The sequence below is a fragment of the Pantoea sp. Fr+CA_20 genome (genome assembly GCF_024520835.1).
GTDB lineage: Bacteria > Pseudomonadota > Gammaproteobacteria > Enterobacterales > Enterobacteriaceae > Pantoea > Pantoea allii.
In genome coordinates this window covers 1-43,877 of sequence record NZ_JALNPN010000027.1, presented here as the reverse complement: position 1 = coordinate 43,877, position 43,877 = coordinate 1, and the positions used below count along the sequence as shown (strand labels likewise).

42 protein-coding genes, 1 pseudogene and 1 other annotated feature are annotated in these 43,877 nt (G+C 51.3%); of the genes and pseudogenes, 23 read left to right on the top strand and 20 right to left on the bottom strand.

Annotated features, from left to right (window positions below; genetic code table 11):
* Positions 1-93 precede the first annotated feature (93 nt).
* On the bottom strand, positions 94-1,140 hold the full coding sequence (gene sohB, locus NR177_RS21835; RefSeq protein WP_256853619.1) for a protease SohB: 1,047 nt from the start codon (positions 1,138-1,140) through the stop codon (positions 94-96).
* A gap of 173 nt (positions 1,141-1,313) precedes the next feature.
* Between sohB and NR177_RS21830 the strand changes: the two genes are divergently transcribed.
* The 3 genes from NR177_RS21830 (at position 1,314) to NR177_RS21820 (ending at position 4,524) form a co-directional block, all read left to right on the top strand.
* Positions 1,314-2,075, top strand: coding sequence for a YciK family oxidoreductase (locus tag NR177_RS21830; protein ID WP_256853618.1), 762 nt, complete (start codon positions 1,314-1,316; stop codon positions 2,073-2,075).
* Positions 2,075-2,665, top strand: a complete 591-nt coding sequence (gene cobO / locus NR177_RS21825; RefSeq protein WP_063879773.1) for a cob(I)yrinic acid a,c-diamide adenosyltransferase — start codon at positions 2,075-2,077, stop codon at positions 2,663-2,665. Before NR177_RS21830 ends, cobO begins: the two co-directional genes overlap by 1 nt.
* Before the next feature lie 545 nt (positions 2,666-3,210).
* Positions 3,211-4,524 carry a CitMHS family transporter gene (locus tag NR177_RS21820; RefSeq protein WP_109716418.1) on the top strand — a complete coding sequence of 438 codons (1,314 nt, stop codon included), beginning with the start codon at positions 3,211-3,213 and terminating at the stop codon, positions 4,522-4,524.
* 93 nt (positions 4,525-4,617) lie between these two features.
* Here NR177_RS21820 and rluB read toward each other — a convergent pair whose 3' ends face one another.
* On the bottom strand, positions 4,618-5,502 hold the full coding sequence (gene rluB / locus NR177_RS21815) for a 23S rRNA pseudouridine(2605) synthase RluB (RefSeq protein WP_063879775.1): 885 nt from the start codon (positions 5,500-5,502) through the stop codon (positions 4,618-4,620).
* Between the two features lie 1,181 nt (positions 5,503-6,683).
* Here rluB and NR177_RS21810 point away from each other — a divergent pair.
* Positions 6,684-7,325 carry a hypothetical protein gene (locus tag NR177_RS21810; RefSeq protein ID WP_063879776.1) on the top strand — a complete coding sequence of 214 codons (642 nt, stop codon included), beginning with the start codon at positions 6,684-6,686 and terminating at the stop codon, positions 7,323-7,325.
* Positions 7,326-7,330: 5 nt separating this feature from the next.
* Here NR177_RS21810 and NR177_RS21805 read toward each other — a convergent pair whose 3' ends face one another.
* Both NR177_RS21805 and NR177_RS21800 read right to left on the bottom strand, forming a co-directional pair.
* The gene (locus NR177_RS21805; protein ID WP_109716419.1) at positions 7,331-7,951 is read right to left on the bottom strand and encodes an L-threonylcarbamoyladenylate synthase; all 621 of its coding nucleotides are present in this window, start codon (positions 7,949-7,951) and stop codon (positions 7,331-7,333) included.
* A 9-nt stretch (positions 7,952-7,960) separates the two neighbouring features.
* On the bottom strand, positions 7,961-8,848 hold the full coding sequence (locus NR177_RS21800; RefSeq protein ID WP_096010523.1) for a PHP domain-containing protein: 888 nt from the start codon (positions 8,846-8,848) through the stop codon (positions 7,961-7,963).
* A gap of 154 nt (positions 8,849-9,002) precedes the next feature.
* Positions 9,003-9,107 (top strand) — a sequence feature (Trp leader region).
* A gap of 23 nt (positions 9,108-9,130) precedes the next feature.
* Here NR177_RS21800 and NR177_RS21795 point away from each other — a divergent pair.
* The 6 genes and pseudogenes from NR177_RS21795 (at position 9,131) to NR177_RS21770 (ending at position 16,149) form a co-directional block, all read left to right on the top strand.
* The gene (locus NR177_RS21795) at positions 9,131-10,693 is read left to right on the top strand and encodes an anthranilate synthase component 1 (RefSeq protein ID WP_256853617.1); all 1,563 of its coding nucleotides are present in this window, start codon (positions 9,131-9,133) and stop codon (positions 10,691-10,693) included.
* Positions 10,693-12,286, top strand: a pseudogene (gene trpD, locus NR177_RS21790) (bifunctional anthranilate synthase glutamate amidotransferase component TrpG/anthranilate phosphoribosyltransferase TrpD). Before NR177_RS21795 ends, trpD begins: the two are co-directional and overlap by 1 nt.
* A gap of 2 nt (positions 12,287-12,288) precedes the next feature.
* Complete coding sequence (gene trpCF / locus NR177_RS21785) at positions 12,289-13,650, top strand: bifunctional indole-3-glycerol-phosphate synthase TrpC/phosphoribosylanthranilate isomerase TrpF (RefSeq protein WP_256853616.1); 1,362 nt, start codon at positions 12,289-12,291, stop codon at positions 13,648-13,650.
* Between the two features lie 47 nt (positions 13,651-13,697).
* A complete protein-coding gene (trpB, locus tag NR177_RS21780; RefSeq protein WP_063879783.1) occupies positions 13,698-14,888 on the top strand; it encodes a tryptophan synthase subunit beta in 1,191 nt (396 codons plus the stop codon).
* Positions 14,888-15,691, top strand: coding sequence for a tryptophan synthase subunit alpha (gene trpA / locus NR177_RS21775; protein ID WP_063879784.1), 804 nt, complete (start codon positions 14,888-14,890; stop codon positions 15,689-15,691). Before trpB ends, trpA begins: the two co-directional genes overlap by 1 nt.
* 143 nt (positions 15,692-15,834) lie before the next feature.
* Positions 15,835-16,149: a BON domain-containing protein gene (locus NR177_RS21770; RefSeq protein ID WP_109716425.1), complete on the top strand. Its 315-nt coding sequence runs from the start codon at positions 15,835-15,837 to the stop codon at positions 16,147-16,149.
* 48 nt (positions 16,150-16,197) lie between these two features.
* Here the strand turns inward: NR177_RS21770 and ompW are convergent, their stop codons facing one another.
* Complete coding sequence (gene ompW, locus NR177_RS21765; RefSeq protein ID WP_096010519.1) at positions 16,198-16,830, bottom strand: outer membrane protein OmpW; 633 nt, start codon at positions 16,828-16,830, stop codon at positions 16,198-16,200.
* Between the two features lie 248 nt (positions 16,831-17,078).
* Between ompW and NR177_RS21760 the strand changes: the two genes are divergently transcribed.
* The 4 genes from NR177_RS21760 to yciA are packed head-to-tail and all read left to right on the top strand — an operon-like array spanning position 17,079 to position 19,335.
* Positions 17,079-17,495 (top strand): YkgJ family cysteine cluster protein, encoded by a 417-nt coding sequence (locus NR177_RS21760; RefSeq protein WP_256853615.1) that lies wholly within the window; start codon positions 17,079-17,081, stop codon positions 17,493-17,495.
* A gap of 27 nt (positions 17,496-17,522) precedes the next feature.
* Positions 17,523-18,257 carry a YciC family protein gene (locus tag NR177_RS21755; protein ID WP_063879787.1) on the top strand — a complete coding sequence of 245 codons (735 nt, stop codon included), beginning with the start codon at positions 17,523-17,525 and terminating at the stop codon, positions 18,255-18,257.
* A 56-nt stretch (positions 18,258-18,313) separates the two neighbouring features.
* Positions 18,314-18,853 (top strand): septation protein A, encoded by a 540-nt coding sequence (locus NR177_RS21750; protein ID WP_063879788.1) that lies wholly within the window; start codon positions 18,314-18,316, stop codon positions 18,851-18,853.
* Between the two features lie 59 nt (positions 18,854-18,912).
* Positions 18,913-19,335 carry an acyl-CoA thioester hydrolase YciA gene (yciA, locus tag NR177_RS21745; protein WP_063879789.1) on the top strand — a complete coding sequence of 141 codons (423 nt, stop codon included), beginning with the start codon at positions 18,913-18,915 and terminating at the stop codon, positions 19,333-19,335.
* A 96-nt stretch (positions 19,336-19,431) separates the two neighbouring features.
* Here the strand turns inward: yciA and tonB are convergent, their stop codons facing one another.
* Entirely contained in the window at positions 19,432-20,184 is a 753-nt protein-coding gene (gene tonB, locus NR177_RS21740) for a TonB system transport protein TonB (protein WP_063879790.1), read from the bottom strand.
* Positions 20,185-20,381: 197 nt separating this feature from the next.
* Between tonB and NR177_RS21735 the strand changes: the two genes are divergently transcribed.
* A complete protein-coding gene (locus NR177_RS21735; RefSeq protein ID WP_256853614.1) occupies positions 20,382-20,678 on the top strand; it encodes a YciI family protein in 297 nt (98 codons plus the stop codon).
* A gap of 66 nt (positions 20,679-20,744) precedes the next feature.
* Positions 20,745-20,918, top strand: coding sequence for a hypothetical protein (locus tag NR177_RS21730; protein WP_164484316.1), 174 nt, complete (start codon positions 20,745-20,747; stop codon positions 20,916-20,918).
* 30 nt (positions 20,919-20,948) lie between these two features.
* Here NR177_RS21730 and NR177_RS21725 read toward each other — a convergent pair whose 3' ends face one another.
* Positions 20,949-21,122 (bottom strand): YciY family protein, encoded by a 174-nt coding sequence (locus NR177_RS21725; RefSeq protein ID WP_096010518.1) that lies wholly within the window; start codon positions 21,120-21,122, stop codon positions 20,949-20,951.
* A gap of 162 nt (positions 21,123-21,284) precedes the next feature.
* Here NR177_RS21725 and cls point away from each other — a divergent pair, with 162 nt between their 5' ends.
* Complete coding sequence (cls, locus tag NR177_RS21720; RefSeq protein ID WP_063879791.1) at positions 21,285-22,745, top strand: cardiolipin synthase; 1,461 nt, start codon at positions 21,285-21,287, stop codon at positions 22,743-22,745.
* A gap of 38 nt (positions 22,746-22,783) precedes the next feature.
* The gene (locus tag NR177_RS21715; protein ID WP_208624999.1) at positions 22,784-23,113 is read left to right on the top strand and encodes an HI1450 family dsDNA-mimic protein; all 330 of its coding nucleotides are present in this window, start codon (positions 22,784-22,786) and stop codon (positions 23,111-23,113) included.
* Between the two features lie 46 nt (positions 23,114-23,159).
* On the opposite strand, the gene oppF is transcribed toward NR177_RS21715, so the two are convergent.
* From oppF to NR177_RS21680, 7 genes are all read right to left on the bottom strand, one after another.
* Positions 23,160-24,161, bottom strand: a complete 1,002-nt coding sequence (oppF, locus tag NR177_RS21710; protein ID WP_063879792.1) for a murein tripeptide/oligopeptide ABC transporter ATP binding protein OppF — start codon at positions 24,159-24,161, stop codon at positions 23,160-23,162.
* Positions 24,158-25,171, bottom strand: coding sequence for an ABC transporter ATP-binding protein (locus NR177_RS21705; protein ID WP_063879793.1), 1,014 nt, complete (start codon positions 25,169-25,171; stop codon positions 24,158-24,160). The genes oppF and NR177_RS21705 overlap by 4 nt, the downstream gene beginning before the upstream one ends.
* 11 nt (positions 25,172-25,182) lie before the next feature.
* A complete protein-coding gene (oppC, locus tag NR177_RS21700) occupies positions 25,183-26,091 on the bottom strand; it encodes an oligopeptide ABC transporter permease OppC (RefSeq protein ID WP_063879794.1) in 909 nt (302 codons plus the stop codon).
* Between the two features lie 14 nt (positions 26,092-26,105).
* The gene (gene oppB / locus NR177_RS21695) at positions 26,106-27,026 is read right to left on the bottom strand and encodes an oligopeptide ABC transporter permease OppB (RefSeq protein WP_013025963.1); all 921 of its coding nucleotides are present in this window, start codon (positions 27,024-27,026) and stop codon (positions 26,106-26,108) included.
* 91 nt (positions 27,027-27,117) lie between these two features.
* Positions 27,118-28,758, bottom strand: coding sequence for an oligopeptide ABC transporter substrate-binding protein OppA (gene oppA, locus NR177_RS21690; RefSeq protein ID WP_172897078.1), 1,641 nt, complete (start codon positions 28,756-28,758; stop codon positions 27,118-27,120).
* 157 nt (positions 28,759-28,915) lie between these two features.
* Positions 28,916-30,532, bottom strand: a complete 1,617-nt coding sequence (locus NR177_RS21685; RefSeq protein ID WP_256853613.1) for an ABC transporter substrate-binding protein — start codon at positions 30,530-30,532, stop codon at positions 28,916-28,918.
* A gap of 583 nt (positions 30,533-31,115) precedes the next feature.
* Positions 31,116-31,763: a YchE family NAAT transporter gene (locus tag NR177_RS21680; protein WP_063879797.1), complete on the bottom strand. Its 648-nt coding sequence runs from the start codon at positions 31,761-31,763 to the stop codon at positions 31,116-31,118.
* Positions 31,764-32,198: 435 nt separating this feature from the next.
* Here NR177_RS21680 and adhE point away from each other — a divergent pair, with 435 nt between their 5' ends.
* Both adhE and NR177_RS21670 read left to right on the top strand, forming a co-directional pair.
* A complete protein-coding gene (gene adhE, locus NR177_RS21675) occupies positions 32,199-34,886 on the top strand; it encodes a bifunctional acetaldehyde-CoA/alcohol dehydrogenase (protein ID WP_256853612.1) in 2,688 nt (895 codons plus the stop codon).
* Positions 34,887-35,006: 120 nt separating this feature from the next.
* On the top strand, positions 35,007-35,144 hold the full coding sequence (locus tag NR177_RS21670; protein ID WP_256853611.1) for a hypothetical protein: 138 nt from the start codon (positions 35,007-35,009) through the stop codon (positions 35,142-35,144).
* A 5-nt stretch (positions 35,145-35,149) separates the two neighbouring features.
* On the opposite strand, the gene tdk is transcribed toward NR177_RS21670, so the two are convergent.
* The gene (gene tdk, locus NR177_RS21665; RefSeq protein WP_063879799.1) at positions 35,150-35,770 is read right to left on the bottom strand and encodes a thymidine kinase; all 621 of its coding nucleotides are present in this window, start codon (positions 35,768-35,770) and stop codon (positions 35,150-35,152) included.
* Positions 35,771-36,183: 413 nt separating this feature from the next.
* On the opposite strand from tdk, the gene hns reads away from it, so the two are divergent.
* The gene (gene hns / locus NR177_RS21660; protein WP_063879800.1) at positions 36,184-36,591 is read left to right on the top strand and encodes a histone-like nucleoid-structuring protein H-NS; all 408 of its coding nucleotides are present in this window, start codon (positions 36,184-36,186) and stop codon (positions 36,589-36,591) included.
* A gap of 92 nt (positions 36,592-36,683) precedes the next feature.
* On the opposite strand, the gene NR177_RS21655 is transcribed toward hns, so the two are convergent.
* The 5 genes from NR177_RS21655 to rssA form a co-directional block, all read right to left on the bottom strand.
* Positions 36,684-37,691 (bottom strand): NAD-dependent epimerase, encoded by a 1,008-nt coding sequence (locus NR177_RS21655; protein WP_063879801.1) that lies wholly within the window; start codon positions 37,689-37,691, stop codon positions 36,684-36,686.
* Positions 37,692-37,705: 14 nt separating this feature from the next.
* The gene (locus NR177_RS21650; RefSeq protein WP_096010514.1) at positions 37,706-39,046 is read right to left on the bottom strand and encodes a UDP-glucose/GDP-mannose dehydrogenase family protein; all 1,341 of its coding nucleotides are present in this window, start codon (positions 39,044-39,046) and stop codon (positions 37,706-37,708) included.
* Between the two features lie 21 nt (positions 39,047-39,067).
* Positions 39,068-39,976: a UTP--glucose-1-phosphate uridylyltransferase GalU gene (gene galU, locus NR177_RS21645; protein WP_063879803.1), complete on the bottom strand. Its 909-nt coding sequence runs from the start codon at positions 39,974-39,976 to the stop codon at positions 39,068-39,070.
* 195 nt (positions 39,977-40,171) lie between these two features.
* Complete coding sequence (gene rssB / locus NR177_RS21640) at positions 40,172-41,188, bottom strand: two-component system response regulator RssB (protein WP_063879804.1); 1,017 nt, start codon at positions 41,186-41,188, stop codon at positions 40,172-40,174.
* A gap of 99 nt (positions 41,189-41,287) precedes the next feature.
* Entirely contained in the window at positions 41,288-42,199 is a 912-nt protein-coding gene (gene rssA, locus NR177_RS21635) for a patatin-like phospholipase RssA (RefSeq protein WP_256853610.1), read from the bottom strand.
* Positions 42,200-42,296: 97 nt separating this feature from the next.
* Between rssA and NR177_RS21630 the strand changes: the two genes are divergently transcribed.
* Together NR177_RS21630 and purU are read left to right on the top strand one after the other, a co-directional pair.
* Positions 42,297-42,752, top strand: coding sequence for a YchJ family protein (locus NR177_RS21630; RefSeq protein WP_096010513.1), 456 nt, complete (start codon positions 42,297-42,299; stop codon positions 42,750-42,752).
* 56 nt (positions 42,753-42,808) lie between these two features.
* Positions 42,809-43,657: a formyltetrahydrofolate deformylase gene (gene purU / locus NR177_RS21625; protein ID WP_063879807.1), complete on the top strand. Its 849-nt coding sequence runs from the start codon at positions 42,809-42,811 to the stop codon at positions 43,655-43,657.
* Positions 43,658-43,877 lie beyond the last annotated feature (220 nt).

Genomic DNA, 43,877 nt, shown 5'->3' with positions numbered 1-43,877 from the left:
GGTCCATGATGAACATGAACCCTTTTTACACCTGCCACTGGATCGGTCAACCGATCCTTAAATGATCGGCATTAGGCCTTGGCCGGGTTTCCCTTATAACAGCGGTTTGTCACCGCGTTGCCACCACTTCAGCATTAAGCGTTCCAGGACATGCCCCGCGCTATGAGTCAGGCGATCAATCCTTGAACGGCGGCGCACATAGTTAACCCCGAGCACGGTATATTTATCCATATGCTGAATAATAAGGTCGTCACTGGTAGAGATACGATCGACCAGGCCCAGCGTCAGGGCCTGCCGTCCGTACCAGTGCTCACCGGTTGCCACCTTGTCAATATCCAGTGACGGGCGCATTTCATGCACGAACTGCTTAAACAGCAGATGCGTTTCATTCAGATCCTGCTGGAACTTTTCCCGCCCTTCTTCCGTGTTTTCACCAAACAGCGTCAGAGTGCGTTTATACTGACCCGCCGTATGTAGCTCAACATCAATGTCGTTACGCTTAAGCAGGCGGTTAAAGTTGGGGATTTGCGCCACGACGCCAATCGAGCCGATGACCGCAAAAGGGGCGGAAACGATCTGGCTGGCAACACAAGCCATCATGTATCCTCCGCTGGCGGCCACTTTGTCAACGGCAGCGGTGAGGTTTAAGCCGGCATCCCGCAGACGTTGCAGTTGCGACGCCGCCAGACCATAACCGTGTACCATGCCACCCGGGCTTTCCAGCCGCAGTAGCACTTCATCACCCGGCTGGGCAACGGCGAGTACCGCAGACACTTCTTCACGTAATGATTTAACTTCGCTGGCATCGATACTGCCATTAAAGTCCAGAACGTAAAGCGTGGGTTTAGTGGTTTCCTGGTTGCCCTGCTTCGCTGCGCGTTTCTCTGCTTTGGCCTTTTGTTTTTCGGCCTTTTTATTGTTTTTTAACCACAGCTTTTGAGCCTGAGGTTTCATTTTCTCAAGCTGCAGCTCTTCTTTCATTTTGGTGTAGTCATCACCCAGTCGCGTCAGGCGGAGTTGCCCACTCTGATGACGTTTGCGCTGTGCGGCGTTAACAACAATCATTACGATAGCTGCAATGGCAATCACCACCGTCACCGCTTTTGCTAAAAACAGTCCATAACTCAAAAGAAGATCCATCGTGTCGCCTTATTAAACAGAGGATTACTGACAAACGGTTAGTTTAACTGGTTTATCCAGACCCGTCGCCTGAAATGCCAGCACCTGGCACAGAATGTACTTATTGCCAATTGCGTCATGGCATGAATTGAGGCATAAAGCGTGAAACCCTCACGTTGCGGGAGGCTCCCAACATGCACTATCAACCTAAAAATGATCTACTCGCGAATCGCCTGATTCTTGTCACCGGTGCTTCTGACGGCATTGGCCGGGAAGCGGCCCTGACCTACGCTCGCTATGGGGCGGAAGTCATCTTACTGGGCCGTAGCGCGGAAAAGCTGCAGCACACCAAAGAGGCGATTGGCCAGTTGAATCAGCGCCCGGCGCACGCGGTGGTATTTGATTTGTCTGATGCAACGCCAGAGCAGTGCCATCAACTGGTCGGGCAACTGGCGCAACAGTTTTCGCATCTGGATGGCGTATTACATAACGCCAGCATTTTAGGGGAAATCATGCCGCTGGCGGACCTTGATCCGCAGGTTTGGCAACAGGTCATGAAGATTAACGTCGATGCGACCTTTTTCCTCACCCAGGCCCTGCTACCGCTGCTGTTGAAATCAGAAAGTGGATCGCTGGTCTTCACCACCTCCAGCGTGGGCCGTACCGGTCGTGCGGGATGGGGCGCTTATGCGGTATCAAAATTTGCGACCGAAGGCATGATGCAGGTGCTGGCAGATGAATATAAAAACCACGCGTTACGCGTCAACTGCATCAATCCCGGCGGCACGCGCACAAAAATGCGCGCCAGTGCGTTTCCGCAGGAAGATGCCAGTAAACTTAAAACGCCCGCCGATATTATGCCGCTCTACCTCTATTTAATGGGTGACGACAGTCGCCGTAAAACCGGTATGAGCTTTGATGCTCAGCCAGGCAGAAAACCCGGAGCAGCTGAATAATGACGGACGAACGCCACCAGCAACGTCAGCAACGTTTAAAGGAACAGGTGGATGCCCGCATTGCCGCAGCCAGTGAAGTCAGAGGTATCCTGATGGTATTTACCGGCAATGGCAAAGGCAAAACCACCGCCGCTTTTGGCACCGCGTTACGCGCCTGTGGACATGGCAAGCGCGCCGCGGCCATCCAGTTTATCAAGGGTGAGTGGCCAAATGGCGAGCGCAACATGCTGGAACAGCACGGTGTTGAGTTTCAGGTGATGGCTACCGGCTTTACCTGGGAGACACAAAATCGCCAGACCGATACCGATGCCTGCCTTGCCGTCTGGCAGCATGCGAAGCGCATGCTGTGTGATAGCAGCCTGGATCTGGTGATTCTTGATGAAATCACCTACATGGTCAGTATGGATTATCTGCCCCTTGACGAGCTGGTCACTGCCCTAAAACAACGCCCTGCTCAGCAAAGCGTGATTATTACCGGCCGTGGATGCCATCGCACCCTGCTGGATATGGCTGATACCGTCACGGAAATGCGGCCGGTGAAACATGCTTTTGACGCCGGTATTCAGGCCCAGCAGGGAATAGACTGGTAACCTTATTATATGCTATTCAGCAGAGGTCGGACGGGGTGCCTGTCTGACCAGCATCTTTTCGGCATAAATCTGTAAACCTGATCGTCAGCCTGTCACCCGATCGTTACATGAGCCTCTTGCCCAATACCGTTAAACCCTCGTCCGTCGCACCTCAGAATTCCGCTTGCCGCGAGCGCGCTGTTGGGTCGGTTTCGGCAAAAATGCGATCTCTGACGCGCCTGTTTACCCCAACCTGTCGGCCATAAATGTAAATTTTCGATTACACTTCACGCGCCCTTTCCAGTTCCGTTACCTGAAATTGACCGCCATGATTTACATCAGTCATTGATCACAATCACATAATGCCCGGTGAACGGCCGCAAAAACCGATCGGGATCACTCTTCTATGTTAAAAAAATGATAAAAAAAATTTAGCTTTAATATCATATCTTTGTGCATGGTTAATCAAAACAAGAGGTTAACCATTAACACGCTAAGTAAATCCATAAATTATTATCTTGTTCGATAACAATTGAATAACTTTTGCCAATGAGAGGGCTGTTATTTTGCTGACCATACTGGGCTTTACGATGGTTGTTTGTTTCATGTATCTGATCATGACCAAACGCATGTCAGCGCTGATAGCGCTAATTCTTATTCCCACCCTGTTCGCTTTGCTGGGTGGTTTCTACCAGGGGCTGGGTGCCATGATGCTGGATGGGGTGAAAACCCTGGCACCTACAGGCGTCATGCTCACCTTCTCGATTCTCTATTTCGGCCTGATGATTGATGCTGGCCTGTTTGATCCACTGGTGCGTTTTATTCTTAAAATCGTGCGGGGCGATCCGCTTAAGGTGCTGGTAGGTACAGCGGTACTGACGCTGCTGGTCTCACTGGATGGTGACAGCTCAACCACCTATATGATTGCTATTGCCGCGTTCCTTCCCCTCTACCGTAAGCTGGGCATGAATGTGCTGGCGATGACCTGTCTGGTTAACCTTGCCAGCGGCATCATGAACCTCTCTCCCTGGGGCGGACCAACGGCACGTGCCGCTGCCGCGTTGCGAATTGACGCGCTCGACATTTTCATACCGATGTTGCCTGCCATTTTTATCGCCTGTGTTGCCCTTGTGGGCCTGGCCTTCATGTTTGGCTTGCAGGAGCGTAAACGCCTGGGCGTGATGAGCATCAGCGACCATCATCTGGATAATATTGAGTTGGGGCTGGGTGATGCTGAAGAGTGTGCAGCCAATCGTCGGCCTAAAATGTTCTGGCCAAACTTTGTTCTGACTACGGTGCTGCTGGTCCTGTTGGTTGTTGGTGCCATGCCCATTCAGATCCTGTTTATGCTGGCCTTCGCGATTGCGGTGATGCTGAACTATCCAACGCTGGAAGAACAAAAGGCCCGTATTGGTTCCCATGCCAGTAATGTGCTGGCCGTGACGGCGCTGATTTTCGCTGCAGGTATCTTTACCGGTATCCTTTCGGGAACCGGTATGGTGGATGCCATGGCGAAAAGCCTGTTGGCCTTTATTCCACACAGTTTTGGCCCCTATCTCGCCGTGTTTACCGCCTTAATCAGTCTGCCTTTTACCTTTTTTATGTCTAACGATGCCTTCTATTTTGGCATCCTGCCGGTGATTGCCCAAACGGCTGCCAGCTACGGTATTTCCGCAGAGGAAATTGCCCGGGCCTCCATTGTGGGTCAGCCTTTCCATTTACTGAGCCCGCTGGTTCCGTCGGTCTATCTTCTGGTCGGTCTGGCGAAGGTGGATATCGGTGACCACCAGCGTTTTGCCATTAAATGGGGGATTTTAATCAGCCTGGTGTTGATGGCCGGTGGGTTAATTACCGGTGCGTTTCCGCTGTTTCACCGGTAAGCCGTTGTCACCTGAACAGTGAGAAAACAAAAAAGCCGCAACGATAATCGTTGCGGCTTTTTTAGTGAATCTGTTCTGACGTGCAAACCGATATCAGGTTGCGTTACGCTTACTGCCAGGGTTACGGCGGGCAGGTCTGCCACTGGTCTGACTGTGGCGCTTAACGGCCCGACGGATCTGATTGGCCTTGGTGCGGCGACGGTCTTTCTCGACAGCCAGTTTGGTGACGGTTTCATCATCCATCCCCACCATGTTACGCAGATAATTGACCGCTGACAGATCAAGCTCCATCCAGCCACCGCGTGGAACGCCTTTTGGCAACGTGATATCGCCATAACGAACACGCATCAGTCGGCTCACCTGGACGCCCACGGCTTCCCACAAGCGACGAACTTCACGGTTCCGTCCTTCGGTCAGCGTCACGTTGTACCACTGGTTGATACCTTCACCACCGGCAAAGCGCAGCGTTTTGAATGCGGCGGGGCCATCTTCAAGCTGCACGCCTTTGCTGAGCTGCCGAATTTTGTCGTCATCAACCTGACCAAATACGCGCACCGCATATTCGCGTTCCACTTCACGGCTGGGATGCATCAGGCGGTTAGCCAGTTCGCCATCTGTGGTGAACAGCATCAACCCACAGGTATTGACGTCAAGACGACCCACGGCAATCCAGCGCGAACCGCGCAACCGCGGCAGTCGATCAAAGACCGTTGGACGCCCTTCCGGATCGCTGCGTGTGCAGAGTTCACCTTCAGGTTTGTAATAGGCCAGTACGCGGCAGACTTCCGTTGCAGATTCCGCAATAGAAACCAAATGACCGTCAATACGGATCTTCAGGGCTTTGCTGTTTTCGATGCGATCGCCAAGCGTGGCCAGCTTACCGTCAACGCTAACGCGTCCGGCAGCGATCATCGTTTCAATTTCACGACGCGAACCGTGACCGGCACGCGCTAAGACTTTTTGTAACTTTTCGCTCATGGAGCTACCTCATTGTCGCCTTCCCAGGCGTCGGATGGATTAGGAATTTAACCTTAAAAATCAATGGGTTATATTTTCCTGTTGGCCCCATTATACAGGATGTCCCTCGTAATGTAACCCGTATTATGGCGTTGCCCTGACTCGCACCGCGGGCAGGCAGCTATCCTGATGGAATCCACCTTCTGCAGCGCTGGCGCGCATTCGTCTGGCAACAGACCCTGCCAGATATCAGCGGCAGGCATAATTATAATAATGAACGCGCTGTACTTAAAGAATCGAGATTATCCTCGCCATCAACAGGACATGTTGTGAAGCACAAAGCCTCAGGAAACGCTTTATAGCTTCACGTTTCATCAATTTTATCTGCCTTATTGTGGTGAAATGGCGCACTGATGACCGATAAATTGCCTCAACAGCAAAAAGTAACGCTTTGTTACTTAATTCAAGTTAATGTTTCACCGGCAGCAGTTTTAGATAATGTTGCCGTTAACCCTTCTTAGAGAATTCGCATTAAAAAGATTTGTATTTAATGATTTCTACGCTATAGGTTTATCGCGAAACATTAAAAGCCGAGTAAAAGTGTCATAAGCAGCGCAAATATAGTGGTGAGAAAAGTTTATTTTTACAGGCGGAATGTCATTTGAGTTAATTTAAAAATGCAGAAAACCACACTTAAGCCAAATATTTATTTTTTTAATCATCCGCAGGGCGGGCTTTGCACATTGACCGCACTTCACCGCCTCTTTCCGTCGCATCTTTACTCGATATTTCATAGAGTAACCCACAATAAAGTTGTACAAGAAAAAATATGTTGTACAATTTTAATTATTGCGGGATACTGTGCGAAATAATGCCACCTGACCGACTCACTTTTGGTCAGACGGCTGTGTCGATATTCGCTCTCTCATTACAATAAATTTACATTAAAAAAATGGACTGGCGGCAATCTCAGCCGATAACCATTATACGACCTTTTTAGCAGCCCTAATCTAATAAGCATACAGACGACGCAACGTTTCAAACGGCGCTGTATGAAAAAGCCGCTAACTGGTTGTTATTAAATATATATACACCGGCGCATCAGGAATATTTGCGTTAATACGGCTCACGATGAGCTTTAATTTGCATGTCTTGAATCTTCACCAGGGATTTTACAGACATGCTCACCTGAAGACACCACTATGCAAAAACAGTTTGTGTGCGCAGCGTTATTGACGCTGGCTCTGAGCGGTTGTTCTGTGGGCCATACTGAGTACAGCCGTACGGCGATGCAGCACGTTGATATGAGCGTGACAGGCATCCCTACCATTCTTGGTTTAGGTACATTAGGCACCAGCATTCCTTTAACGCCCGACTACAGCCTGACCGCCGCTCACGTGGCAAAATTCGCTGTGCAGCGCGTGAAGTCTTATCACCCTTATTGCGATCTCGCGATTATTTATCATAAGAATCCGCCAAATACACTGACTCAATTCCGCAGCACCGATATTGGCGATGCGGTAAAAATGTATGGATACAGCTATATTTCGGCGCTGCCCGTTGAGTCTAAAGGGGTAAATCTGGCGCGCACGGCGATACGTAATACCTGGAATAAAAGCCCGTGTATTGCCATGGCCTCAAATGCGGGAGTCGTTCAGGGCATGTCCGGCGGCGGCGTCTATAACAGCGACGATACGTTGGGTGGGGTTATCGTAGGTTACTCAGATGCGATTAAAAATGGCCGTAGCGGGAAAGTGATTTTAAAAGATGTTTCACTCTATATCCCTTACGGCCAGTTTAAAAACTGGTTACAGGCGACGATTCCCGTCACCCGTAAAACCTGAGTGGGTTACAGAAACGGTTTCACATCTCCCACACCTTCACGGACGACTTCAGGTGCATCACTGGTGAGATCAATGACGGTGGTGGGCTGCTGTCCAAGCGTGCCACCGTCAATAATCAGATCCACCTGCTTGCCAATACGGTGCTGAATATCTTCCGGATCAGATTCCGTGAAGTCATTACCCGGCAGAATTAACGATGTCGACATCATGGGTTCGTTCAGCACCTCAAGCAGGGCAAGTGCTACCGGATTCGACGGTACGCGTAATCCAATCGTTTTACGCTTTTCATTCATCAGACGACGCGGCACTTCTTTCGTCGCCTTAAGAATAAACGTGTAATTACCCGGCGTGTTATTTTTAAGCAGACGGAAAGCGCTGTTACCCACCTGAGAATAAACAGACAGTTCAGATAAATCACGGCACATCAGCGTGAAATTATGATGACCGTCCAGCTGACGAATGCGACAAATTCGCTCCATCGCCCCTTTCTCTTCCAGCCGACAACCCAGGGCATAGCCGGAGTCCGTTGGGTAAACAATCACGCCGCCTTTATTCAGGTACTCTACGGCCTGGTTAATCAGGCGCGGTTGTGGATTATCTGGATGAATATGAAACAGTTGACTCATAGAAACCTCTTATCCCCTTTCCGTACATTCCACTGCGGGTGCCAGTGCGGGAAAACGTTCCCAGACCGGTTCTACCGCCGCAGGTAGCCACAATTTGCGGCCCAGTTCAATCCACGGGCAGGGTTGATGAAAATCAGAACCTTGCGATGCAGCCAGATTGTTATCTCTGGCATATTGCGCTAACTGCGTGCGCTCAGCGGGTGCCTGCTGACATTGTGCGACCTCGATCGCATCCCCGCCAGCAGCGCTAAAACTGGCAATCAGGCGCTTTAGCCATTTAGCCGACAATCCGTAGCGTCCCGGATGTGCCAGCACGGCACAGCCACCAGAATGGTGAATCGCATCAATGGCTTGATTAATTGTACACCATTGCGGTGGGACGTAGCCGGTTTTGCCCCGCGCCAGATAATTTTTAAACACCTGCGCCATGTTATTCGCTTTGCCCAGATCGACCAGATAGCGGGCAAAATGGCCGCGCGTAATCATTCCCCCCTCGGCTAAGCGCTGCGCCCCTGCCAGCGCGTCGGGGATCTGCGCTTTATCCAGCCGTTCAGCAATGCGCTGTGCGCGCTCCAGTCGCGCCGTATACTGACCCGCAAGGAACTGGGTCATCACCGGATGCTGGATGTCGATGTTTAACCCGACAATATGAATTTCATGGTTTTCCCACAGCGTTGAAATCTCAACACCGGCTAAAATTTTTATGGGCAGTTGCTGATTCAGTACGGCCTGCTGCGCCTCAGGGATACCCGCGACGGTGTCGTGATCGGTAATTGCCAGCACCCCGACGCGCATGTCTACTGCGCGCTCAACCAGTGCCTGCGGCGACAACAATCCATCGGAAGCCCGCGTGTGACTATGAAGATCGTAAAGCGGAAAACGGGCGATATCGCTCAAAACAACTCCTGTTGGCTACTGATCGGGTCAGCATAATAACGATTTTATCGGCCACTGAAAAAGTGTATTGACATTTTTGTCACGAACCAGTTAACTAGTACACAAGTTCACCGCAGACGGGTATTTGATCATGAAAACTGTAATTACGCTTTTAATGGGTTGGTGGCGCAATGTTTCCCAGTACGGGCGACGTTGTCGTGCACACCTTGCGTAAACACTGTGCAGATACCTGAGCCCGCCTCCAAGCGGGCTTTTTTTTGGACGATATTCAGAGAAATCATCATGCTTAATGCAAAACCGACAGTGAAGTTAATTACCGGCAGCGCGCCCTATCGGGAAGATCCCGCCGCCGTTTTTCATCAGTTATGCGGCGCTCGCCCGGCGACACTGCTGCTTGAATCCGCAGATATCGACAGTAAAGAAAACTTAAAAAGCCTGATGATTGTTGACAGCGCCCTGCGCATCAGCGCATTAGGAAACCGCGTCACTCTACAGGCACTGTCTGACAATGGCCGTGCGCTGCTGCCGCTGCTGGATGACGCTCTGCCCTCTGAAATCATCAATGAACCTCGCCCAGACGGGCGTGTTCTGACATTTACCCCTGTGCAGGATCAACAGGATGAAGACTCACGCTTACGCGCCCTGTCGGTGTTTGACGCACTGCGTCTGATTCCGCAGTTGGTGAATTCCCCAAGCGAAGAGCGCGAAGCCGTGTTTGTCGGCGGCCTGTTTGCCTACGATCTGGTGGCAGGCTTTGAAGATTTACCGGAACTCAGCAGTGAGCAACGCTGTCCCGACTACTGCTTTTACCTGGCGGAAACGCTGCTGGTGCTGGATCACCAGGCACGCAGCGCACGTCTGCAGGCCAGCCTGTTCTCGCCTTCTACCCACGAATTTCAACGTCTGCAACGACGCATTGAACAGTTGCATGGACAGATGTTACAACCTGCACCGGCGCTGCCCGTTCAGCCTGTCGAAACGATGACGCTGACCGTCAGCCAGAGCGATGAAGAGTATTGCGCGGTAGTGCGTAAGATGCAGGAGGCCATTCGCATTGGTGAAATCTTCCAGGTTGTGCCATCACGCCGCTTTTCGCTGCCCTGTTCTTCTGCGCTCGCCGCTTATGACACGCTGAAACGCAGCAATCCAAGCCCGTATATGTTCTTTATGCAGGATCAGGATTTTTCACTGTTTGGTGCCTCACCCGAAAGCTCGTTGAAGTACGAGGCTGCGTCTCGTCAGATTGAAATTTACCCCATTGCCGGTACCCGACCACGCGGTCGGCACGCTGACGGTTCGCTGGATCGCGATCTCGACAGCCGTATCGAGTTAGAAATGCGCACAGACCACAAAGAACTGGCCGAGCACCTGATGCTCGTCGATCTGGCGCGCAATGATTTAGCCCGTATCTGCCGTCCCGGAAGTCGTTATGTTGCCGACCTGACGAAAGTTGACCGCTATTCCTTTGTGATGCATCTGGTCTCGCGGGTTGTGGGCACGCTGCGCGATGACCTGGACGTGCTACATGCCTATCGCGCCTGCATGAATATGGGCACCCTGAGCGGTGCGCCTAAAGTCCGGGCGATGCAGCTGATTGCTGACGCAGAGGGCACACGACGCGGGATCTACGGTGGCGCTGTGGGCTATTTCACCGCCAACGGTGATTTAGATACCTGCATCGTAATCCGCTCAGCCTATGTAGAAGATGGCGTAGCCACCGTGCAGGCCGGAGCCGGTGTGGTGCTGGATTCGGACCCTCAGGCTGAAGCAGATGAAAGCCGTAACAAAGCCCGCGCCGTATTGCGCGCGATTGCCACTGCTCACCACTGCAAGGAGATTTTCTGATGGCTGACATCCTGCTGCTGGATAACATCGACTCATTTACCTACAACCTGGTCGATCAGCTTCGTACCTTCGGGCACAACGTGGTGGTGTACCGTAATAACATGCCGACATCGCTGTTAATCGATCGACTGCAAAGCATGAATAATCCGGTGCTGATGCTGTCTCCGGGGCCCGGCGCGCCGAAAGAGGCGGGCTGTATGCCAGAGCTGCTGCGCGCGATGCGCGGAAAGCTGCCGATTATCGGCATTTGCCTGGGTCATCAGGCGATTGTGGAAACCTATGGCGGTCATGTCGGTCAGGCCGGCGAAATTCTGCATGGCAAAGCCTCTGCCATTCGTCACGATGGTGAAGCGATGTTTGCCGGGCTCAGCAATCCCCTTCCCGTTGCCCGTTATCATTCGCTGGTTGGCAGTAACACGCCGGACGAATTAACGGTGAATGCCAGTTACAACGGCATGGTCATGGCGGTCCGCCACGAAAAAGATCGTGTGTGCGGATTCCAGTTCCATCCCGAATCCATTTTAACCACTCAGGGCGCGCGTCTGCTTGAACAGACACTGGCCTGGGCGCTGGCGAAGTAACAGGGAGAAAAGTATGAATACGATTCTGGAAAAACTTTACCAGTCGCAGATCCTGACTCAACACGAGAGTCATCAACTGTTCAGCGCCATTATTACTGGTCAGCTTGAACCGACTCAACTGGCAGCGGTTCTGATTGCTATGAAGGTGCGTGGCGAAAACCCCGAAGAAATCGCCGGAGCTGCCAGTGCCTTACTGGAAGATGCCAAACCCTTTCCGCGCCCGGATTACGCCTTTGCCGATATTGTTGGCACCGGCGGCGATGGCAGTAACAGCATTAACATCTCGACCGCCAGCGCCTTTGTCGCAGCAACCTGCGGGCTGAAAGTCGCGAAACACGGCAACCGCAGCGTATCAAGCAAATCAGGATCGTCTGACCTGCTGGCTGCGTTCGGTATCAATCTGGATATGCCCGCCGAGCTGGCACGTAAAGCGCTGGACGATCTGAATGTCTGTTTCCTGTTTGCACCGCAGTACCACACGGGTTTTCGCCATGCCATGCCGGTGCGCCAGCAGTTGAAAACCCGCACGGTATTTAACGTGCTCGGGCCGCTGATCAATCCTGCCCGCCCGCCGCTGGCCGTGATTGGGGTTTACAGCCCTGAACTGGTGCTGCCCATTGCGCAAACCCTGAAAGTGCTGGGCTACCAGCGCGCAGCGGTCGTGCATGGTGGCGGAATGGATGAGGTGGCGCTACACGATGTCACCCATGTGGCTGAGTTGCGTGAAGGTGAGATTACCCGCTATCAGCTCGGCCCGGAAGATTTCGGCTTTGGCTTCCATCCTAAAGAGGCTCTGGCAGGCGGCACACCGGAAGAAAACCGTGACATTCTTACACGTTTACTCCAGGGTAATGGCGAGCAGGCCCATGAGGAGGCGGTTGCCGTAAATGTGGCGATGCTGCTTAAAGTGTTTGGTAATGAAGATCTCCGTGAAAATGCACAGCGTGCGCTCAATGCCATCCGTAGTGGTCAGGCCTATGAGCGCGTGGTGGCTCTGGCATCAAGAGGATAATCATGCAGGGTACAGTGTTAGATAAAATCGTGAAAGACAAAGCCATTTGGGTTGAGGCACGTAAGCAGCAGCAACCCCTGGAGAGTTTCCAGCAGCGCATTACGCTTTCCAACCGTAGTTTTTATGACGCACTGCAGGGCACCCGCACTGCTTTTATTCTGGAATGCAAAAAAGCCTCTCCATCCAAAGGGCTGATTCGTGATGATTTTGATCCCGAGATGATAGCCGGGGTTTATCGCCACTATGCATCTGCGGTTTCCGTGTTGACCGATGAGAAATATTTTCAGGGTGACTTCGCCTTTTTACCTGTCGTCAGTGCAGCCATAACGCAGCCTGTGCTGTGCAAAGACTTTATTATCGATCCTTATCAAATCTATCTGGCACGTTACTATCAGGCCGATGCCATCCTGCTGATGCTGTCAGTGGTGGATGACGAGCAGTATCGTCAGCTTGCTGCGGTTGCGCACAGTCTACAGATGGGCGTGCTGACCGAAGTCAGTAACGAACAGGAGCTGGAACGCGCCATTGCGTTGGAAGCGAAAGTGGTGGGCATTAATAACCGCGATTTACGTGACCTGTCGATTGATCTGAATCGGACACGCGAACTGGCACCCCGTCTGGGCCAGGGCATCACCGTGATCAGCGAGTCAGGCATTAACAACTATCGTGATGTTCGTGAATTAAGTCATTTCGCCAATGGTTTCCTTATTGGCTCTGCATTAATGGAAGAAGACGATCTTCATGCGGCAGTGCGTCGTGTCACCCTGGGCAGCAACAAAGTCTGTGGTTTGACCCGTCCTGAAGATGCCTGCGCCGCCTGTGATGCGGGCGCCCTTTTTGGTGGGTTAATCTTTGTCGAGGGTTCGCCGCGTCAGGTTGATACCGATAAAGCGCGGGCGGTTATCGCAGGCGCGCCGTTGAAGTATGTCGGTGTGTTCCGCAATGCAGCAATAAGTGACATTGTCACTAAAGTGACTGCGCTACAGCTCAGCGCCGTGCAGTTACACGGTGATGAAGACCCCGCCTATGTAGCTGCGCTTTATCAGGCGTTGCCTGAACAGGTGCAAATCTGGAAAGCGCTGAGTATTCAACATGCCCTGCCTGAGCGTAACTGGCCCCATGTGAATCGTTATGTTTTTGATAATGGCAACGGCGGCTCGGGCCAGACGTTTGACTGGTCACTGCTTCAGGGCCAGGACCTCAAGAATGTCATGCTGGCGGGCGGCCTGAGTGCCGATAACTGCGTGGAAGCCGCGCAGCTTGGATGTGCAGGATTGGACTTCAATTCGGGTGTGGAAAGCGAGCCAGGTATTAAAGACGCCAGCAAAATTGCCGCCGTATTCCGGACGCTTCGCGCCTACTGATTGACCGGGCCCGTGTTCTGGCGGGCCACAAAAAAGGATAGCAAAACATGACCTTACTCAATCCCTATTTTGGCGACTTCGGCGGCATGTATGTGCCGCAAATTTTGATGCCAGCGCTAAAACAGTTAGAAGAAGCCTTTGTTAGCGCGCAGAAAGATCCTGAATTTCAGGCTGAATTTACCGACCTGCTGAAAAACTATGCGGGCCGTCCCACGGCGTTAACCCTGTGCAGCAACCTGGCAAAAGGGACAAAAACCCGCCTGTATCTGAAACGCGAAGATCTGCTGCACGGCGGTGCGCACAAGACTAACCAGGTTTTAGGACAGGCTCTGCTGGCGAAACGCATGGGCAAGAATGAGATCATCGCCGAAACCGGTGCAGGTCAACATGGCGTTGCCTCTGCGCTCGCCTGTGCGTTACTGGGCATGAAATGCCGTATCTATATGGGTGCTAAAGACGTGGAGCGTCAGTCGCCGAACGTCTTCCGTATGCGCCTGATGGGTGCCGAAGTGATTCCGGTACACAGTGGTTCAGCCACGCTGAAAGATGCCTGTAATGAAGCGCTACGTGACTGGTCAGGCAGCTATGAAACCTCGCACTATATGCTGGGCACCGCTGCCGGCCCGCACCCCTTCCCGACGATTGTGCGCGAATTTCAGCGCATGATTGGTGAAGAGACCAAAAAACAGATTCTGGAAAAGGAAGGTCGCCTACCGGATGCGATTATCGCCTGTGTCGGCGGCGGTTCCAACGCCATCGGTATGTTTGCCGACTTTATTGACGAAGAAGGTGTCAAGCTGATTGGCGTTGAGCCTGCGGGACACGGTATTGAAACGGGTGAACACGGTGCGCCACTGAAGCATGGTCGCGTCGGCATTTATTTCGGTATGAAATCACCGATGATGCAGACCGATGAGGGGCAGATTGAAGAGTCGTACTCAATTTCAGCCGGGCTTGACTTCCCTTCTGTTGGTCCACAGCACGCCCATCTCAACAGCATTGGTCGGGCCGACTATGTGTCAGTCACCGACAATGAAGCGCTCGCTGCCTTTAAAAAGCTGTGCCGCGCCGAAGGCATCATTCCTGCGCTGGAGTCGGCTCATGCCCTGGCGTATGCCCTGAAGATGATTGAGGCAGAACCGGAAAAAGAGCAACTGATTGTGGTGAACCTTTCCGGTCGCGGTGATAAAGATATCTTCACCGTTCACGATATTCTGACTGCGCAGGGAGAAATCTGATGGAACGTTATGATCAACTGTTTACCCGTCTGGCGGCGAAGAAAGAAGGCGCTCTGGTGCCCTTCGTCACACTGGGCGATCCTTCACCCGCGCTGTCATTACGGATTATTGATGCGCTGGTAGAAGGTGGGGCTGACGCGCTTGAACTGGGCATTCCTTTTTCCGATCCGCTAGCGGATGGGCCAACCATCCAAAGCGCCACGCTACGGGCATTTGCGGCAGGCACCACGACCGCACAGTGCTTTGAAATGCTGGCAGCTATACGCCATAAATATCCTGAATTACCGATTGGCTTACTGATGTATGCCAACCTTGTATTCAGCAACGGTATTGATGAGTTCTATGCGCGTTGTGCCCAGGCTGGAGTTGACTCAGTGCTTGTGGCAGATGTGCCTGTGGAAGAATCAGCGCCGTTCCGCCAGGCTGCGATGCGACATGGCATTGCGCCAATTTTCATTTGCCCACCTAACGCCAGCGATGAGCTGCTACGTGAGATTGCCTCTCACGGGCGCGGTTATACCTATCTGTTATCCCGTGCCGGCGTCACCGGGACTGAGAAGCGGGCCAGCCTGCCGCTGGATCACCTGATTGCAAAGCTACGTGAATATCACGCCGCGCCACCGCTACAGGGCTTTGGGATTTCCGAACCCTCACAGGTCAAAGAATCGCTCGCGGCGGGGACTGCCGGTGCAATTTCCGGCTCGGCTGTGGTCAAAATTATTGAGCAGCATCAGGCCGAACCCGAGGTGATGCTGGATGCCCTGAAAACCTTCATTGGTAACCTGAAAGCCGCTACCCGCTAATCGCCTTCATGCCTTACCGTCCGGTAAGGCATGATTTCCCTGTTTTTTTCATTACCGGTTTGCTAATTTCGGATTTCCTGCACCACAATTAACAGGCGCCGTTATGGTAACGTCGCATCCAATTTGTGACAGGGAGAGAAGCAATGAAATGGTTTAAAGTGCTGGCAAGTGCTATGGTCGCGGCTGTTGTTGCATTAACACTGAGCGCCTGTGCGCCAACGCCAACTAAAGAAGGCACCGGCGGTTATATCGATGACACTGTCGTCACGACCAAAGTGAAAGCAGAACTGTTAAAAGATGAGTCGCTGAAATCGACTGAAATTAACGTTGAAACCTTTAAGGGTAAAGTGCAGCTCAGCGGTTTTGTCAGCTCGCCGCAGATGGCTAACCATGCAGTACAGGTTACCCGCAGCGTGGCCGGCGTAAGATCCGTCGTCAATAACATGCAAATTAAATAACGCCGTATCCATCACACGAAGGGCCACTTTTCAGTGGCCCTTTTTTTATCAGAAGCGGTAACCTGCCCCGAAGAAGAATACCCAGGGATCAACGCGCATATGGATGTTCTGCTGCTGATCGCCGGCTTTGAATTTCACGTCAGTATCAATATCCATGTACCACAGAGACGCGTTCAGCATCCAGTCACGGTTGATCTGATAATCCAGCCCGACCTGACCGGCTACGCCCCACGAATTTTTCAGACTCAGATCGCTTAAGCCCGCATCACGTCCGGTCTGGTTAAAATCCGCATCATAAAAGGTGGTGTAGTTCACCCCCACGCCGACATAGGGACGGACCTTACTCTGGCTGTCAAAAAAGTAGTACTGTGCCATCAACGTAGGCGGCAGCTGTCTTACCGTCGCCAGGGTGCCGGTTGGGCCAAGCCCCACTTTATGACGAAACGGCGTGGCGGCCAGAAGCTCGACGCCAATATTGTCAGTAGCCATATAGGTAAAGGTTAGGCCCAGTTGGGTGTCATTGCTGGCGCTAAAAGACCCCATTCCCAGCACATTGTCCGAGCCTTCGGTGGGGCGAACGGTAGCACTCCCTGCACGCACAAAGAAATCGCCAGCCTGATGGGCCAGCGCAAATTGCGGTAACGCAAGCGCCAGCAGCATGGCGCATTTAGCCAGTTTCATGTTCACTCCTGTGAGAAATTAAATGCCTGCACTGAATTATTTTGCCCGCACAGATTTAGCGCGATTCTTTGGTAAATGCATCTAAATCAACTTAGAAAAATGATTTAAAAAACAATGAATTGATTCAAGTCAATTTTACACCTGCTGCTGCAGGCTAAATATCTCTTGCCGAAATAATATCGCCGCATTACTTTGCTCTTCTTTCCTGACTATTTTGGTTCGATGCCTTAGAGGTGGCGGGCGATCAAATGAGCGAAAATATCAATCCTTGTATTAGCTGTGGTGCCTGCTGTGCCCACTTTCGTGTCTCTTTTTACTGGGCTGAAGCCGATGATGCCGGCGGTCTGGTGCCCACAGAACTCACCGAGCCGTTGAGTCTGTTGATGCGGAATATGCGCGGAACGAACGATCGCTCACCGCGCTGCGTCGCCCTTAAAGGCGATATTGGCGGCTGCGTTTCCTGCGGTATTTATGAGAACCGGCCCTCACCCTGTCGTGAGTTTGACATGTCCGGGGAACAAGGTGTCTGGAATGAAGGTTGCGATCGGGCCAGAGCACGGTACGGCCTCCCCGCACTTTTTCACCCATCTTTACCTGTTATGACAGAAAGTTGTCCGGTTGCGGGTGCCAGCGAGCCTCCAGAACATGTACAATCGCCGGGTTAATTAACCCGGTTCTTTCAAGGAGAGTACATGTCTATCACGGCAAGCTCGTTATACCGTGACACTGGAAATTTTTTTCGTCATCAATTGTTCACCCTGGTGTTAATGTCGCTGCTGACCGCGTTTGTGACGGTCATGCTGTTACACGTTTTAACGCCCGGTGAAGATCAAATGGCGATTTTGCAACAAGGCGAGATAAGCAGTACGTCGCTGTTTGATCTGGTGCAGAGTATGACACCCGAACAGCAACAGGTTCTGCTCCGCGCCTCTGCAGCCGGGACGTTCGCGGGCCTGGTGGGGAATACGCTGCTGTTAGGCGGTATGCTCTGCCTGATTCCGTTAGTCTCTTCAGGCCAACGTGTCAGTGCACTGCGTGCGATAGGCGCAGCTGCGCCCTTGCTGCCGAAGTTACTGCTGCTGACTTTTTTAGTCACCTTAGTGGCGCAACTGGGTTTTATGGTGTTGGTGGTGCCCGGTGTATTGCTGACTATTGTGCTATCACTGTCGCCGATTATTCTGGCCAGTGAAAAACTCGGCGTTATCGCCTCGATGCGCGCCAGCATGCGGATGGCATGGAAAAACGTGAAGCTGATTGCCCCTGCCATTATCCTGTGGTTACTGGCGAAGCTTGCCGTAATGTTTTTCTTTACCTCATTGACGGTATTACCTATAAACGTTTCAACGGTCATTTTCACCGCTATAGGTAACCTGGTTTCCACTCTGTTAGTGATTTATTTGTACCGGCTTTATATGCTGTTACGTTGATTGTCCGTGCGCCGCCCGGCGCACTGGCTGGAAAGGCAGCCTTAACTGGAATGACTATGAAGCAGCTACTCGACTTTCTTCCCCTTGTTGTTTTCTTTATTTTTTATAAGTTGTACGACATTTTCGTGGCGTCGGGCGCACTGATTGTCGCAACCGGTCTGGCACTGGTGGCGAGCTGGGTGCTGTATCGCAAGCTCGAGAAAATGACCATCTTTACCTTCGTTCTGGTGGCGGTATTCGGCACGCTGACGCTGGTTTTCCATAATGATGAGTTTATCAAATGGAAAGTCACGGTTATTTACACCCTGTTTGCGCTGGCGTTACTGTTTAGCCAGTGGTTTATGCAGCAACCGTTAATTCAGACCATGCTGGGTAAAGAGCTGGAGCTGCCTGAGCACGTCTGGCGTAAACTCAACATTGCCTGGGCACTGTTCTTCTTGATTTGTGGTCTGGCGAACATATATGTTGCATTTTGGTTACCCCAGTCATTCTGGGTTAACTTTAAAGTGTTTGGACTGACCGGCCTTACGCTGCTGTTCACGCTCCTGAGCGGCGTCTATATCTGGCGTAAGATGCCGCAACAAGAACAAAAATAATCCTGTTGCCCGTGTTAGCGGGCAACGTTTCTCTTACGATGACATAAGAAACCAGAGCAATGGACGATAAACATAAATTGCCCCAGGGCGAAATGGTGATGCGCACCCTGGCCATGCCAGCGGATACCAATGCCAACGGCGATATCTTTGGTGGCTGGTTAATGTCACAAATGGATATGGGTGGCGCGATCCAGGCTAAAGAGATCGCCGAAGGCCGTGTTGTTACCGTTCGCGTCGATGGCATGACGTTTTTAAAACCCGTCGCGGTGGGCGATGTCGTCAGTTGCTATGCGCAATGTATTCGAACCGGCAACAGTTCGATGACGATCAACGTTCAGGTGTGGATTAAGAAAGTCTCTTCTGAACCGATTGGGCAGACCTACTGCGCCACCGAAGCAGTGTTTATTTATGTCGCTGTCGATAACGAAGGACAGCCTCGCCAACTGCCCGCAGGACGGGATAATCAGTCATTCCCTTCCTGATTAAACGATGCATCTACAATCCCGCTAACAGCCCGTTCGCGGTGAGCGCTTGTCACGTGTAGATCGCTCACCGCTGCATCACTTTCGCCCCCGGCGTCACTCGATGCTGGCCCCGCCATTAATTTTGAACACGATATTCATCGTCAAACCGCTGCCCGGCTTACCACTTTGATAACGCCACGTCCGCATAGCCTGTTTAACGGTGCGCTCAAACATGTTACGCGGCTCAGCAGAGAGAATGTCGATATTATCGACCCGACCATCGCTATCCACGTCAAATTTCACCCTGACGCGTCCTTCGATACGTAATGCCGCAGCCCGAGGCGGATAAGACGGCTTACTGATATTAAGCGCTTTAGGCCCGGTGGATACGCTCTGCGTCGGTGCTGCCGACGGCGTACTTTTCGGGGCCGTCGTGGGTTTACTTTGCGTTGCAGGCGCATCCTGCTTAAACGGGTTCGCCTGCGGCTTCACGTCCTGACGCGGTTTAACTTCGCGTTTTGGCTGTTCGTGCCTGGGCTCTGGCTTAGGTTTCGGCTTAGGTTTAGGTTGCGGTTTGGGGATCGGCACGGGCACGGGCTTCGGCGGCTCTGGTGCGGGTTGAGGCTCCGGCACGGGCTCCGGTTCTGGCTGGGGTTCCGGTTGCGGCTCGGGTTGAGCGACTGCAGGTTCAGGCTGAACGTCCGGTGCAACCATGGTCACGCTAATCGGCTGTGATGCCTTGGGCAACTCAATGGTCTGATGAAAAGACGCATAGAGAATCCCGCCAATGACTGCACCGTGCAGCGCAACAGACAAGATCATAGCAACAGGCGAGCGTTTAGGTAAGGGCATAGTCAGCGTGGTCATAACAATCGCAGTAATGAAATGAAGTCCCGATTTTAAATGCAAATAGCAATCAGTTTCAATAACCTCCTTATGATGCGGCTAAAAAAGCCTATTTAGCCCAATATGCTGCGTAGGTCATTGACGCAAGGTTTCGTTTGCACTCTACTTAACTATCACTTACCGTGTTGCAAAATTTAAGAGTTAATGGGAGCGCCCAATTGCTTTACGTCATTTATGCTGAAGATCACGCCGATTCTCTGGAAAAACGCAACGCCGTGCGCCCCGCTCACCTGGCACGTCTGAAGTTGTTACATGAAGAAGGTCGCTTAATCGTTGCCGGGCCTATGCCTGCGGTGGACAGTAACGATCCTGGCGTTGCTGGGTTTACGGGCTCTACCGTGGTCGCTGAATTCCCGTCACTGGAAACGGCGCAGGCCTGGGCGGCAGACGATCCCTATATCGCCGCGGGCGTTTATAAGCAAGTCAGTGTGAAGCCCTTCAAGCGCGTTTTCTGATTCGACTCCCATGCAAAAAAGCTTCCGGGCAGCTGCTCTGAAGCTTTTTTTTCGAGATGATGTTTTATGCAAGCGATCATTTTGACCCTGTTACTGGTCATCACGCTGTTAGTCGGGGCGGCGCTCTGCCTGTGGCGCAAACACGGCTGGCGTAATAAAAAACACCTGATTGTGATGCTGATTGTTCTGGCTGCCGCGGTACAGTTGGTCAACGTAAAATTATTGATGACCGGACAGTAGATTTATCAGCCGCTCAACGCGGCTGAATGATTACAGATTTTGCGTGATAAACAGAATCGAGCGACGTTGCTGCTGCGCCAGTTGATGGCGAATCCCGTGAATACGTTTATAGCGACGTGACTGCCCTTCCAGCCAGCGCGAACGTCGGCGCTGTACCTGACGCAACATTCTCCAGCGGGCAACTTCGTTTCTGCTTTTTCTCATTACGTCCTCTCTGACACCAAACTCACGCGCAGGCATTATAAAGATCTCTGAGCCAATGCCAAATCGGATCTTTCATCGAAAAGCCGTTATTATTAAGGGTTTCGCTCCCCTGCATCTCCACGTAAACTTCTCAAACTCAAGCGCGAACAGGATGTCCACTTAATGACCACGTTTTACACGCTTATCAGCTGGTTGTTGTTGTTTGGTTACTGGTTGCTGATCGCCGGCATCACGCTGCGCATCCTGATGAAGCGACGGGCCGTGACCTCAGCCATGGCATGGCTGCTGATTATCTTTATTCTGCCGCTGGTGGGCATCATTGCTTATTTATCCTTTGGCGAACTGCATTTGGGGAAACGCCGTGCTGAACGGGCGCGTACCATGTGGCCGTCCACCGCCCGCTGGCTGAATGATTTAAAAAAGCGCACCGAAATTTTTGCAACGGATTACAGCGACGTTGCGCGCGCTTTATTTCAATTGTGCAATAACCGCCAGGGCATTGCGGGCGTAAAGGGTAATCAGCTACAGCTACTGACCAGTTCTGATGACGTGATGAAGGCGTTAATTCGCGATATCCAGCTGGCACGTCATAACGTCGAGATGGTGTTTTATATCTGGAATCCGGGCGGTCTGGCAGACGAAGTGGCCGAGTCGTTAATGGCTGCATCACGCCGTGGCGTTCACTGCCGGCTCATGCTCGACTCTGCGGGGAGCGTTGCGTTTTTCAGAAGCCCGTGGGTGGGCATGATGCGTAACGCAGGCATCGACGTTGTGGAGGCGCTCCAGGTCAGCCTGCTGCGTGTATTCCTGCGCCGCATGGATTTGCGTCAGCATCGTAAAATGGTGCTGATTGATAACTATATTGCCTACACGGGCAGCATGAATCTGGTTGATCCGCGCTTCTTTAAACAAGAGGCTGGCGTGGGTCAGTGGGTTGATCTGATGGCCCGAATGGAAGGCCCGGTATCGACGGCGATGGGGATTGTCTATAGCTGTGACTGGGAGATTGAAACCGGCAAACGTATTCTGCCGCCGCCGCCCGACCGCAATATCATGCCATTTGAGCAGGAAAGTGGCCACACCGTGCAGGTTATCGCTTCCGGCCCTGGTTTTCCGGAAGACTTGATTCACCAGGCGCTGCTTACGGCAGTTTATTCAGCACGTGAGCAGTTAATCATGACCACGCCCTATCTGGTGCCGAGTGATGACCTGCTTCATGCTATCTGCACGGCGGCGTTACGCGGAGTCAACGTGAGTCTTGTGGTGCCCCTTCATAATGATTCTCTGCTGGTCGGCTGGGCAAGCCGCTCATTTTTTGGCGAGCTACTTGAGGCTGGCGTGAAGATCTATCAGTTTGAAGATGGCCTGCTGCATACCAAAAGCGTGCTGGTGGACGGTCAGTTGAGCCTGGTCGGCACCGTCAATCTGGATATGCGTAGTTTGTGGCTGAACTTTGAAATTACCCTTGCCGTGGATGATGCCGGATTTGGCAGCGATCTGGCCTGTGTACAGGACGATTATATTGCCCGTTCGCGCCTGCTTGACGCTAAACGCTGGGCAAAACGTGCCTGGTGGCAGCGGATTGTCGAACGACTGTTTTACTTCTTTAGTCCTTTACTGTAAAACGAGCGAAATTACGAACTGCCCTTAGATAAACGGGACTGAGAATGGATCTAAACAACCGCCTGACAGAAGACGAAACGCTGGAACAGGCCTACGACATTTTTCTTGAACTGGCAGGCGACAATCTTGATCCTGCCGATATCATTCTGTTCAATCTGCAGTTTGAAGAGCGCGGTGGCGCAGAGCTGTTCGATCCGTCAGATGACTGGCAGGATCATGTGGATTTTGATTTGAATCCTGACTTTTTCTCAGAAGTGGTGATCGGTCTGGGTGAAGCGGACGGCGAGCCAATTACGGATGTCTTCGCGCGCGTACTGCTGTGCCGCGAAAAAGATCACAAGCTGTGCCATATTTTATGGCGTGAATAGCTGACAGATGACAAATAAACGCCGGGCAAATGCCCGGCGTTTTGCTTTATAGCGGGTCCACCTTCAGGCAGGACACCGCGTGACGGAAACTGCCTTCAAGCAGCGGTCGGGTCTTCGCACACTCCGGGCCGGCAATCGGGCAACGGGTACGGAAGACGCATCCAGAGGGCGGATTAATCGGGGACGGTAATTCCCCTTCCAGAAGCTGAATCTGCTTATTTTTCTCCAGGTCCGGATCGGGGATCGGCACCGCCGACATCAGCGCTTTGGTATAAGGATGCTGCGGATTGGTGTACACCTCATCGTAAGTGCCCAGCTCAACGGCATGTCCCAGATACATCACCAATACGCGATCGGAGATATGTTTCACCACCGCCAGGTCATGGGCGATAAAGATCAGCGACAGCCCCATTTCACGCTGCAGTTGCTGTAGCAGGTTAACCACCTGCGCCTGGATAGAGACGTCCAGCGCCGACACCGGCTCATCGCAAATGATCAGCTTAGGCTCAAGTATCAAGGCGCGCGCGATGCCAATACGCTGGCACTGCCCACCCGAGAACTCGTGAGGATAACGGTTGATCAGGTTAGGCAGGAGCCCGACCTTCATCATCATGGTCTTGACGCGATCTTTGATATCCTGGCGCGACAGCTCCGGGTGATAAGTGCGTAACGGCTCTGCGATGATATCGCCGATGGTCATACGTGGGTTTAACGAGGCCAGCGGGTCCTGAAAAATCATCTGGATATCGCTACGCGCCTTGCGCCACTCTTCCTGGCTCTGTCCCAGCAGGTTGCGCCCCAGCCAGGATACGCGGCCCTCTGTGGCTTTAACCAGGCCAATAATGGCACGCGCCAGCGTAGACTTGCCGCAACCTGATTCACCGACAACGCCCAGCGTTTCGCCCTCATACAGGCGCAGGCTGACTCCATCGACGGCCTTAAGGGTTTTTGGCGGCTGCCAGAACCACTGCTTGCCATCTTTGATATCAAAATGGACTTTCAGATCGGCGATTTCGAGTAAGACTTTTTTCTCTGCCAGGCTGCTCATACGAGTTCCTCCACCGGCTTAAAGCAGGCGCGTAAACGCCCTTCTGCAAAAGGTAACAGCGGCGGTGCTTTAGAACAGATATCCATGGCATGAGGACAGCGCGGCTGGAACGGACAACCCTGCGGCAAACGCAGCAGGTTAGGCGGATTCCCGGGAATAGTCGTCAGGCTTTCCCCTTCTGCATCCAGCCTTGGGACGGCGTTCAGAAGGCCAATAGAGTAAGGATGGGCTGGCTGATAAAAGACATCGCGTGCACGGCCATATTCCATCGTGCGTCCAGCATACATCACCAGCACTTTGTCGCAGATCCCCGCGACCACACCCAGATCGTGGGTAATCATGATGATCGCCGTATTGAACTCGCGCTTGAGTTCATTCAGCAATGTCATAATCTGCGCCTGAACCGTCACGTCCAGTGCGGTCGTGGGTTCATCGGCAATCAGCAGCTTAGGACGACACATCAATGCCATCGCAATCATCACACGCTGACGCATCCCACCTGAAAACTCATGGGGATACATTTTCATGCGTTTACGCGCTTCCGGCATTTTTACCGCATCCAGCATTTTTATCGACTCTTCAAATGCCTGGGCGCTGCTCATGCCTTTATGCAGCTTCAGCACTTCCATTAACTGCTCGCCAACCCGCATGTAGGGGTTCAGTGAGGTCATGGGGTCCTGAAAGATCATGGCGATTTGCTCGGCACGCAGTCTGTTCAGCTGTTTTTCAGGCAGGTTAAGGATCTCCTTACCGTTAAACAACGCCGATCCGCCGATACGACCATTGCTGGCCAGCAGCCCCATCAGCGCAAACGCGGTTTGGGATTTGCCTGAGCCCGACTCGCCCACAATGCCTAAGGTTTCCCCCGCGCGCAGTGAAAAGTTGAGATCGTTAACCGCCGTCACGTCACCATCGTGGGTGCCAAAAGTGACGCGTAAATCTTTGACATCAAGCAGCAGTTCGCTTCCCGTGCGTGCAGCCTGAGAAGGCTGAAATTCATGAATAGTCATCGGGAAACTCCTTAACGATCTTTGGGGTCGAGGGCATCACGCAGGCCATCGCCAATAAAGTTGAAACAGAACAAGGTGACAACCAGGAAAACCGCCGGGAACAGTAACAGCCATGGCGAGACTTCCATGGAGTTAGCACCATCGCTAAGCAATGCGCCCCAGCTACTCAAGGGCTCCTGGGTTCCCAGCCCCAGGAAGCTCAGGAAAGATTCAAACAGAATCATACTGGGCACCAGCAGCGAAGCGTAAACCACCACCACACCCAGTACGTTAGGGACGATATGGCGCGTCACAATTTTCCAGGTGGAAACGCCACCGACATGCGCGGCTTCGATAAACTCTTTGCGTTTCAGGCTTAAGGTCTGACCACGCACGATACGCGCCATGTCCAGCCAGGAAACCATACCGATAGCGGCAAAAATAAGCAGGATATTGCGGCCAAAGAAGGTCACCAGCAGGATAACGAAGAACATGAACGGGAAGGAGTTAAGGATTTCCAGAATACGCATCATCACGGAATCCGTTTTCCCCCCGAGGTAACCAGCGATTGAACCGTACAGGGTGCCGACGATGACGGCGATCAGGGCGGCGGCAATCCCGACCATCAGGGAAATACGCCCCCCAATGGCGACGCGCACCAATAAATCGCGCCCTGATGAGTCAGTGCCGAACCAGTGACCCGAGGTCGTATCCGGCGGTGATGACATCATTCCCCAGTCTGTATCGAAATAGGAGAACTGTGACAGCATAGGCGCGAAAATCACAAACAGCGTGATGAGCATCAGCACCATCAGGCTAATTAACGCGGCACGGTTATGGATAAAACGACGTCGGGCATCCTGCCACAGGCTACGCCCTTCGACTTCCAGTTTTTCACTGAATGCATCAAGAGCTTCGCTATTTTTCTTACTTAACATCATGGCGAACTCCAGAATCAGTAGCGGATTTTCGGGTCGATTACGGCGTACAGCACATCGACAATCGCGTTAAACAGAATGGTTAATAACCCCACCAGAATGGTCAGGCTCAGCACCAGTGAGTAATCACGGTTCAGCGCACCGTTCACGAACAGCTGACCAATGCCCGGCAATCCGTAGATGGACTCAATGACCATAGAGCCGGTGATAATGCCGACAAAGGCCGGTCCCATATAAGAAATCACTGGCAACAGCGCAGGCTTCAGTGCATGACGTAATACGATACGACGCAACGGCAAACCTTTCGCACGCGCGGTACGAATAAAGTTGGAGTGCATAACTTCAATCATTGAGCCGCGGGTAATACGCGCGATACTGGCGATATAGGCGAGTGAGAGCGCCACCATCGGCAGCAGCATGTAGTTCCATTGTCCGCCGTTCCAGCCGCCGCCGGGGAGCCACTTAAGCGTGATAGCGAAAACCAGAACCAATAGCGGTGCGACCACGAAACTGGGTATCACCACGCCGGTCATTGCCACCCCCATCACAACATAATCCCACAGGCTGTTTTGTTTCAGCGCCGCGATTACGCCGGCCGTTACCCCCAGCACCACCGCCAGAATAAAGGCGGCAAGGCCCAGCTTGGCAGAAACCGGAAACGCATGACCGACCAGGTAGTTCACCGAATAATCTTTGTATTTAAACGAGGGACCAAAATCGCCGTGCGCCAGTTGAATAAGATAATCAACATATTGCTTGCCGATAGGATCGTTGAGGTGATATTTCGCCTCAATATTTGCCATGACCTCTGGCGAGAGCGTGCGCTCGCTGGTAAAAGGACTGCCGGGTGCCAGTCGCATCATAAAGAAGGAGATGGTAATCAGAACGAAAAGCGTCGGAATTGCTTCAAGCAATCGACGCAGGATGAATTTTAACATTGCCGTACCTACCAGGCTGGTGCTTCACATTGCATTAAAAAAAGTACAGGCGGCGCGCGAGGCGCCGCCGCTGTTCTTGGTATATGTTCTGTTAGTGCTTGATGATATACAGGTTTTTATCGTAGGTGTAATCCAGTGGATCCTTACCGGTATAGCCACCCACATACGGCTTCACTAAACGTGTATTGACGTAGTAGTAAAGTGGCACGATAACGGAATCTTTATCCAGAATCTGTTCGGCTTTCTGATAATCGGCGGCACGGGCTTTTTCATCCCCAGCAGCCAACGCATCTTTCATCACCTTATCAAACTCAGGGCTCTTATAGTGTGGCGTGTTATTACTGCTGTCTGACAGCATGGTGTTCAGGAATGACGTTGGTTCGTTGTAGTCGGCACACCAGCCAGCACGTGCAACATCAAAGTTGCCCTGATGACGCGTATCCAGGAAAGTTTTCCACTCCTGGTTCTCCAGTTTCACTTTGACGCCCAGGTTTTTTGCCCAGATTGAAGAGGCAGCGATAGCCAGCTTTTTATGCAAATCCGACGTGTTATACAGCAAATTAAACGTCAGCGGTTTTTCAGGCGTATAACCCGCTTCGGCCAACAATTTTTTCGCTTCAGCGTTGCGTTTTTCCTGCGACCAGGTAAACCAGTCTGGTTTTAACAATGACATGCCATCAGTTGCCGGTGGTGTATAGCTATATGCTGGCTTCTGCCCCTGAGCCAGTACCTTATCTACGATGATGTCGCGATCAAGACCCAGTTTCAGTGCAGCACGCACGCGCGGATCGGTAAATGGCGCTTTCTGGTTGTTAATTTCATAATAGTAAGTGCACAGATACGGATCGACATGCAGTTCTTTACCGTTATCACGCTGTAATTTCTTAAACAGCTCAATCGGCATATTGTTATAGGTCATGTCGCTGCCGTTATCGGAGAAGTAGCGGTTAACATCACTAACTTCTGAGGAAATGGGCAGGAAGGTTACTTTGTTCAATACAGTGTGCGCATTATCCCAATAGTCTGGGTTGCGTACTAACGTAATGCGTTCGTTGACAACATGGGAATCAAGCTTGAAGGCACCATTGCTGACCATGTTTTGCGGTAAAGTCCACTGGTCACCATACTTCTCGATTGCGCCTTTATTCACTGGTGACATCGATGAGTGGATCAGCAATTTGTAAAAATAAGGTACAGGTTCATCCAGGGTGACCTGCAGGGTGTGGTCGTCCAGGGCTTTCACACCTAACTCAGACGGACTTTTCTTACCGGCAATAATATCGTCAACATTCTCAAGGTGACCATATTGCAAGAAGCTAGCATAAGGCGATGCCGTTTTAGGATTCGCCAGACGCTGCCAGCTGTAAACAAAGTCCTGTGCCGTTACCGGCTCACCATTCGACCATTTGGCATTTTTACGCAGATGGAAGGTCCAGACCTTAAAATCTTTATTATCCCAGCTTTCCGCTACGCCCGGGATTGGGTGGCCATCCGTATCACTAATCACCAGCCCTTCAAACAAATCGTGGCTGACGTTTGATTCCGGCACGCCTTCAATTTTATGCGGATCCATCGACTGGATTTCGCTACCGTTTCCTTTAACCAGCTCCTGCTTCGCGGCCAGTTCAACCCCAGCAGGTACCGTGGCTGCCATAACGCTGTTCGCTGTGAACGCACTCATCGCTGCAAAGACGCTGGCAGCAATCAGGGTTTTCTTCGTGATGTTGTTCATTCATAACTCCAGTTTTTTATTTTCACTGAGGGTATTTGCGACCTCAGCGTTCCCCGTATTCGGGTCCCCGGTGTTTGCCTGCCGGGGAGTATTGACCCTGTAGTGTGGTCTGCACGGTCACGCCCTTCCCGGCTGTGCCGCCGGTTAAGCGCGTGACTCAGTGTTGTTTAATAAAATAATATTTCAGATCTGTCATGTCCTGCGGATCGTGGCCGGTAAACCCGCCAATCCAGGGTTTGACCAGTCGCACACTGACGCGATAGTAAACTGGCACAATTGCTGAGTCTTTGTCGAGTTGTGTTTCAGCCTGCTGATACAATAATGCGCGATCGGCTTCATTCTCAGTTGTTAATGTTGCGGCTAACAGGCGATCGTATTCCGCGCTGCGGTAAAACGCCGTATTGGTCGACGACTGACTCTGGAACATATTGAGGAAAGTAGAGGGCTCATTGTAATCCGCACACCAGGTGGCGCGAACCACGTCATATTGTGCCTGATGACGTGTTTCCAGCAGGGTTTTCCATTCCTGATTTTGTAACGTCACCTGCGCGCCCAGGTTGCGTTGCCACATGGACGCGGCGGCGATAGCCTGGGTTTTGTTTTGATCCGAGGTGTTATAAAGCAGCGTAAACCGCAGCGGGTTTTTATCGTTATAACCGGCCTCGGCCAGCAATTTTTTCGCCGCGTCATTTCGTTGCGGCTGTGACCAGGCCATCCACGCAGGCGCGGCTAATTTTGCGCCTGCGGTATAAGGCGGTGTAAAGCTGTAGGCAGGAATTTGCCCCTGTCCCATAATTTTATTGGCGATGATGTCGCGATCCAGCGTCATTTTGATGGCCGCGCGAACGCGTGCATCGGTAAACGGTGGTTTTTTATTATTAATTTCGTAATAAAAGGTGCAGAGCAGCGGACTGACTTTCACTTCATCGCCGATGTCTTTACGCAATTTAGCGAACATGTCAGGCGGAACCGCGCTGTTGGTCATATCAATGCCACCGCTACGATAACGATTGATATCGCTGTTTTCCGAGCTGATCGGTAAAAACGTTCCTTGCTCAATGACGGTCTGGCGGTTGTTCCAGTAGCGCGGATTACGCTTCAGGACGATTTTTTCATTCACTACCCAGTCGCTCAGCGTATAGGCACCGTTGCCGATGTAGTGGCCGGGTTGTGTCCATGCTTCGCCCCACTGTTCAATCGCAGGTGCATAGACGGGCTTCATCGCGGTGTGCGCCAGCATTGCCACTAAATAGGGCACCGGCTCGGTTAAGGTAACCTGCAGATGGCGGTCATCAAGGGCTTTCACTCCCAGTTGGTCTGGGGCGACTTTACCGGCAAGAATCGCCTCAACATTGGCAATGTGCGCAGCCTGCAAATAACTGGCATAAGGGGAAGCCGTTTTAGGATCGGCAAGACGACGCCAGCTATAAACGAAATCCTTTGCCGTCACCGGCTCACCGTTGCTCCATTTAGCATTGTCGCGCAGCGTAAATGTCCAGACTTTGCCCTGCTGATTTTGCCAGCTTTCGGCAACGCCCGGCACGACCTTGCCATCATTATCCGTGTTAACCAACCCGTCCAGCAGGTTGAGGATGATGTTCGACTCCGGCACACCTTCTGTCTTATGCGGGTCAAGTGAGGCCACTTCTGATCCGTTATTAATGACGATTTGTTGGTTTGCGGACAAAGCGACATCTGATGGCACAGTCGCGGCACTGGTGGGTAAAACTGTCATACTTAATGCTAAACAAGCCAGATAGTGCTGCGTGTTCATTTACCAACCCTTGTTAAGTGCCAACTTTTATTCTGCCATCCCGTCATCAATAAGGAATAAATCTTATTGTTTGGACATTCGGGAAAACTTTATCGATGCGCCGAAAATTAGCAGATGCCGTTGAGGGGCGCCAAAACTAAATAGCTAAAATGTTACCTGATTCTCTTTTATCATGAGATTTTTCCCAGAGGAAGTGTTAATTTTCGCCATAAAAATAGCTTAACAGACTGATTAATAAACAGACTCATCGATTTGATGGTAATTTAACCAAAAAATAACAATCCAGCCGTTTGACTGTGTTGTTGTAGGGTTATTTCACCTCGCCCCATCATTTAAAAACGCTTTTTGGGACGTATACCAGCATTAATCATGCCAACTTAGGCAGTTAAAGCAGAATGTAATGTGAAAATAGTGACAGGGGGAGAATGCGGGCACGGAGTGGGAGCAGGAAGCTATTAGTGGAAGTGATAACTGGCGAGGGATATGAAGACAGATAAATAATTGCATTAAAATGGTGCAAAACAACCGGAATTTGCACCAGATTAGCGCGCTTCTTATTATTTTTTTTTAAATAAGTGCCTTTTTATCCGACCAGACCGGGAAAAATCGCTTTAATCCCGGTAACGACAAATTCAATCCCCAGGGCCATTAACAATAACCCCATGATACGGGTGATGACGTTAATACCGGTCTGCCCTAACAACCTGACCATCAAGGGAGCAGCGCGGAACAGTAACCAACAGCTGAAGGCAAAAATGGCAATAGCTACGGTAAAACCCAGTAGATTAAGCCAGTTATGGTAGCGGGTACTCCAGACGATGGTCGAACTGATCGCGCCAGGGCCAGCCATTAACGGCAGCGCCAGCGGAACCACGCCGACACTTTCCCGAATGGCCGTCTCCGATTTTTCCTGCTTGTTTTGTTTATCCTCGCCCAACTTTCCGCTGATCATCGACATGGCGATCGTCACGACCAGAATACCGCCTGCAATGCGGAACGAATCGATAGAGATACCAAAAACATGCAGGATCGCATCGCCTAAAAACAGTGAAGTCCAAAGAATAATCGCCACGGCGAGATTTGCCGTCAGATTGGTTTTATTGCGTTCAGCCACGCCCTGATAACGGGTCATGCTGATAAATACCGGAATGATGCCAATGGGGTTAACCAGTGCAAACAGGCCTACGAAAAACTTGATATAGCCAGACAGATCTAATAGCGCAGGATTCACGGTTGACTCCACATCCCAGATGAAAAAACGCGCCTAATGTAAGGGAAAAATGCCCTGGGCGCCAGATGAGCTGTTAGTTATTTATTCTGTTAATTTACTTACACTTTAGCGCGTTCTACCAGCCATTAAATATCCTGCGGTAGATGTTACTTTTATTACGGTCTTTTTACTTCGTCGTATGGCTGTGATCCCGGGCTGGCTGAAAGGTGTCAGCCGCGATCTAAATTGATCTGAATCATCATTGGTCTCCCCCAAACCAGGTACTCTTTGCCTGTCAGCAACGCGTGTCTCACGTTTAAACCGCAAGAAAGCGCTTTTAGTAAACAATTGAAAACTTGCTGCTTTACTCCCGAAATGGTTGGCGTTTGCATCATAACTATACTCAGGGACTCAGGCTTGTTTACTAAAAAAGTTTAACTTCCTCAGGAGAGCACAATGGCCGTTACTAATGTCGCTGAACTCAATGCACTGGTTGAACGTGTAAAAAAAGCCCAGCAAGAATTCGCCAACTTTTCTCAACAACAGGTCGATGCCATCTTCCGCGCCGCTGCGCTGGCCGCCGCCGATGCCCGCATTCCCCTCGCTAAAATGGCGGTTGCAGAATCCGGCATGGGCATTGTTGAAGATAAAGTTATCAAAAACCACTTTGCTTCTGAATATATCTATAACGCTTACAAGGATGAAAAAACCTGCGGCGTGCTGCAAACCGATGACACTTTTGGCACCATCACGATTGCTGAACCCATCGGCCTGATTTGCGGCATTGTTCCCACAACCAACCCCACGTCGACCGCTATCTTTAAAGCCCTTATCAGCCTTAAAACCCGCAACGGCATTATCTTCTCACCTCACCCTCGCGCCAAAGACGCAACCAATAAAGCGGCGGATATTGTACTGCAGGCTGCCATCGCTGCTGGCGCGCCTAAAGACATTATCGGCTGGATCGACGCGCCTTCTGTTGAACTGTCCAATCAGCTGATGCATCACCCCGATATCAACCTGATTCTTGCTACAGGTGGACCCGGCATGGTTAAAGCCGCGTACAGCTCAGGAAAACCGGCTATTGGCGTAGGGGCGGGTAACACGCCGGTGGTGATTGATGAAACCGCCGATATTAAGCGCGCCGTCGCGTCCATTTTGATGTCGAAAACGTTCGACAACGGCGTGATCTGCGCCTCTGAGCAGTCTGTCATCGTGGTGGACTCCGTTTATGACGCCGTGCGTGAGCGCTTCTCCAGCCATGGCGGCTATCTGCTCAAGGGACAGGATCTCAGTGCCGTACAAAATATTATTCTGAAAAACGGCGGGCTTAACGCCGCCATTGTCGGTCAGCCCGCGGTGAAAATTGCAGAGATGGCTGGCCTCAGCGTTCCGGCAGAAACAAAAATCCTGATTGGTGAAGTTGAACGGGTCGATGAATCAGAACCTTTTGCCCATGAAAAGCTGTCGCCGACACTTGCGATGTACCGTGCTAAAGATTATGAGGATGCCGTCAGCAAAGCGGAAAAACTGGTGGCGATGGGCGGCATTGGTCACACCTCCTGTCTTTATACCGATCAGGACAATCAGACAGAACGCGTGCACTACTTTGGCGACAAAATGAAAACGGCCCGCATTCTTATCAATACTCCGGCCTCTCAGGGCGGCATTGGTGATTTGTACAACTTTAAACTCGCCCCCTCTCTGACATTGGGCTGTGGTTCCTGGGGTGGTAACTCCATTTCTGAAAACGTTGGACCTAAACATCTGATCAATAAGAAAACCGTAGCCAAGCGAGCTGAAAATATGTTGTGGCATAAACTTCCAAAGTCCATTTACTTCCGTCGTGGCTCTTTACCCATTGCCCTGGAAGAGATCGCTACCGACGGGGCAAAACGCGCGTTTGTGGTGACAGACCGCTTCCTGTTCAATAATGGCTACGCCGATCAGGTTACCCGCGTCTTAAAATCCCACGGTATCGAAACCGAAGTGTTCTTTGAGGTTGAAGCGGACCCCACATTAAGCATCGTGCGCAAAGGCGCAGAACAAATGAACAGCTTTAAACCCGACGTCATTCTGGCGCTGGGCGGCGGTTCCCCGATGGATGCGGCCAAAATTATGTGGGTCATGTATGAACATCCGGAAACCCATTTCGAAGAGCTGGCGCTGCGCTTTATGGATATCCGCAAACGTATCTATAAATTCCCGAAAATGGGCGTGAAAGCACGTATGGTGGCGATTACCACCACCTCCGGTACCGGTTCTGAAGTGACGCCTTTTGCGGTAGTAACGGATGACGCCACCGGGCAGAAATATCCGCTGGCGGATTACGCTCTGACGCCGGATATGGCCATCGTGGATGCGAACCTGGTCATGGATATGCCACGTTCACTCTGTGCCTTTGGTGGTCTGGATGCGGTAACCCATGCGCTTGAAGCCTATGTGTCCGTCCTGGCAAATGAATATTCTGATGGTCAGGCGCTGCAGGCACTTAAGCTACTCAAAGAGCATTTACCCGCCAGCTATGCAGAGGGGGCCAAAAACCCGGTAGCCCGTGAACGTGTACACAATGCCGCCACCATTGCCGGTATAGCTTTTGCCAATGCCTTCCTGGGGGTTTGCCACTCAATGGCGCATAAGCTGGGCTCGGAGTTCCATATTCCTCATGGACTGGCTAACTCGCTGCTGATTTCCAATGTCATCCGCTATAACGCCAATGACAATCCGACTAAGCAAACCGCATTCAGCCAGTACGACCGCCCGCAGGCACGTCGTCGTTATGCTGAAGTCGCGGATCACCTGGGTCTGACGGCTCCGGGCGATCGTACCGCGCAGAAAATCGAAAAACTGCTGACCTGGCTGGACGAAATCAAAACCGAACTGGGTATCCCGGCCTCAATTCGTGAAGCCGGCGTTCAGGAGGCCGATTTCCTGGCGAAAGTGGACAAACTGGCCGAAGATGCCTTTGATGACCAGTGTACTGGCGCTAACCCACGCTATCCGTTAATTGCCGAACTGAAACAGCTGATGCTTGACAGCTATTATGGCCGCAAATTTGTGGAGCCTTATTCAGGTGCCGCTGAAGCGGCAATGGATCAGCCGGTCGGTGACAGTAAAGCGGCGAAGAAAGCTAAAAAAGCCTAATCAGGTTAATGCCCGGTAATACGGGCTGTAAAACCCCTTGTCTGGCACGCGCCTCAAGGGGTTTTTTATTGCAGTTACTGTGCTGTTACGCAGAACGTCGTCGCTCTCCTGGCTAGCGCGATGATCGCGATGATCGCGATGACGAATGATAACGGCGTCCTGAACCGGACTTATCGCTTATTTGGGGCTATGCAACGCGACAGGCTTGAGGCCTTAACAGAGAAAGGTCTGGCAAACCGCAGCGAATCCATTGAGTGACATCATCAGTCGACGGGCGTTTGCGCGCCATGAATGGCCTGCAAACATCCCTGCTCTATCGCCTTCTTATAATGCTTACGGCATACCGAGATATAACGTTCATTTCCACCAATCACCACCTGTTCCCCTTCTCTGAAAGGTTTACCATCGCTGTCGAGGCGCAGCACCATGCCCGCTTTACGTCCGCAGTGACAAACCGTCTTCAGTTCAACCAGCTTATCTGCCCAGGCCAGCAGATACTGACTGCCGATAAAGAGCTCGCCAAGAAAGTCGGTCCGCAGCCCGTAGCACAGTACCGGAATATCCAGGTCATCCACCACGTCAGACAGCGCCTTAACCTGTTCACGCGTCAGAAACTGGCTTTCATCCACCAGAACACAATGCACAGGCTGGCGTGCATGCTCTTGTGCAATCTCCACATCCAGTTGGCTGTCAGCATTATACAGTACCGCCGGTGAGGATAATCCAATACGCGAACTGACCTTACCTGCGCCAAAGCGATTATCGATTTCCGCGGTATAGACCAGCGTTCGCATACCGCGTTCCTGGTAATTGTAAGATGACTGCAAAAGAGCGGTTGATTTACCTGCATTCATTGCTGAATAGTAGAAATAGAGTTGAGCCATGTGCGCCGTTTCTCAGATATGATGAAACAAAATAATGGCGATTTTACCATATCTGCTCCCTGATGCCGTGGTGATTTTCAGCATCTTCTGTTCAGATTAGCACCACTAATTGATAATGTCTGGTTAATATGGCACGGCGATTTGTCTTGTTTAAGAGATAAATATTAAAGCACTTTCATGGTTAACCATTAATTTACCCTTTATGCGCAAGCGCATTTTCCGCTAAGCGCTTAATGTTCTCGTTGATTCACGGGTACAGCTGCCACACGTTATCAGGCCGAATTAATAATTCATTAAATTGCTTCTTTCCTCTTTTTAAGCTAAAAATTAATTTAATGTTGAAGTTATTTTTCTCCACCACTACTATTAGCGGGCAGAACAACTCTCCTATTAATTATTCAGAGATCAGGACAATGAGCGAAGCACTTAAAAATCTTAATAATATCCGCACGCTGCGTGCCCAGGCCAGAGAGTGTTCTTTGGAAACACTGGAAGAAATGCTGGAAAAACTTGAAGTCGTGGTAAATGAGCGTCGCGATGAAGAGTCACACTCCAAAGCAGAAAACGAAGAACGTGCGCGTAAACTTGAGCAATATCGTGAAATGCTGTTAGCCGATGGCATCGATCCCAATGAATTATTCGGCGCGCTGTCAGAATCAAAAAGTTCAGGCAAAGCCAAACGTGCTGCTCGCCCTGCAAAATATCAGTTTGTTGACGAAAATGGCGATGCTAAAACCTGGACAGGCCAGGGCCGTACGCCAGCAGCAATCAAAAAAGCCATGGAAGAACAAGGTAAGCAGTTAGACGACTTCCTGCTGTAATGAATGGCGTGTTTCGCTCTTTGTTGGCTTCACTTTAGCTATTTGATTACTAACACCAAAAAAAAGGAAGCGACTGCTTCCTTTTTTATTTTTCACACCGAGTAAAAATTACGGTACCAGTCAACAAAGCGTCTGACGCCTTCATCGACACCGGTTTGTGGTTTAAATCCAATGGCATTATATAACGCTGTCGTATCGGCGCTGGTTGCCAGGACATCGCCGGGTTGCATTGGCATCAGGTTTTTATTTGCCGATATGCCAAGCGCTTTTTCAATCGCCTCAATATAGTGAATCAGACTCACAGGCTGGCTATTGCCCAGGTTATAAACACTATAGGGGGCTGAGCTTGACGCGGCAGAACCCGTTTCAACGGTCCAGTTAACATCGGCTTGCGGAACCACATCCTGCAAACGAACGATCGCCTCGACTACATCATCAATATAGGTAAAGTCGCGCTTCATTTGCCCTTGGTTATACACATCTATCGCTTCACCGGCGAGCATTGCCCGAGTAAATTTAAACAATGCCATGTCCGGACGTCCCCACGGACCATATACCGTGAAAAAACGTAATCCGGTTGTGGGTAATTGATAAAGATGTGAGTAAGTATGCGACATCAGCTCATTGGCTTTTTTGGTCGCTGCATACAATGAAACCGGATGATCGACACTGTCCTCTGTTGAGAATGGCATCTTGTTATTTAAGCCATAAACCGAACTGGATGACGCATAGAGCAGATGTTCGATTTTATGATGGCGGCACCCTTCGAGTATATTCAGGTGCCCAATAACGTTGGCATCGGCATAAGCATGGGGATTTTCAATGGAATAACGTACCCCTGCCTGAGCGGCCAAATGAATAACGCGTTGAAAGTTGTGCTGTGCAAAAAGTGCGGCAATAGCCTGGCGATCGGCCAAATCGACTTTGATGAAGGTAAAAGATGGATTATCGCCGATGACATCAAGGCGAGCTTGTTTAAGGTTTACATCGTAGTAGTCATTCAGGTTGTCAATACCGACAACCTGGTGACCGGCGGCCAGCAGGCGTTGACTTACATGAAAGCCAATAAAGCCTGCTGCGCCGGTAACCAGAAAATTCATAAATCCCTCGTTAATCACACAGCCTGGATAGATGCTCCGCGGCCGATTGCATAATAAACGAAGCCGCGTTTGCTGATACGCTCTGGATCATACAGGTTACGCCCATCAAAAATCACGGGTTCTTTCAGTGCATTCTTAATAACGTCAAAGTCAGGTGCACGGAAGTTCTGCCATTCCGTACAAATCACCAGGCCGTCTGCACCGTGCAATGCCGCCTCTTTGGTACCCATCAGCTTCAAATCATCGCGATGACCATAGATGCGTTGCGCTTCATCCATGGCTTCGGGATCGAAGGCCTGAACGGATGCGCCAGCTTCCCATAAGGTTTCCATTAACACGCGGCTTGATGCTTCACGCATATCATCGGTGTTAGGTTTAAATGACAAACCCCACAGGGCAAACGTTTTACCCTTAAGATCGTCACCAAAGTGGCGTTTGATAAAGGTCGGCAGCTTGGTCTTCTGACTGTCATTGACGTCTTCCACCGCCTTCAACAGGCGTGGCGTATAGCCAATGGATTCAGCCGTACGAATAAGCGCCTGAACGTCTTTCGGGAAGCAGGAACCGCCATAGCCGCAGCCTGGATAGATAAAGTGATAGCCGATGCGTGAGTCAGACCCAATCCCCTGGCGCACTTTTTCGATATCCGCGCCTAAACGTTCTGCGAGATTGGAAATTTCGTTCATAAAGCTGATTTTGGTCGCCAGCATGCAGTTAGCCGCGTACTTAGTCAGTTCTGCACTGCGAATATCCATCAGGATCATGCGATCGTGGTTACGGTTGAATGGCTCGTACAGCTCACGCAACAGCTCCACAACATCGTCATTGTCCGTCCCTACGACGATACGCTCTGGGCGCATGCAGTCATTAACTGCCGCACCTTCTTTCAGAAACTCTGGGTTGGACACCACATCAAAGCTGATGTTGGCATCACGCGCCTTCAGGGTTTCTGTCATGACGGCACGGACGCGGTCAGCGGTTCCCACTGGCACCGTTGACTTATCAATGACGACTTTGTGATCGGTCATATGCTGAGCAATGGTACGTGCCACAGCAGTAACATATTTCAGGTCGGCCGAGCCATCTTCGTCAGGCGGTGTACCCACGGCGATAAACTGCATCACGCCATGATTCACGCCCAGTGCAGCATCAGTGCTGAACTTCAGACGGCCCGATTCGTAATTCGACATTACCAGCGGCGTCAGACCCGGTTCAAAAATGGGGATCTTGCCTTGTTTAAGGTTTTCGACCTTCTTTTCATCCACATCAATGCAGAGAACGTCATGTCCGACTTCGGCCAACACCGCAGCCTGAACCAGACCGACATAGCCGATACCAAATACAGTGACTTTCATTGAGCTATCCTGTGTTTAAAATTACTTTTTATCGCTAACGGTTTTGTTGAGCCATTCTGTGAACTCTTTGCCCAACACCGGATGGCGAACACCATATTCAACGAAAGCCTGCATGTAGCCCAGTTTGTTACCACAGTCATGACTTACCCCTTTCAGGTGATAAGCTTCGACGGTTTCTTTGTCCATCAGCATGGCGATAGAGTCGGTGAGCTGAACTTCGCCACCCGCACCTGGAGGCGTTTTCGCCAGCAGAGGCCAGATGTCAGCAGACAGAACGTAACGACCTACAACCGCGAGGTTAGATGGGGCCTCAGACGCTTTAGGTTTCTCAACCACGCCCACCATCGGTGCGCTGTCGCCAGGATTCAGTTCTGCACCCTGACAGTCCACCACACCGTAAGCCGTCACATCGCTGACTGGCTCAACCATGATCTGGCTGCGGCCGGATTCTTCATAACGGCTGAGCATTTCTGCCAGGTTATCTTTGGTTGGGTTAGATTCGTATTCGTCGATGATGACATCCGGCAGAATAACGGCAACAGGCTCATCACCAATCAATGGATGCGCGCACATAACGGCGTGGCCCAGACCTTTAGCGATACCCTGACGTACCTGCATGATGGTCACGTGCGGAGGACAGATAGACTGAATTTCGTCCAGCAGCTGACGCTTAACACGTTTTTCCAGCATGGATTCCAGTTCGAAACTGGTGTCGAAGTGGTTCTCAATGGCGTTTTTAGATGAGTGAGTAACCAGTACGATCTCATTGATACCCGCAGCAATACACTCGTTAACGACATACTGAATTAACGGCTTATCAACCAGCGGTAACATTTCTTTTGGAATCGCTTTGGTAGCAGGAAGCATACGCGTACCCAAACCAGCTACCGGAATTACCGCTTTCTTAACTTTGGTCTTATAGGCAGACATCAAAATACCTCTCTTATAGGCCGTTCAAGTTTTAATGCTTGATATGTCGGTTTAAATTCGGAAATGAGTATATCAGTTACTCGCGAACGGATTTATCCTGGAAGACATCTATCCGGAGAATTTAAGACTATTACCCAAGTGTAAAGCTAACTTCTGGCCCTGTCTTGCGGGCGATAATAAAACATTCATCAGGGTTTACTGATCAGACGATAACATCAGTCGTATGCGGCCTCCGGCCCCCCAAATATGGCATTGCCAGTCATCCGCACGCTGACTAATTTGGTTAGTATGTGTACTGCCCATAGTGCCAAGAGGTACACCGTTACTGAGTTGTATTTGATGGGCCTGAACATGCAAAGTGGCATTTAATCCCGCTGAAACCAGCACCAAATTTTTTAATCCGCGATGGTAATATCCCACCAGCAACGGAAACTGGCCGGTTAAGTTAGCCTGGCGCAGCAGTAAATTAACCTGTCTGAGCAAACTGCTCAGCTCCGGCAAACGCTGCTTTTGTCCTGATAACTGTTCTTGCAGTAATCCATTAAATAATGCGCGCAGGAGCAAAGCGGCCAAAACGCCGTTGTCGCCGGCGCGGGTGACATCAAGACAATAAAAGGCGAGGTCTTTATCAGAAAGCGCGGCAATATCCAGCACCAGACCGGGCTGCTCTGCCATTGTCAGTTGGCGATAATTAATTCGGCAGTTAGCAATACGTTGCTGGACAGGTGGCTGAAGCTCTTTAAGGAGTTTTGCTGCCGCTGACGGATCGCGAACCAGCGCATCCCAGTCCTGAAACAGCTGTTCGTCTTCCTCAACCTTCGACGTAAACATGGAGGGGTAAAGGCATTCGTAGACCGCCTCGCGGAAGCGCTCGAAGTTTTTTAACGGTTTGAGCAGCACATCCTGCACGCCAAGACGCAGCACCTGCGCGATATCGGACATATTTTCCGTGGCCGAAATGATCAGAATCGGCACGCTGTTGCCACGGCTACGGACATGCTCGACGAATTCGATGCCGCTCATGACAGGCATCTCCAGATCACAAATGACCAGCTCCACAGAATGCTGCTTAAGTTGCTCAATAGCCTGCAGGCCATCTTCTGCTTCAACCGTGACAGCACCCATGGACGACAGAAATTGGTTTAATAGCGAACGGAAAACGGCCTCATCTTCGACAATGAGTATCTTTTTGCCGATCAGTGGTTTTTCCATTCCATCCCCCTGCGTACCCGATAATTCAATAGTGGTTCATAAAACGCAGTTGCGCCTTTCAGAATAGACCGAAGTAACATCTGTGCGTGAACAACCAGATTATCTTCTACGGACCAGCGGTAATAATTCATCCATTTGTTTCTCAACGGCAACCTTCCCCGCCGCAATAGCTTCTTCAGCACGATGAAAGTCCAACGTGGATATTTGTGGACAAAACGGCTGGATGAGCACGTCGGGCGGATCGCCTGCCATCCGGTTTCGCTTCAGGCGATTTTCCAAAACCTGGATTGAAGTGGCCATGATCTCCATTGCACCCGGCATTTGTGATGCCCGTCGCTGGGTAAAACTGACCAGTCTCTGGCGCAACTTTCCGCGCCAGTCGAGATTGAGCGCAACCGCTGCGGCATGTTCCTCAGTACTTTGGGGCGTCAGCACCATTGAGTTGGGTTGCATGAGGTGCGCATCGTGCTGAAGATCCACGGCAATAACCACATCGGCTCCCAGTGCCCGAGTCAGTGAAACCGGTACCGGATTCACCACGGCACCATCTACCAGCCAATAACCATTGTAGCCGACCGGTGGTAATAAGCCTGGCATACTACAGGAAGCGCGCACGGCCTGATGCAATTCTCCCTCGGTGAGCCATAATTCACGTCCCGTGCTTAAGTTGGTCGCCACCACGCCAAAAGGCTTGTCACATGCCTCGAGCGCATTGTTGGTAATAAGCTGACGGACATGATTAAACACCCGCTCACCGCGCAGAAGTCCACCGCGCTGCCAGGAAAGATCCATTAAGCGGATGACATCCCAGTAGCTGAAGGCGCTGACCCATTTTTTCATGTGCGGCAGCCGATGATTGACATAAGCCGCGCCGACGAGGGCACCAATGGAACAGCCTGCGACGACATCGATTTCAATGCCTGCGCTTCCCAGCGCGTCGATGACGCCAATATGCGCCCATCCTTTGGCGGCACCGGAACCCAGAGCCAATCCAATCTTTTGTTTTCTCATCTTGCTCGGGTCCTGGCGTCAATACATAGCGTCACAAGCGTGGGTCGGATAAAGTAAACGATATCATCAACACCCACTGTTACTCACAGGAGAATATGTGTCCGAATCTTGCCCATGTTGTAGCGGCAAGCAGTATAGCCTATGTTGTCAGCCCTTTGTTAAAGGAACAGAAATTCCCTTATCAGCTGAACAACTTATGCGCTCTCGCTACTGCGCTTACGTTAAACACGACGTCGACTATTTAGTCTCGACCTGGCATCCCACCAGGTGCGATCCCGCGCTTGCCGGGCTGTTGTCTGAAAGTTTTGCTGGTACTGAATGGCTGAGCCTGAACGTCACGCACTGTGAGCCGGGGCGTAATCAGGATGAAGCCTTTGTGACTTTTTTCGCCCGTTATCGTGAAAACGGTGTTAATCGGGCGATGTACGAGCGTTCACGCTTTCTTCGCGAGGATCAACGCTGGTACTATGTAGACGGAATAACGCCCGCCATTGGGCGTAACGATCGCTGTCCTTGTGGCGCCGATAAAAAATACAAGAAATGTTGCGGCTAAGGCAGTTGCCTGCGTAACGGTTTTACCCTTAATGCTTTGACAGGACTCTGATTGAGATGCAAGCGCAAACCATGCAAAGAAAAGTTTTACGAACCATTTGTCCCGATGCAAAAGGTCTGATCGCCAAAATCACCAATATTTGTTACAAGCACGAACTGAATATCGTGCAAAACAATGAGTTTGTTGACCATCGCACCGGCCGTTTTTTTATGCGCACAGAGCTGGAAGGGATTTTTAACGATACGACCCTGCTGGCCGATCTCGACAGTGCCCTTCCACAAGGTTCCGTACGTGAACTGCACAGCGCAGGTCGTCGCCGTGTGGTTATTTTGATCACTAAAGAAGCGCACTGCCTTGGCGACCTGCTGATGAAGAGTGCATTTGGCGGTCTGGATATGGAAATTGCCGCCGTCATCGGTAATCACGATACGCTGCGTTCGCTGGTGGAGCGTTTCGATATTCCGTTTGTCCTGGTCAGCCATGAAGGTTTGTCACGTGAAGAGCATGACAACCGTATGGCAGAAGAAATTGACCGTTATCAGCCAGATTATGTAGTGCTTGCCAAGTACATGCGCGTGCTGACGCCGGGTTTTGTGCAGCGCTATCCCAATCAGATCATTAACATTCACCACTCATTCCTGCCGGCTTTTATCGGCGCGCGGCCTTATCACCAGGCTTACGAGCGTGGCGTTAAAATCATTGGGGCGACAGCGCACTATGTGAACGACAATCTTGATGAAGGCCCGATCATCATGCAGGACGTCATCAACGTCGATCACAGCTATACGGCAGAAGAAATGATGCGTGCCGGACGCGACGTCGAAAAAAATGTCCTGAGCCGCGCGTTAGATAAAGTATTAGGTCAGCGCGTGTTTGTTTACGGTAACCGCACGATTATTCTTTAACCGCCACGGCGCTGGATTGGCTGACATTCCAGCGCTACGGGCAAAAAGTGGACAAACGGTTCACCATTTGCCAGTCGGCGCTTTACAGTCCTGGCGCATTTGGTATGATGCGCCCCGCTTCAGAGCACAACAATTCAGTCCCTGGTGGGATTCCCGAGCGGCCAAAGGGAGCAGACTGTAAATCTGCCGTCACAGACTTCGAAGGTTCGAATCCTTCTCC

Coding starts and splice junctions, on each gene's coding strand:
- sohB (WP_256853619.1), bottom strand. CDS start 1,140: ATGGATCTTCTTTTGAGTTATGGACTGTTTTTAGCAAAAGCGGTGACG.
- NR177_RS21830 (WP_256853618.1), top strand. CDS start 1,314: ATGCACTATCAACCTAAAAATGATCTACTCGCGAATCGCCTGATTCTT.
- cobO (WP_063879773.1), top strand. CDS start 2,075: ATGACGGACGAACGCCACCAGCAACGTCAGCAACGTTTAAAGGAACAG.
- rluB (WP_063879775.1), bottom strand. CDS start 5,502: ATGAGCGAAAAGTTACAAAAAGTCTTAGCGCGTGCCGGTCACGGTTCG.
- NR177_RS21810 (WP_063879776.1), top strand. CDS start 6,684: ATGCAAAAACAGTTTGTGTGCGCAGCGTTATTGACGCTGGCTCTGAGC.
- NR177_RS21805 (WP_109716419.1), bottom strand. CDS start 7,951: ATGAGTCAACTGTTTCATATTCATCCAGATAATCCACAACCGCGCCTG.
- NR177_RS21795 (WP_256853617.1), top strand. CDS start 9,131: ATGCTTAATGCAAAACCGACAGTGAAGTTAATTACCGGCAGCGCGCCC.
- trpCF (WP_256853616.1), top strand. CDS start 12,289: ATGCAGGGTACAGTGTTAGATAAAATCGTGAAAGACAAAGCCATTTGG.
- trpB (WP_063879783.1), top strand. CDS start 13,698: ATGACCTTACTCAATCCCTATTTTGGCGACTTCGGCGGCATGTATGTG.
- trpA (WP_063879784.1), top strand. CDS start 14,888: ATGGAACGTTATGATCAACTGTTTACCCGTCTGGCGGCGAAGAAAGAA.
- NR177_RS21770 (WP_109716425.1), top strand. CDS start 15,835: ATGAAATGGTTTAAAGTGCTGGCAAGTGCTATGGTCGCGGCTGTTGTT.
- ompW (WP_096010519.1), bottom strand. CDS start 16,830: ATGAAACTGGCTAAATGCGCCATGCTGCTGGCGCTTGCGTTACCGCAA.
- NR177_RS21760 (WP_256853615.1), top strand. CDS start 17,079: ATGAGCGAAAATATCAATCCTTGTATTAGCTGTGGTGCCTGCTGTGCC.
- NR177_RS21755 (WP_063879787.1), top strand. CDS start 17,523: ATGTCTATCACGGCAAGCTCGTTATACCGTGACACTGGAAATTTTTTT.
- NR177_RS21750 (WP_063879788.1), top strand. CDS start 18,314: ATGAAGCAGCTACTCGACTTTCTTCCCCTTGTTGTTTTCTTTATTTTT.
- yciA (WP_063879789.1), top strand. CDS start 18,913: ATGGACGATAAACATAAATTGCCCCAGGGCGAAATGGTGATGCGCACC.
- tonB (WP_063879790.1), bottom strand. CDS start 20,184: ATGACCACGCTGACTATGCCCTTACCTAAACGCTCGCCTGTTGCTATG.
- NR177_RS21730 (WP_164484316.1), top strand. CDS start 20,745: ATGCAAGCGATCATTTTGACCCTGTTACTGGTCATCACGCTGTTAGTC.
- NR177_RS21725 (WP_096010518.1), bottom strand. CDS start 21,122: ATGAGAAAAAGCAGAAACGAAGTTGCCCGCTGGAGAATGTTGCGTCAG.
- cls (WP_063879791.1), top strand. CDS start 21,285: ATGACCACGTTTTACACGCTTATCAGCTGGTTGTTGTTGTTTGGTTAC.
- oppF (WP_063879792.1), bottom strand. CDS start 24,161: ATGAGCAGCCTGGCAGAGAAAAAAGTCTTACTCGAAATCGCCGATCTG.
- NR177_RS21705 (WP_063879793.1), bottom strand. CDS start 25,171: ATGACTATTCATGAATTTCAGCCTTCTCAGGCTGCACGCACGGGAAGC.
- oppC (WP_063879794.1), bottom strand. CDS start 26,091: ATGATGTTAAGTAAGAAAAATAGCGAAGCTCTTGATGCATTCAGTGAA.
- oppB (WP_013025963.1), bottom strand. CDS start 27,026: ATGTTAAAATTCATCCTGCGTCGATTGCTTGAAGCAATTCCGACGCTT.
- oppA (WP_172897078.1), bottom strand. CDS start 28,758: ATGAACAACATCACGAAGAAAACCCTGATTGCTGCCAGCGTCTTTGCA.
- NR177_RS21685 (WP_256853613.1), bottom strand. CDS start 30,532: ATGAACACGCAGCACTATCTGGCTTGTTTAGCATTAAGTATGACAGTT.
- adhE (WP_256853612.1), top strand. CDS start 32,199: ATGGCCGTTACTAATGTCGCTGAACTCAATGCACTGGTTGAACGTGTA.
- NR177_RS21670 (WP_256853611.1), top strand. CDS start 35,007: ATGATCGCGATGATCGCGATGACGAATGATAACGGCGTCCTGAACCGG.
- tdk (WP_063879799.1), bottom strand. CDS start 35,770: ATGGCTCAACTCTATTTCTACTATTCAGCAATGAATGCAGGTAAATCA.
- hns (WP_063879800.1), top strand. CDS start 36,184: ATGAGCGAAGCACTTAAAAATCTTAATAATATCCGCACGCTGCGTGCC.
- NR177_RS21655 (WP_063879801.1), bottom strand. CDS start 37,691: ATGAATTTTCTGGTTACCGGCGCAGCAGGCTTTATTGGCTTTCATGTA.
- NR177_RS21650 (WP_096010514.1), bottom strand. CDS start 39,046: ATGAAAGTCACTGTATTTGGTATCGGCTATGTCGGTCTGGTTCAGGCT.
- galU (WP_063879803.1), bottom strand. CDS start 39,976: ATGTCTGCCTATAAGACCAAAGTTAAGAAAGCGGTAATTCCGGTAGCT.
- rssB (WP_063879804.1), bottom strand. CDS start 41,188: ATGGAAAAACCACTGATCGGCAAAAAGATACTCATTGTCGAAGATGAG.
- rssA (WP_256853610.1), bottom strand. CDS start 42,199: ATGAGAAAACAAAAGATTGGATTGGCTCTGGGTTCCGGTGCCGCCAAA.
- purU (WP_063879807.1), top strand. CDS start 42,809: ATGCAAGCGCAAACCATGCAAAGAAAAGTTTTACGAACCATTTGTCCC.